Raw genomic sequence first — 55,421 nt, 5'->3', positions numbered from 1 at the left:
CACTTTCTGTCTTCGTGATCAACCTCTGGACAGCCCACCTCGTGAAAGCACGAGGTTAACCCTCCGGGTAACCTATCCCGGGTTCATCGCCTCTTCGGCGGGCAGGAAGGTGACCCGTCTCTCGCAGTGAGTCCTTAACTATCTCCGGTGCCAAGGCGATAGCCTCCGTGGCTCGTGCATGATCTATCGAGTCCGCCGGGCGGCGGAGCGCCCACCGCAACACAGCTGCGGCGTCAGGCGACTGCCAGAATCCCGCCAGGCCGTTCACATCTCCTTCATCGTCTCGCGCCAGCCGCCACGCAGTCAGCGCTATCGCCACATCAGCCACGGAGTTTATGAGTTCAATATCGCGGGGACGGGAACTCAGGCGGAGCCTGCCACCACTAGCTTTCCCCAGCACCACACAGGTCAACTGCCGCCCTTCGGGTGGCCAGTGAACTCGCGGAGTGAAATCCTCGTCCGATATAGCAGACTCGTCGACATAGCCGGGAATGCTACCCACGACAGAATGGACCACCAGACCGTAGTGCAGGTGTTTCGTCACTCGACATTCAATGAGCGAATAGTCGCATACGCTCAAGATACCCATCATTGATCTCCAGGTTTCCACGGAGTACGCGGGAACGAATTGAACTGCGTGAACAAGGGGGCCGGTATAGCATATTCAACTGCCCCTTCGTTCAAGAAATCTTCCATCGGCTCGATGCCGTTTTCCCTCAACCATTGTGACGGAACAGTCACCCGGAACCCTTGACCGTGTGTGTCGCGATGTTGAGACGCGTAGTCTTCGACTCGCTGCCTGTTTCCGAAGTATGCAGACCCATCGAGCCCCTCGTCCAGATCAAGCGGATGATTCTCAGGGGAAAGCCCGTTGTCTAGTTCACTCGTGCCACGATCCCTGTGCGATACACGATAGAGATCAATGTCACCGCAATCCGTATTGTGAACCAGGACTGGAGTGTTGCCCGCGTGTACATAATACGTGTGGAGTTCTTCGACGGTGAGGTCGTAGGTGCGGGCGGTGTCCTGGTAGGTGTGGGTGGTGGTGACGGTGGCTGTGGTGCCGTCGGGGGTGCGGAGTTGGGCGCCGGGGGTGAGGTCGGCGGCGTCGGTCCAGGTGCCGGTGGCCTCGTCCCAGAAGGGGTGGTGGGCGGTGGCGATGATGCTGCTGGTCTCGCCCTCCGGAGTGGTGAGGGTGACCTCGGTGTATTCCTTGTCCTCCTCGGTGATGATCGTTGCCACCACACGTCGGGATTTGGTCTCGCCGGTCTCGGGGTCGGTGGCCAGGATCTCGTCGCCGACTTCGAGGTCGTCGATGTCCTCGCGGCTGCCGTCGGCCATCTGCACGTCGGTGCCGGCCAGGAAGGAGTGCGGGACGACGCAGGCCATGATCTCGTCGCCGCGTCTGACGAGGCTGAAGGCGTCGTCTCCATAGCGTGCCGCGAGGGTGGCGAGTCTGCCTGATCCACCCGTAGCCAGGGAGACGAGCGTCGCGCCGCAGGCGAGCATGTCGCCGTTGAACACGCAGTCGATGGCGTCGTTGACACCGATCAGCTCGCCGACGAACCGGAGGCCTTTGCCCAGGGGGGAGTCCCAGAATCCCCCGCCGGTGCTCTCCTGGACAACGGGGATCAGGATGGGTTCGGGCGGCACGATCGACGCGACAGTGACGGGAGGCGCTCCGCACTGGTGGCGCTGGCAGGTGGCGTTCTGCTCACTGGCCGCTGCCAGGGCTTCGCTCTCCGAACCGTAGGGGCCGGCGTAGCCGTCGTTCTTCTCGACCTTGGTGATGCGACCCGAGCCGTCATAGGTGCAGTGGCTGGGGCCGTTCCAGCACTCCGGCTCCATGAGCCCGCTGGGGTCGCTCAGCGTGGCCGGGTTGTTGTGGGCGTAGGCGTAGCCGTTGATCTGCTGGGGGTCGGTCAGGTCCAGGATCGGGTCGGCGCTGATGAAGCGGCCGGCGTCGGCGTCGTAGAGGCGGGCACCCAGGTGGATCAGGCCGGTGGGGTCCTGGGTGCCGCCGACGAAGGTCCGTTCGTCCGGCCATGCGGTGGGCTGTTCACCACGGGGCGCGCCGAACGGGGTGCTGCGCCGCTGGGTCAGCGCCTGGGTGCTGGTGTCGACACTCAGATAGGCCGTGCCGTGGTGGTCGGCTATCTGCAGATGGACGGTGCCGTCGTTCTCCCGGACCGCCGAGTGACCGCCACCGAGATCGTAGAAGCGGCGGGCCTCAACCGAGTTGTCCGTCTTGTCCAGCACGATCTCGGTGCCGAAGAGGGAGAGCACGGTCTCACCGGCGGTGCGGCGCAACAGTCGGCTGCCGTCGGCGTCGTAGAGGAATGAGGTAGTGCCCTCGGGCCCCTCTACGGAGGCGATGTGGCCCTCGGCGTCCCATGTGAGGGTCTGTTCGTCGCCGCCGATGAGGCGGGTGGTGGTGTTGCCGGCGACGTCGTAGTCGTAGGTGCTCAGCGACGTGCCGCCGGGGCCCTCGGTGGTCGCGGACCGCAGTGTGTGTGGCTGGTCGGTGCCGGCGGCCGGGTAGGTGTAGGACGTGGTGGTGTCCGTCCCGCCCGCGGTCAGGGCGTGTTCGACCTGCTGCGTGCGGTTGCCCACCGCGTCGAAGGCGTAGCTCGTCCAGTACGGCGCCGGGCCGCCGACCACGTCGGTCGCGGGGGATGAGGAACAGGTGCTGTCGCCCTCGGTCCACGCCTCGGTCATGCGGCGCAGGTGGTCGTACTCGAAGCACTGGTTGTCGGTGTCCCCGGCCGAAGCGTCGGCGAGGGACAGGACGTTGCCCGCGTCGTCGTAGGCATAGGTGATGGACAGGTCGACGCCGGGGACGTCCTCGCGGTCGACGCGGGTGTCGTGGACGCGCCGGGTGCCGCCCTCATAGGAGTTGGTGACCCAGGTGGCCTTGGATCCGCCACCGGTGAACGTGAACTGGAGCGGCTGGCCGATGTGCGTATAGGTGACGTCACCGACGTAGCTGACGTTCCCCGAGCCGGTCAGGCCGGTCGTCCTCCGGATGGCGTCGTAGTTCGGGGTGAGGACCTCGCCGGCGAGGTTGCCCGCTCTCGGATAGCCGTAGGACTGGACGGTGTTGTCGACGTTGTACTGGGTGCCGCTGGTATAGGTGCCCGCCAGTCCTTCCTCGCCGGGTACCGAGGGGATGATCACCGAGGTGGAAACGGGTCGGTATCGGCCGTCGTAGAGGTTGATCCGGTTGACGTACTCCTCCCCGTTCGGGCCGTAACGGGTCGAGCGGCCGAGCTGCCCCTCACGGACCGTGTCCCAGGTCCAGGAGGCGAGCAGCGTGCCGGTGGCCGAGCCGGAGCGGGTGGCCGTCCTGCGGCCGAGGTCGTCGTAGCTGTGGTGCAGGGTCTCGCCGCGGGCGTCGGTGAGGGTGGCGATCTCGTCGCGGTCGTTGTAGGTGCGGGTGATGGTGCCCGCGTCGGGATCGGTGCTGCTGATCTGCCGGCCGAGCAGGTCGTAATCCCAGCTCCAGACGTTGCCCGCCGGGTCCTCGGCACGGATCAACTGGCCGCGGGCGTCGTGCTCATAACGGGTGACGTCGTGCGGACCATCGGGCGACGAGCCCTCGTACTGCCACAGCTCGGTGGTCTGCCCACGGGCGTCCGTGAGGGTCGTGGTGGCGGTGGCGCCGTCGATCGGATTGACGTGGACCCGGTCGCCGCCGTACGTGTAGGTGCTGCGCGCCCACTCGCCCTCGGTCCCGTCGCCGTTGCCCTCGATGTGGCGCTCGGTGAGCACCCGGCCCAGGCCGTCGTAAGTGAAGGCGGTCTGGGAGTCGATCACAGCCGGCTGGTCCGGGCGGAACAGATCGGCCTCGGGCGGGTCAGCGGCGTAGTAGGCGTCGTAGGAGAGCGCGGTCTGGCCCATCCCGTTGTAGATCGTGTCCGTCAGGAGACGCCCGCCGTCGGGGCCGATGGCTTGTGTCTGGCGCGGGCGGAGCAGGCCGTCGTACAGCGTGTACTCGGTCTTGGTCCCGGTGCCGAACGGGGTGGTCGTGCTGACCGCGACGATCTTGCCCTCTTCGATGCGGTAGCCGAACTGGTAGGTGGGCCTTCCGTTGACCGCGTGGTCCGGCTGCCAGACGTGGGTCAGGCGGCCGAGTGCGTCGTGCCGAAGCGTGGTGATGAAGTTGTTGGTGTCGGTGGTGCGCAGGGGGATGCCACGGATGTCGTCGAACTCCGTGGTGCTGACCTGGGCGGAGGCCGGGCGGGCGGGGTCGGCCGGTGGCGTGGTGACCGAGGTGGTGACCGGACGGCCGGTGGCCGGGGTGTAACGGGTCGTGGTCGTGCGACCGGCGTGGTCGGTGGTGGTCAGCGGCCGGCCGTACGTGTCGAAGGTCGCGGTGGTGGTGCGGTAGGTCGGCGAGCCGTTGTCCAAGCCCTCGATGGTCTGGCTGGTGGTCGCGTCACCGCGGACGGGCGCGTCACCGAACGCACCGTCGTCGTAGGCGGTGCGGGTGTCGGACATGATCCGGTCGGCCGTCGTGGGCGGGCTGGCGCAGGAGCCGGTCCACGAGCGCTGACGGGAGGGCAGGCCCAGGATGTTCGCGCCGGTGTTGTCGACGTAGGCGGTGGTAGCGCACCGGTCGTCGTCCGCCGTCGTGACGTCCCCGAGGTCGGCGACGCGCGTGGGGCGTGCGGCGATCGTGTCCAGGGTGGTGTCGGTGCGGGTCTCCCGCCATTCCTGGCCGACGCCGCCGTCCAGGGAGGTGAACGCCCGCTGCACGGCGGTCCCGCTGAGATTGGCGGTGATGGTGCCCCAGTCACGGGTCAGCGACGCGGTCTCGTGATGCCACGGGGTGTGGAGGCTCTTCTCCAGCACGACGCCGTTGGGGCGCGAGTAGGTGAGGGTGCGGTACTCGTAACCGGCGTGGGCGGCATGGTCGGTGAGGGTGCCGCCCTCACCGTCGTCGATCGTGACGTCCTCCGTACCGCCGTCGGGCCCGGCGCGGTCGCCGTGCATGCCGCGCAGGAAGTAGTGGTCGGCCTGGGTCGTCATGCCTTCGGGACCGCCGGCCTGGACCCGGACGAAGCCGTAACCGCGCCACTGGGACCAGGTCTTGTGCTCTTCCTCGGTCAGGCCGTCGTCGTCGTCGAAGTGCCAGGCACCGCCGCCGTAGTAGGTGTACCTGGTGACCGACTCGGGGGCGCCGCCGGTGCGGTCCCGGACCGTGACGTCGTCGACGACGTACTTGTTGAACCACTCCTGTTCGGGTTCCGGGGCGCCGGACGGTGTCCAGTACTGGGGGAAGCAGCGGGTGCTGTTCGTCTGCGGTGTGGGCAGCGCGTCCCAGTCACAGGCCGCGTCCGAGTAGTTGACGTCGATCTGACCGCCGGTCTCGTCGGTGACGGTCGACAGACGGTGCTTGATGAAGGGAGCGGTGCCGTCGCCGAGCCGGTCGAGGCGGTTCGCCCCCTGCTCGTAGAGGAACTCGGTGGGCGGCAGCGTGATCGCCGGGGAGGCGGACCGGCCGGTGCGCTGGATGGAGGTCGGCAGGAGGGAGTAGTCGATGTCCGCCGTGCCCCAGCGGTAGCCGATCTCCCAGGTGTCGTTGGGCGTGAACGCACCGGCGGAGTCAAGGGTGTGGGTGGTGATGCCGGTCAGCCGGTGGCGCGTCCAGAAGGTCGGGGAGAAGCGTCCTTCGTCGCAGTCGGTGTCCGCCTCGCAGTTCAGGTCCCACGGGGTGTCGTACCAGTAGGTCGCGTCGTCCTCGATGGTGTCGGCGTCGCAGGTGACGTCACCGGAGGGCAGGCAGCGCTGCGCGGTGGCGAAGGTGATCTTGGCCAGCGGCTCGGCGTCGTGCAGGTCGTCGGAGCGCAGCCCGTAACGGATTTCGTCGACCAGGCCGCCGCGCACGTAGCGCGTGTCGTCCGTGGCCTCCAGATACCGGCCGTAGGAGTTGAACTCGCGGTCGTAGTAGTACGTGACCGCGTTGCCGTGCGGGTCGACGACGTAGTCCAGGTTCCAGCGCCAGGCCTGCTGGCACCAGGACTCGGCGAAGGAGGACGCGTGGCAGGGTTCGCCGGAGTCATTGCCGTAGACCGGGGCGTACCAGGTTGACTCGGTCTCCGTGTCCCCGGAGGTCCAGCCCGGCAGCCGGTTGTAGCCGAAGAAGTACTGGGTGCCGTCCGGAGTGGTGACCTTCCAGTACTCGTTGTTGTTGTCGCCGTTGGCGCGGTCGGCGTCGGTGTGATGCTCGATGCGGGTGCCGTCGTCGTTCCGCAGGCGCCACCGGTTGTCGCCGTCGGGGACGAGCTGGCCGGCCCGGCCACCGCTCATGGTGAGGGTGGCGTTGTCGTAGGCCCAGCACAGGTCGCCGACCTTGGCGCCGTCCTTTTCCACGTCCTCGTCGGAGCAGGCGTGATAGGAGCGCTCGATGGCGCCGGGCCACCATTCGAAGCCGTCGCCCAGCCAGGAGGACTGGTTGTTGGTGGAGGAGGTCCGCCCGTCGATCGAGCCGGAGGAGTAGCTGATGCCGACGGACGGCTTGAGACCGCCGGGCACTTCGGGCACCGGAACGTCGTAGGACCAGGAGAAGTCACCGGAGTTGAGGCCGACCGACCAAGTGGCGGAGGACGACAGTTCAGTGGCCGTGTAATCGCCGGTCTCACCGCTGTCGTCGGCCACGGCGGCGAGCACGGTCCCGGTGCCGCCGAGTGCGACGGAGCCGGCCGTGAGTGTGCGGGCCTCCGTGTCGTTGACCGCGTCGACCGGGGTCCGCTCGCGGCACTCCTCACGATCCGGGGTGGTCATCGCGCAGGCGGGCAGCGCGACCAGGCTGAGCCGTCCGGCCCAGCCGCCGCCGAACGCCTGGGCGAAAGCGGAGTAGTTCACCGCGATGCCGACCTCGCGACCGGCGTCGCGCGCCCCTGTACGGGCATCGGGGTCGGCGACGCTGAACAGCAGCCCGTCGATGCCGGCGCGGCCGGTGCTCTCGCGGTCGGCTATCTCGACACTGGCGCGTTCGACGGCGTGGGTGTCGTCGGCAGCTCCTGAACGGGCTGTGGTCGAGGCCGGGAAGAGGCTGACCGGAGCGTTCGGGTCGGCCGTGACCGGCTGGGCGCCGGGGGCGAAAGCGCCGTCGTCGGCGTGTGTGGAGGATTCCCGCGCGTCGGATCTGTCGCCGACCGGCAGTGTGGTGACGGAAGGGGCCGGCCAGTGGGCGCGCGGCTCGGGAAGCGGATCGGCCTCTCCGACGGGACGCGGCAGCACCGTGCCGTCGCCGCCCTCAACCGCTTCCTGCGGGTCGGATGTCTCGGGGCGCCCGGTCCCCTCCTCCGTGCTCGTCGCGGCCACCGCGGTGGCGGGGAGCAGACCGACGAGCAGTGCGGTCGCCAGAGCAGTGGTGAGCGGGAATCGCAAGCGCCGCCCGCGAGGTCGGGATCCGGCGCTTCTCCGTCTCGACACGCTGGTACTCATGGTGCCCGTGGCCGCCTTTCCTCACGCAGGGCAGTGGTGATGCGAAGTCCGGGGGTGCTCAGTGCCGGGCCGCGCTGTCGGCATCGGCCACCGACAGCGCGGGGTGGACACGCCGGTTCAGGGGGTGTTGATGTCCTCGTCACGAGCGGAGTACGCGAGCCTGCGGACGGCGTCCTCGCTCAGCACCCCACGGAAAGCCCAGACGTCGTCGATCGCGCCGGACCAGTACTCGCCCCAGGCTCCGTCGACCCGGGCCCTGCCGATCTGCAGCCCGCCGTCCGCCTCGAACGGCCACGCCTCGGAACGCCACGACACCACATCCGTGCACCCGTCCGTGTCGTCATCGCCGCAGCCCAGTGACAGCAGCTCGCCGTTCACGTACAGGAGCATCTGGTCGGCGAACGAGTCGTAGACCACGGCCAGATGGTTCCAGCCCAGCGAGAGCTGATAGTTGGTGTGCTCGGTCACGAAGTGGGTGGCAGTCGAACCATCCGCCTGCGCGATGTCCAGCTGCCAGCGGCCCGCGGTCTCCGGGCTCGACGGGTCGGGTACGTAGCGCACGACAAAGGCGCTGTTGTGGCTGTCGGCCAACGACAGGACGGCGGAGTCGCGTTGAGGGCGGCCAGGTGCGGAAACCCAGGCGCTCACGGACCAGCTGCCCCGGGAGTTGAACGGCGGTTCGGCTGTCGCGGCCCAGTCGCCGACGCCGTCCAGGGACAGCGCGTTGTTGAAACCGATGATGCCCGGGGCGAAACCGGCGTCGCCGTTCAGAGTGGCGCCCGGGCCGACTCCGGCGGCCTCGGGCGTGACAGCGGGCGTGCCGCTCGCCCCGTCCAGACGCCAGCGTCCGGCCAGAGTCGGGTTGCGCAGGAAGAGATCCTGCACCTCGCCGCCGGCCAGGACCCGGTCGTACACCCGGACTTCGTCCAGGTCGCCCTGGAAGAGGCCGGCTACCTCGGCTCCGTGCAACGCGCCGCCGAGATACAGCGGTCCACGCGGGGTCCACCGATCGGTATAGGAAACGGTGTCGACGGCCTCTCCGTTGATGTGGAGCGTCATGGTGCGAGCGACGTCGTCGTAGACCGCCACCACATGCGTCCACTCCCCGACGCCCGAGGCCGGGCAGGTGCCCACGTCGGGCGGGCACGCCTCCTGCGTCGCGCGGACGATCCCGGCGCTGGCGTCGTCGGCCCTGGCGCGGGAGAAGACCCAGCCGCCCAGAGCCGTGGAGTGATAGATCTCGAACGCGGCGTTGCCACTGGATTCCTGGGTGACCGCGGCCATCGGGACATCCGGCTTGTCGTCCGGGAGCCGTGCCCACAGCGAGACGGAAAAGCTGTTGAAGGTATTAACCGGGGGCAGCGGGTGGACCGCGTAGTCGTCCACTCCGTCCAGGTGGAGCCCGGTTCCGGAGACACCCTCACCGCCCAGCCCGGCCCCGCCGTGCAGCGTCGCGGGGAGGTTCTCGCCGCGGCCGGTCACCAGGGCCGCGTCCGCGGGTTCGTCCAGTTCCCAGATCGCCTCTGCCGGGCGCTCGGGGGTGGCCACCGGCTGGCCGTCGTGCAGTGCGGCGACATCCGCGTCATCGAGTGCGTAGTCGTACAGGCGCACCTGGTCGAGGTCGCCGGCGAAGAAGTTTGTGGCGGTGCCCCGGTGGGCGGAGGCACCGAGGAGCAGGGAGGCTCCGGCGTCCCAGTGCGTCGTGTAGACGGCGCTCGCCACTCGTGCGCCATCGACGTAGAGCCGCATGGCGCCATCGGCCACGTTCGTGACGCCGACCACGTGGGTCCATTCACCGAGCCGTGCGTCCTGGCACGCCGTGTCCCCCGCCGGGCAGGCCGGCTGGGCGGCCCGCACGGCCTGGGTGCCGTCCAGCTCGTCGTTGGTCTGCCGGTAGAGCACCCAGCCTCCGTAGGCCGAGGAATGGTGCAGCTCGAACGACGAGCGATTCGCCCCGACTTGAGACACCGCGACCATCGAGCGGTCTTCCTTGTCCTCCGGCAACCGTGCCCAGAACGCCACACTGAAGCTGTGCGTGGTGTCCACGACGCCGCCCGGGGTGCGCGCGTGATCGTCCACTCCGTCGAGATGCAGCCCGGTGCCGGTGACACCCTCACCACCCGGCTGGGCACCGCCGCTCAGCGTCGCCTCGTACGCGCCACCCCGGCCCACCGTCTCGGCGGCACCCGGCTCCTCGTCCAGCCCGAAGGCGGCGCGCTCCGGCTGTCCGGTGCGGACCCGGAAGCGGTAGGTGCTGATGGAGCTGACGTTGCCCGCGGCGTCGAAGGCCTGGGCCGTGACCCAGTTGACCCCCACCTCGGTCGGCATGAAGGACACCTCACGAGCCGCACCGCCCGAGGTCGCCACGACGTTCCGCGGATCGGGATTGCCGTTGATGCCGTAGGTGTACCGGACGACATCCGACGAGGCCGAGTCCAGGGTGAAGGTGCCGTAGCGGCCCACTCCGTTCAGCCAGGGGTCCTGCGGATTCTGCGGATCCGACTCCGGATACTGGTCCGAGTCGATCGCCGGTCCCGCGGGTTTCGTCGGGTCGTAACGGAAGTAGCAGGCCGTCGCCGAGCCGGCATAGCTCCACGGGCCCCAGGCGTAGCCGTCCCAGGCCCGCACCCCCCAGCCGAGCAAGTCCCCACGCGGCAGCGTGCTCGGCAGCTGGTAGCTGAAGGAGGAGCCGCTTGCGGCTGCCGTCGACCGCGCCGAGGTCCACAGGACATCGAAACTGCTTCCTGTGTGCCGGCCCACCCGGAACTGGACGGCCACGTCGTCCCCGTCGGGATCCCGCGCCTCGGCGTAGACGCGGGGCAGCGCGTTTGTCCACGTGGCGTCGCCGATCCGCACGCAGGCCCCGCCCGGGTGCATGCTCAGGTCCGCGATACGCGGCTGACTCGGGGGCCGGTTGTAGTTGACCCGCAGGTACGCCGAGTCGTCGAAACGCTTCCACGCCTGGTAGCCGGTCTCCACCGATGCCTGCAGGCCGAAGGTGACCGACGACCAGCCATTCCTGGCGGCGTCGGCGACGGCCCGGCCGGCCCAGAACTCCATGTCGCCGGCCGGACAGTCGGAACCGTAGCCATGCGCCTCGTTCAGCGTCTGCTGCCGGTCGATCCAGTACCCGTCGGCTTCCTGCTTGCTCCAGGTGGTACCCGCGCTGACGTCCCGGGTGCGCCACAGCTCGACCTGCTGGGGCGTGCAGTTGAAGGAGTGGTTGTTCCTGATGACGAACTCGGCCGTGATGATCGACTTGCCCGCGAAGCGCGAGGTCGGTATCTGGTAGAAGAGACGCTTCACGTCGCGGTAGTTGCAGTTGGGGTCGTAGTCGAAGGGGCACATCCCCACGCCCTCGCTCCCGGAGAACTTGTAGAAGGAGCTGTTGGGGTGGTAGCTCGACACCATCCCCCACTCGGTGGCGCGCGGCGCTTCCCACTGGGGATCGATGTACACCGGGTACGCCGTCTCCTCGCCCCGCAGCAGTTCCTGATCGGGTGACAGCACCACTGAGCCGCCGTCGGAGGAGACCTCGGCCGTCACCGGCGCGAGCCGTGCGGCGTCACCAGGGCCATCGGCAGGGTCCTCGTCCGCGGTGGCCGTGGCGCCACGCGCCCCGGCGCCCTCCGGCGCGGTGGCCGCCGAGGACGAGTCCCACATCATGGGCTGGGGAGCGGAGAAGACCACGCCGCCCGCCCCTTCGTCGACGGCCTCCAGACCCCCTTCTTCGTTCGGACGCACCTCAAGGCCCTCGCCCGACACCGGCAGCACCAGCTCGTCGAGCGCCGGATCGGCCGCGGCCTCGGGCGTCTTGACCACCAGGACGTGCGAAACGTTGTCGGCCTCGACACGGACCCTCAGGTCGACGCCCGGCAGAACCTCGGGGTAGACGGCCACATTGCCGGAGACCTCCGGCGCGGGCAGTTCCCCGGGCCAGTCCACGGTCAGATCCCGGCCGCCGACGGCCGACAGGGAAACCATCGGCTGATCCCCGCCCTCGGAGACCACCACGTCCAAGGCCGCAGCCGCCGGCACCAGCCCACCACCGGGCAGGACCTGCAGCGTCGGATCCACATCGGCCCAGCCGCCGTCCGCGTCGCGCACGCGTTCCGGCCGCAGGGACTCCACGGTGGTGAACGTTCCGTCGGGCTCGGCGAATGTCTGGCTGGTCTCCGTCGTCAGCCCCAAGACCTCGACGGACGCCCCGGAACGTGCCGCTTCCGCCAGGGCCTCGTCCTCACCGATCGCTCCGCCGGCGTCCGCGGCCGCGTTCTCCGCGCGCGAAACGTTCTCCGCGGCGACGGCCCCCTGGCCTCCTCCGGGAAGCAGCGGCAGCAACAGGACCGCCCCCAGCAACGCCACACCAGCCCGCCATGAACCCAGGCGTGATCCTGCGCGCGCCACGTTCCCCACCCCTCCAGGTGCCGGGCGCGCGGCGGAGCCCCGCCCCGGTGCGGGGAGGACGACACTCGGTCACGCCTGTGCATGTCAACGATCAACCTTCTGCACAATGCGCACGCGGACGGCACCGTAAAACACACATCACACAACTTCTTCCGCAAGCACCCCGGAAGTTGAGTGGAATCGTCCGCTTTCCTTTCGCCTTGTGCCGCCTCAGTCGCGCGTTCCGGAGCCGTCACTGACGACTTCTCCGGGCTCGACTCCGAGCAGGCGCCGCAGGTCTGCGGTGACCACGCGGTAGGAGCGTCCCAGTCGCAGAACCCGGCAGGGGTACTCCGAGCGGCGCGCAAGGTCGTACCCGGTGCTGCGGCTCAGCGCGAGCGCACGGTTCGCGGTCTCCAGATCGATGGCGGGCGGGAGAGCGAGCAACTCCCCCTCGGACATCGGCGCCCGCTCGCGGGTGGAACTCCTGGCCATGGCGTGCAAATCCTTCCTCCGGTTCAGCAAGGCCGGGTATGCGTAGCATGCGAACGGGGGTTCCACCCAGCCGACGCACAGCAGCCAACCGCACGGACCGGGCCGGCGCTCTCACACGTCTCTCACGGACTCACGGGAACGCCCCCGGCCCAGCCGGACAGAGGACCGGACAGCACAGGCCCTGACCTGCGGCACCGGACGCACCGCCCACTCCCCCACCCCTCGTCCGGCCGCTGGGGGTCAAGGGGTCGTGGGTTCAAATCCCGCCGTCCCGACTGGTGAATGGGCCCCGCCGCAGGTCAGAAGGCCAGCGGCGGGGCCCATCTCTTTGCGTTCCGCAGGGTTCCCCGGGCTTGTTCCGGGTTCTGCCGGGGAGCTCCACTCCCAGATGGCTCCCAGAAGCGGGCCACCCCTCCCCCGTCAGTAGAAGACCAGCCTGACCACGGTGACCGTGACGACCGAGCGGCTGACGTAGTACCGCACCGCCACACCGGCCACCGTCGCGTCCCGGCGGTCGCGCTCGCAGTCGTAGGGGTCAGCCGCCAGGTCGCGCATCCCGGAGTCGAACCGGGCACGGAGGTCGGCCGACATGGCCTTCCGCGATGCCGCCGCCCCTGTCCGGTCTTCGCCCGGCGCATTGGGCCGCGCCCGCGTGCGCCCCATAGGTTCACCGCCCGTCACCAACGAGAAAGGGGCGGGCATGTCCGACCCATGCAGTCGCGGACTGTGCAGCTTGCGGACGATGCAGCAAGCAGTCGACGAGGTCCGTGAAGGGAGCCCATCCTGGCGCCTGATGCAGCCGCCGGAGATACCCAACGCGAAGTACACCTGGCCAGTCGGCCTCATCGTCGTCGGCGGCCTGGCGATCACCCAAGGCGGCGGCGCCATCGCGCTCGGCGCACTACTCATTGCCGCCGGGATAGTGATGGCCGCCGCCATCCGGAACCAAGTGGAGGCAGCCGAGGCCGCTCTCGCCGAGTGGAAGAAGTCGCACTGGTGCATCGGGTGCAGCAACATCCGCGAGCCAGACTGGCGGCCCCCAACCGAAGCCGCATAGACACGAGAGCGCCCCCGACCCAGGGAAGTTGGGTCGAGGGCGCTGACTTTCGGTCAGGCTCCGATGGCGGTCTGCGCGCCATCCTCGAACGCGCGGATCACCTCGGCCATCTCGCTGTACACCTGCTCAAGCAACGGCCGGTCATCCTCGGAGTACACCGTCACCTTGTCGATCCGCGACCCCGCCGGGCCCGGAATCTTCTCCGGACGCCGGCCGTGCACCTTCAAGTAGCGGTCCGACGCGCGCCGGCCGAACGGCGACTGGAACTTCGCCACCGTCTTCGGCTTGTGCCCCTTCTCCGCGAGGAACGTCGACGCATACAACGGCGTCTCCGCCGCCTCCAACTCCGGCCGCTCCCCCATCACCCGCGCCATGATGATCTTCCCCGTGGCGACGGCATACGGCTCCGGCAACACCGGCCGCAAGATCGCCAACACCTCCGCCTGCTCCCGATACGGCAACGGGCCAGCAGCAGCCGACACCTCCCGCCGGCCGGGAGCATAGGCGCCCGTCCGGCGGATCACCGGAAGCATCTCGTGCGTCACCCACCGCTTGAACGCCCTCGCCTGCGGCTTCCGGCTACGGAGGATCAGCGAGTACAGCCCCGGCTCGTTGATGACCGTCACCGTCTGCTCGCCGCCAAGGGTGCGGATAGTCTCCGCACCCTTCTCGTCGTCATCGAGGGACCGAACCGCGTCATGGGTGCGGCCGACGTCGAGTACCGAAGCCACGTCCGCAGCGACCCACCACGGCTCGCCGTCGACCAGCACGGTGCGCACCTCGGCACCCTCGAACGCGAAGACCTGAAGCTCGTCGCTCACTGGGCTACCGCCAGCCGAGCCAGGCCCCGCACCCGCGCCGCGAACAACTCCAGCGAGTCGGCGAACGCAACCGCCTCGGCGGCCGACACCGACATGCCGCTGCCATCCACCGACAGCTGCACCTCCGGCGCCTCGGCGAAGTCGTCATCCACCGCGACCCGCGCCAGCCCGGTGAGGGCGCTCCGGCGCACGGGCCGCCGACCGAGCCTCCGCCACCCCAGGGCGGCGCCGACGCGACAACCGGTGACTCCGGTGACAACGATGCGCCCAGGCGAGCCCTCTCGTCGCCGATCGGACGCCGCCCCGCCCACGACGCGAACAAGTTGATACGTCAACCTAAGAGGGCTAGTGTGGGGCGAGGCCCACGCGGAGGACGTATGGACGCATGGAGGACACATGGCGGTTGTAGTGAGCGACGCGCCCGCGGCGAAGCGGTACGAGGCCCGGGTCGACGGGGAGGCCGAGGTCGCGGGCGTCGCCGCGTATATCCGCACCTCGGAGCTCATCGCGTTCGTCCACACCGAGGTCGAGCCCGCGTACGAAGGCAAGGGAGTCGGGTCCGCGCTGGCCCGCACCGCCCTGGACCAGGCACGGGCCGCGAACCTGCGGGTGCTGGCGACCTGTCCCTTCTTCGCGGGGTGGATCGCCGGTCATCCCGAGTACCAGGACCTGCTGTACCAGTCCCGCAGCAAGGTCAACGACTGAACGCCCTGACACGGCGATGACGGAGGCAGGTATGAGCGGCGGATCCGAGAAGAAGTCCTACGAGGGGCGGGCGATCACGGTCACTTTCGAGGCCGTGCGCTGTCTGCACGCGGCCGAGTGCGTCCGTGGCCTGCCCGAGGTCTTCGCCCCGGGCAAGCGCCCGTGGATCCGGCCTGACGGCGCCGCCGCCGACCGCCTGGCCGACGTGGTGCGGCGCTGCCCCTCGGGCGCGCTGCGATACGAGCTCGCGGACGGCGGCACGGAGATCCCGGACCGACCCACGCGAATCACCCGCGGCTCCACCGGGCAGCTGACCGTAGGCGGTGAGCTGAGCGTGGAGACGGCGGAAGGGCCGCGCGCCGAGACCAGGGCCGTGCTGTGCGGCTGCGCGCGGAGCCGCCGTCAGCCGTACTGCGACCACTCGGGGCCCCGCGGCCGGTGACGCGTGGAGCGCGTTGCCGTGCGAGCCAACGCCCCACACACGAGCGGTACTTCGGCGGGGAGGATCGGCGCTGGCGCGCCGCTTTTCCCCGTCTGCCTGGCGTCGTCAGATGATCGGGTTGCCGCTGACGGTCGCCTCGGGGGAGGTGAGGTCCTGGACGACGTCCCAGTGCTCGACGATCCGGCCGTTGTCCAGCCGGAAGATGTCGACGATGACGACGGGGTTCGGCGCCCAGCCGTGGACGATGCCGTGGGTGAACACGAGGCCGCCTCGCGCGGCGATCCGCCGCGGCTCCCACGAGAAGCCCTCCAGGCTCGGCACCGTGGCGCGGAGCGTGTCCAGACCGCTGTGCATCTGGGGATCGTGCTGCGCATAGGGCTCGGCCCAGTACCGGTCGAGCGCGGTGATGTCCCTCTCGGCGAAGAGCTCGCGCATGGCGGTGAGCACGATCTCGGTGTCGCGCCGCGCCTGGTCGGTCGCGGTAGTGACGGTCATGGTGACGCTTCCTCGATGGTTCCGACACGGTGGTGGAGCGTGCACGCCATGAGGCAAGCCGAAGACGGGCCGCCGACATGTTCGGCAGCCCGTCCTCTCAAGGCTGCGGTCAGTCTCGTTCACGCGTCGGCGAGAGCTTCCGCGCAGGGGAGGACACGCTCTCCGGAAGACGGTTCCGGTGGTGGCACGACGATCTGCCTCGACCTCGGCTGTTGACGCCCTCGCGCCAGATCCCATGGGCGAGACGGTCCGACCGGCTGCTGCCGCAGCGGAGCGGACGCGGTCGTCACGTCGGGCGCCGTGTCAGGAACGTCCCGTGGCGAGGAGTTGCGACTCCCAGGCGAAGGCCACGCCGGTGGCACCGGCATGCTGAAGCAAGACCTCGGTGAGGCCCGGAAGAGTCTTCTCGCGGGCATAGTCGCGCTGCCACTCGCTCATCACGGCAAGCCAGGTGATCGGCGCCACGCCCGCCTGGATCATGCGCCGCACGGCCATGTCGTGGGCCTCCTTCGAGGCACCGCCCGAGGCGTCGGTGACGACGAAGACCTCGAAGCCCTCGCCCGCCGCCTGGATGGACGGCATCGCCACACAGACCTCCGTCCACAGGCCCGCGATGATCAGCTTCTTGCGCCCGGTCGCCTTGACGGCGTCCACGACGCGCTGGTCCTCCCAGGTGTTGATGATGGTCCTGTTGATCGGCTGCTGCTCGGGGAACACGTCCCGCACATCCTGGAGGAGAAGGCCGCCGCGCTCCTCCAGAACGGTCGTGAGAATCGTCGGGACGTCGAAGACCTTGGCGGCCTTGGCGAGCCCGACGGCGTTGTTGACGATCATCGTCGGCTCGTGGCTGTTCAGGTTGGCGAACTGGAACGGCTGGTGGTCGATCAGCACCAGGACGCTCTCCCGCGGCGTCAGCAGCGCGTCGAGTCCGGCCTTGTTCTGGGTGCTCACGAATGTTTCCTCTTCTGGGGGTTCGCGCCCACGGGCCCGCGGCGCGGCCGAACACGGGCCGACCTACGCGCGACCCCAACCATTTGGTTGACGCGTCATCAACGTTAGGTGTCACTAGTTGAGGTGTCAACTAGTTGCCTGAGCTGGTGACTTACCGGCATGCGTCGGAGGGGTGGACCCCAGGCCCGAGGCGCCTGAGGCGACCCGGTCGCGCCCTGAGGACCGAGGGGAGGACCGAGGGCGCGGGTCACCTCGGCGGTCGCCGGGAGCTCTCGCGCACGGGGTGCCCGCTCATGATCGAGACCCTGTTGAAGGCGTTGATGGCGGTCGCCACCCAGATCGCCGCGGAGATCTCGTCGTCCGTGAGCGCCCGGCGGGCGGCGGCGTAGGCGGCCTCCTGGGCGGCGTCGTCCGCGGGATGGGTGGTGGCCTCCGCCAGGGCGAGGGCGGCGCGCTCGCGCGGCGTGAACAGGTCCGTGTGCCGCCAGGCGGCCAGCACGCCGAGGCGCTGGGCGGTCTCACCGGCGCGCAGCGCGGCCCTGGTGTGCACGTCGAGGCAGTAGGCGCAGCCGTTGATCTGCGAGACGCGGAGGTTGACCAGCTCCACGAGCGTGCGCTCCAGGCCCGCGGCGGCGGCAGCGGCGCGGACCGCTTCGGCGGTCTTGAGCAGCGCGCGATAGGGCTCGGGGCTCTGCTTGTCGATGAAGATCCGCCGAGCCGCGGGGCCGGGGGTCGTGTCGCTCAACGCGCGCTCCTTCTTCGGGCCGCCGCGGCCGCGTTCGTTCCACCGTGGCGTGGGGCGGCGGATCAGGGTGTACCTTCAGCCACCGATGCTAGTTGACATATAAACTAGGCGTCGATCGAGTGGAAGGATGTCGGCGGTGAGCAACATCGAGACGGAGCCGGACGTGCTGAGCTGCGGAGCACCGGCCGACGGCGAGCGGGGCGCGCCGCGGGTGGAGGTCCTGGCCCCGCGCGAGGTGCCGCTGGGCGGCCCGCGGGCGATCACCGTGCGGCGCACGCTGCCGCAGCGGGCCAGGACGCTGATCGGGGCCTGGTGCTTCGCCGACCACTACGGCCCTGACGATGTCGCCGCCACGGGCGGGATGGACGTCCCCCCGCACCCGCACACCGGCCTGCAAACGGTGAGCTGGCTGTTCAGCGGGGAGGTCGAGCATCGGGACAGCCTGGGCAGCCATGCCCTCGTCCGGCCAGGAGAGCTGAACCTCATGACGGGCGGGCACGGCATCGCCCACTCCGAGGTCTCCACGGCGCGGACCACCGTGCTGCACGGTGTCCAGTTGTGGGTGGCGCTGCCCGAGGCGCACCGCGGCGCCGCCCGGGACTTCCAGCACCACATCCCCGGCCCCCTGCGGCTTGAGGGGGCCGAGGCCAGGGTCTTCCTCGGCTCCCTCGCCGGGGTCACATCGCCGGTGCGGACCTTCACCCCCCTGCTCGGCGCCGAGATCGTCCTCCAGCCGCACGCCACGGTCACCCTCGCCGTGGATTCCGGCTTCGAGCACGGCCTCCTCGTCGACCACGGCCATGTCCGCATGGCCGACACCCTGGTGCGCCGGGCGGAACTGGGCTACCTCGAGCCAGGGAACGGCACCCTCACGCTGACCAACGCCTCCGACGAAGCGGCCAGGGCGCTCCTGCTCGGCGGGCCGCCTTTCGAGGAGGAGATCGTCATGTGGTGGAACTTCATCGGCCGCAGCCACGACGACATCCTCAAGGCCCGCGCCGCCTGGCAGGACGGCACCGACCGCTTCGGCACCGTCGAGGGCTACGACGGCGACCGGCTGCCCGCCCCCGCCCTGCCCAACGCCACCATCAGGCCGCGAGCGAACCCGCCCCGCGAGGGCACACGCTGACGCGTCCCGTACGGCCGACACGGCCGACGTAGCCCGGCACCGCCCCCGTCGCGTCGGCGGCCGGGCCGTCGGCCGGATCCGCGAGCCCGCGCCATCGAAGCCCGCCCGCCCACGTCACGATCGCCCGTGGGCGCAATCGTCGTCCGGCTGGTGTGAAGCCGACGGCGGGCGGGCAGTGCATGACCGAGTTGGCAGGTACACGAGGGGTGTGGAGAGCTTCGCGGTACGCGAGGGGCGCGGGACGACCGGTCCGGCGAGATGAGTGAGAGGGCGGCGGCGATCGGAGCGCACCTCCCCTGTCGCCCAGGGAGGGGTGCGCGTGAAGCACTTTCGGCTGCTTGTGCTCGGCAACGGCATATCCGCGTACGGCAGTTATCTCAACATGGTGGCGCTGAACGTCTTCGTCTACGACGTCACGGACAGCGCACTGGCCGCCGGGCTCTTCATGGCCGTGCGGCTCGGCACGAGCGTGGCGGCTGGCTTCGTCAGCGGGCGCCTCGTCTCGGCGTACGACCGCAAGCGGCTGATCGTCGGCGCCGACCTCTGCCAGGCCGTGGCGCTCCTGACGCTGACGCTGGCCCCCGAGGCGAGCCGGGTCGCCCTGCTGTACGGCCTGGCCGTGGTCACCGGGAGCTGCTCGACGCTCTCCCAGGTGGCCCTGCGCAGCAGCATCCCCGAGATCGTGGGATTCGAGCACAGGGCGCGCGCCAACAGCTGGCTGGTCACGGGGCGTTCACTCGCCATGATCGCGGGCTTCTCCTCCGCGGGTGTCGTGGTGGCACAGCTCGGCTACACCACGGCGTTCGTCCTGGACGCGGCGACGTTCCTGGTGTCCTCGTCGATCCTGCTGGCGCTGCCGATCCGCACCAGGCGCCTGGCCGAGGGGACCAAGGGCGCGGAGGGCGGCGCGGACGGCGCCTCGCGCTGGTCCGTCAGGCTGCTGCTCGCCACCGCGCCGGTGCTGATGGCGATGATCGCCCTGAGGGCCGTGGACGGCCTGGGGTCCTCGTCGCACAATGTGGCGCTGCCCGTCCACTCAAGTCTGCTCGACCCGGATCATCCGGCCACCTTCATCAGCCAGTTCTGGGCGACCTGGGCGGCGGGGAACATCATTGCCCAGCAGGTGCTGACCCGTTACAGCGCCAGGACGGGGCGCACCCTGGGCGAGCGGGCCTTCGCCATCGGCGCCTGCGTCATGTCCGCGGCGTTCATCGTCGTCTTCAGCGGGCTGCCCGTCGCGCCCACGCTCGTCGTGGCGCTCGTCGCCGGAGCGGCGGACGGCATCACCGAGGTGGTCTATGTCTCCAGGCTGCAAGCCGTCCCCGACCAGCAGCGCGGCCGCGTCTTCGGGCTCTCCGCATCGGCCGAGAACGCCGGGTTCGGGCTCGGGATGCTGGTCAGCGGTTCGCTGCTCGAAGCCTTCTCGCCGCTGACGGTCGTCGCCTCCCTGCACGGCCTGGCCATCGCCCTCTCGCTCGCCCTGCTGGTCGTGCTGGTGGTGCGCCGGGTCCCCGACCGCCCCGACGTGTCGAACGAGCCGGATGGACCGGATGGACCGGATACGCCGGATGAGCCCGGGAGAGCCAGGCCCTCGGAGAAGGGCGACGGCGCGGTGCGGGAGGGACAGGGCTGATGCGCGGCGAAACGCCCGACCCGCCTGTCGCCGTGATCGGGACGGCGTTCCGGCTGCCAGGGGCCGACACCCCCGAGGAGCTGTGGCGCATCGTCCACGCGGGCGAGAACCGCTTCACCCGCTTCACGGACGCCGAGCTGCGCGCGGCGGGCGTGCCCGAGGAGCTGTACCGGCGCGACGACTTCGTCGGCGCCTCCGCCGTCCTCGACGACATCGAGGGCTCGATCCTCTCCAGGTCCGGTCGGCTCAGGTCCTTCGACGCGGCCGCGGACGGAACCGTCGGAGGCACAGGCGTGGCCGCCGTGGTGCTCAAGCGGCTCGACCACGCGCTCGCGGACGGCGACACCGTGCACGGCGTCATCAGGGGCTGGGGCATCGGCAACGACGGCGCGGGCAAGAAGGCGTACTCGGCGGCCAGCGCGCGGGGTCAACGGATCGCGATCCGCAGGGCGTTGAACCACGCGGGGGTGACGGCGGACACGATCGGCTATCTCGAGACCCATGGCACCGGCACCCGCAAGGGCGATCCCATCGAAGCCGGGGAGGAGCCCGGGGAGGAGCCCGGGGAGGAGCCCGGCTGAGTCGCGGGCGCGGCGTTCAGGCCGTTCGGCGCGTGGTCCGCCTCTCCCCGGCGGGGGCGCGGGCGACCAGGCGGGGCCGGACGAGCAGTTGGCGCAGGGGGGCGTCCCCGGGGGCGGCATCGCGTGATGCGTCGTGCGACGTTCTTCACGCCGTTGGTGCCGCTCCCGGGACGGGGGCCCGCTGCCGGGGGCGTGAGCCGTCAGATGTGGTCGCCGACGAGCGCCAGGCACTGGATGACGGCGAGGCCGTACTGGGCGCTGGCGTTGGTGGAGAGCCGGGCCTCGTTGACGGGGTTGAGCACATCGGTCCCCTCGACGCGCTCGGCCGTGAAGGGGTGGTTCTCGGGGTAGCCGGCGTGGCCGGTGCGCAGCTCCTGCCAGGCGCGGGCGGCGAGCGCGTCATCGTCGAGCCGCACGGCCGCGTAGGCGGTGGCCCGTGAGTACGCCTGGCGCAGGTTGAGGCTGCCCCAGGAGGATCCGGTCTCCTCGCGCTGCTGGTCCGCGGTGGAGTTGTAGAGGCGGCAGAACCTGATCCACTGGGCGTGGACCTGCTCGTCGTCGATCAGCTGGAGCAGCTCGGTCATCAGCTCGATGAGCCCGAACACGGAGCTGAGGCTGCCGATGCTGATGCTCGGCTCGGACGGGCCGGTGAAGCGGCCGTTCTCCAGGTTGTAGGTGACATCGCCGCCCTGGGCCCACGCGTTGGGCAGCGCGGCGATGGTGGTGGCGCCGTTGATCAGCTTGGTGTGGGCGATCTCGTCGCCGCCTCGCTCCCACTCCGTCAGCCAGGCCAGGGCCAGCGCGCCCCAGTCGGTGCTCGTGCCGAGGGGGAGCGCCGCGGGATCCGGGTCGAACGGCTCGTCGGTCAGCTTGCGCCCCGGGTCGAGGACCAGGAACGACCGGTCGGCGTCGATGAGTTCGTGGAGCACGTCGCCGACCCGCTCGTCGGCGGTGAGGAAGTAGTAGATCCGCTTGTACCCGGCGTTGCTGATCCGCACCTGCTTGGCGCTGTCGCCCCAGTGCTGCACGCCGTGGCGCGTGCCGAGGCCCTTCCACTCGCCGATGTGGTACATGTCCACCTCGCCGGTGTGGCGCGTCATGGCCTCGGCGAAGCGGAACGCCGTCGCGTCCCCGGTGCGCAGGTAGTGGTACCACAGCCACAGGTCCGTGGACAGCTCGGAGTTGTCCCACGCGTAGCCACCGACGTCGTAGCGCCATGTGTGGCGGGTGCCGTCGTAGTCGTGCATGACGTCGCCGTAGTCCCAGAAGCCGTACCAGGAACGCTGGTCGACCTCCTCGACATAGTGGCTGTGCATGAACGCGAGGTTGTCCTCAAGCCGCTCCTTCGCCGCGTCGGAGCGGTCCACCGGGGCCCAGGAGCCGAACACCCCGGCGGCGTGGTTGTGTTCGGGGGCGCTCGCCAGCAGCGGCGGGGTGGCGACGGCGTCGGCGAGCGCGGAGAAGCGCTCGGCCGTGGGGGTCGCCTCAAGAGCCCAGAAGGCCAGCTCCGTCGTCCGCGCCACCCCGTAGGGGGTCCCGAACTCCGGCTCGTAGTCCTCGTAGGTGATCTCAAGGCCCTCCAACTGCTCATCGAAGGTGTCCTGGCCCAGGCCGTCGTGGTAGAAGCGCAGGTCCATCGACCCGGCGCGCGGGGACCACATCCACACCGTCGCCTGCGCGGTGTCCGTGGCGGCCCCGGTGATCTCGAGCTCGGTGGGGTGCAGCTGCCAGAAGTTCCGCATGCCGAACGCGAGGCCCCCGCTTGGCGACCCCACATAGGCGAGCCCTCGCGCGCGCCGCCCGCCGTCGGCGCGCAGCCAGGAGTGTCCGCGCTCGGTCCGCTTGTGGATCTCGAAGCCCTGCGCGTTCAGCTGGTGCAGGCTGTAGTCGCCGAACGCCGGTATGTACGCCAGGCGCGTGGTGACCCGCTGGTCCCAGGTGCTCGGGTCCGGCGTCGCCTGCCCCGCGCGCTGGGCCGCGCGCACGGCCTCGCCCGGGTCACGGCGCAGCCCGCTCAGGCCGCGCACGGCCTCGGCCAGCACGCCCTCGCCCTGCCCGGCGAACCGGATGTGCCGGTCGTGGGGCTCGTCGCGCATCGGAACGTCGAACCGCACGCCGAGGCCGTTGACGAAGTCCCGCTCCGCGTCGCCGTCGTAGACGAACGTGTGCACCATGCGGACCGCGTCGGAGCCCGCGTAGAGGTAGAAGCGCACCGTGAAGGGCAGCCACGCGCGGCGATCCTTCCTGTGCCTGCCCTCGACCTTGACGACGGCGCGCACCGGGCCTTCTTGCTCGACCGTCACCTCGTCGATCGAGCTGGTGAACCGCTGGGTGCTGACCCTGTCGGGGCGATCGGTGCTCGCGGCGTCCTGGCGCGAGGCGATCAGGCGGCCCTTCGTGGCGATGACCGTCCCGGCGCGCTCTATGGACTCGACAAGATCCTCGCCGTTGCGCCGGAACGTCACGGTCATGACGCCGGTGTCCACGGTGATCCGCCGCCCGCTGGTCGTGACGGTGACGGGGTCGTGGGGCGCGGCGCTCTCGCCGGGCTGAAGCCGGTAGGTCTCGGCGCGCGGGTCGGCGCCGCTGACGGCGTGGGCCGTCCACTTGACCGAGCCGTCGGGCCACCGGCCGATGGGCCACGACTGCACGGGGACGGCCTCGCCCGAGTCGGCGACCAGCGAGAACTCCTGGTCGGGGGCGAAGGCGCCGCGCGGCCATGGAACGCCCCAGGTCGTTCCCGCGGTGAGCTCCGCGGGTACGCCGCCCTCCAACCACCGCACGGTGACGGGGTCGTGGCCGGTCAGGTCCGTCGGCGAGCCCTGTCTCTCGCCGGGCGCGGCCGTCGCGCTGGCCCCGGGGGACAGCAGCGAGGTGGCCCCGGCGGCGGCGGCCGAGAACAGGATGTCGCGTCGACTGAGGGGAACCACGTTGTTCAGCTCCTTGAATCGGGCAGGAGGTGGGATCGGCGCCGGGCGGGATCGGCGCCGGCGCGTCGGGCACGCGGGCGCGTTGCCCGGCCCCTGGGGTCGGGTCGGCGCATGGAGCGCATGGCGAGGGGCGGACGCCGGAGAGTCCGGCTCGGCGGCGGATCGTCCTCCGCCGCTGCCTCGACTCCCACCGACCGTCGGTGAGTTGGGGCGCGGTGCGCTCAGTGTGCACAGTCATGCGCGCACATGCAAGAAGTTGGCGCGAGAAGAGAATTTCTGCTCGCACTTGTCGCAAGCGTGGAAGCTCACCACCGTGGTCGAGCGCGTCGTCGCACGCGGCGGCACGAGGGGCCCATCGCTCAGACCGCGGATCGCGCCTCCCGGGCGCGGGCGACGAGGTGCTCGGCTTCTGCCGCGGCTCGTTCGCCGAGTACGCGCGCACCACCGCCGACCTGCTGGTGCCCAAGCCGGCGCGGCTGGCGTTCGAGCAGGCAGCGGCCGTGCCGATGGCGGCCGTCACCGCCCGCGGGGCATCAGGACCGTGGGCCGGGTGCGGGCCGGGCAGCGGATGCTGATCAACGGGGCGGCGTCGGCAACCGCCCGCTCGGCCGGCTGCGCCGGGCGCTCACCCCCTCGGGGACCCTGGTGGCCAACGGCGGCGGCTCCCCTGGACACGTCTTCGGGGCGATCGCCTCGATGCCTCGGGTGCTGCTGGTCAACGCGTTCGTCCGGCAACGGCTCACGACCATCACCCCCGCGGTCCCCGCCGGGCCGACCCAGGAGGACCTGCGCGCCGTCGCCGCGCCCATCGAGGCGGGCACGCTCACCCCGGTGGTCGACCGGACCTATCCCCTGGCCGAGGCGGCCGATGGCCTGCGCCACGTGGAGTCGGGCCACGCCCACGGCAAGGCCGTGATCACGGTGCCCTGAGCGCAACGCACCCGGGGGCGCGGGTCATTCGCGGTGGGCGCCCTGATCGTGCCCCGGGCGCTGCTGTTAGTCTGCGCGTCTCCGTCGCCGGGGAGGTTCCGGCACGGCGGGGGGAACGCGGGGGCCCATGAGCTTACGTACATCACCGACGCGGCCGGGGCGGCCCGGCGAGAGGCTGGACGCGAGGTTCCGCGGGCTGGCCACCGCCTACGGGGTCTCCGCCTATGGCACCTATCTGAACCTGATCGCGCTCGGCCTGTTCTCCTTCGAGGTCACCGGCACGGCGTTCGGCGTGGGCGCGGTGATGGCGCTGCGGCTGCTGAGCGGGTTCGCCGCGGGCCTGGCCGCGGGGGCGGTGCTGGCCAGGGTGAGCCGCAGAAGCGTCATGCTCGGGGCGGATGTCGCGCAGGGCGCGTTCATGGTCGCCCTCGCGGTCGGCGGCGCGCGCTCGCCGCTGTGGCTGCTCGCCGCGGCGGCGGTGGCGCTCGGCGCGGGGAACACCCTGTTCACCGTGGGCCTGCGCAGCGCGGTCCCGGCCATGGTCGGCCAGGAGGCGCGCACCCGGGCCAACGGCCTGCTGGTCACGGCGCGTTCGCTGGCGACGGTGCTCGGGTTCGCCTCGGCGGCGCCCGTGATCGCGCTGGGCGGGTACGGGCTCGCGTTCGCCGTCAACGCCGCGAGCTTCGCCGTGTCCGCCGTGGCGCTGTGGGGGTGGTTCCCCGGCGGGAACGGCGCGCGCGAGGCGGATGGCGACGCCCCTGAAGAGGCGGATGCGACGGGAGGTGACGGGCCGTCGGCGCGGCGCCGCTTCCGTCCGCGGATCCTCGCGGGGCTGCCCGCGCTCCTGATCGGGCTGGTCGCGCTGCGGGGGGCTGACGCCCTGGCGTCCTCGTCGCACAATGTCGCCCTGCCCGTGGTCGCCCACGGCGCCTCGGGCGAACCGGCGGTGTTCATGGCGCGGTTCTGGGCCGCGTGGGCGATCGGCACGGTGCTCGCCCAGCTCGTGCTTCGGCGGCGGTCGGGCGAAAGGGCTTGGGGAGAGCGGGCGTTCGCCCTCGGGACCTGCGCCATGGCGCTCTCGTTCATCGCGGCCTTTCTCGACCTGCCCACGGCCGCGCTCGCGCTGGCCGCGCTCGCGGCCGGGTTCGCGGACGGCTGGACGGAGACCGTCTATGTCTCTCGCCTCCAGGCCGAACCGGCGCGGCGGCGCGACCGGTTGTTCGGGCTCTCCGCCACCGTGGAGCAGTCGGGGTTCGCGCTGGGCACGGTCGCCGCCGCTGCCGCGTTGGAGCGACTGTCGGCGCTGACCGTCGTGGCCATCTTCCACGGCATGGCCGTGTGCGGAGCGCTCGCGCTCATGGTGACCACCACGAGGGGCTGGCGAGGTGGGGATCGTGCGCGGCGGTCCGGCCCGCCCACCCACGCACCACCGCAACGCTAGGAGTTGACTCGTATGGAACGCGTCCGAGGAGAAGCACTCTGCCGGGGGCCCGAGCCGGAGCGCACCGAGGACGACCCGGGCGACGCGGTGGCGGCGTTGCTGCGGGCGGCCGGGGCCGCCTCAGGCGCGGCCGTCGTCACCATCGCCCCCGACGGCACGGCCCGGTCGCGGTCGTACGCCCAGCTCCTCGACGCCGCGCGGCGTTCGCTCACCGGGCTCCGCGCGCACGGCGTGCGCGCGGGGGACACGGTCGTGCTGTGCGGGCTGCCCCTGGCGGACTTCTTCCCCGCCTTCTGGGCGTGCGTGCTCGGCGGCGCGAGACCTGTGGCCATCGCGGAGCCCCCGGCGCCCGGCTCCCCGGCCCTCGAACGCCTCCTGCACGCCCACGCGTTGCTCTCACGCCCGCTGGTCGTCGGCGACGCGGCCTGTGCGGCCGTCCTCGCCGAAGTGGCCCCCGCCTTGGATGTCGCCATCGCCGACGACTGCCGTGCCGCGGCGCCCGCCGACGACCACGTCGAGCCCGACGCGTCCGACACCGCGCTCCTGATGCTCTCGTCCGGCAGCACCGGGGGCCCCAAGGCCGCCCGGCTGACGCACGCCGGACTCGCGGACCTCGCGGCGAGCAGCAGACGCATCCTCGATGTGCGCCCCGATGACACCATGGCGAACTGGCTCCCCGTCGACCACAGCGGCGCGTTCCTCCTCTACCACGTCCTCGCCGTCTTCGTCGGCTGCACCAACGTCCACGCCCCCACCGAGCGCGTCCTGGCCGACCCCACACGCTGGCTCGACCTCCTCCACGAGCACCGCGCCCAGCACGGCTGGGCCCCGACGTTCGCCTACGAGCTGGTCGCCGAGGCGCTGGCCGGGCGCCGGGACGCGCCGCACGGGCGGCGCTGGGACCTCGGCCGCCTGAAGTCCCTGGTGTGCGGAGGGGAGCGGGTGGTGCTGCCGGTGCTGCGCCGATTCCTCGACGCCACGGCCGCGTTCGGGGTCCGCGAAGAGCACATCGCGCCGGTGTGGGGCATGGCCGAGACGGTGACCGCCTGCACCTACGGCAGGCTCGACCGCCCCGGCACCGTGCACCGCCTGCTGGGGAGCAGCCTGGGCGGCGAGCTGGTCAGGGCCGGTGACCAGACGCCCGACGAGGAGTGCGTCACCTTCGTCGCGTCCGGATCGCCCGCGCACGGCGTGACCCTGCGCATCGTCGACGACCGCGGCGACCTCGCGCCGCCCGGCCGCGTCGGGCGGCTCCAGGTCCACTCGCCGACGCGCCTGACCCCGGGCTATGTCCGCGATCCCGCGGCGGACGCCGAGGCGTTCCCCGCGGGGCGCGACTGGCTTGACACCGGTGACCTGGCGTTCATCGACGCGGGCCAGGTGGTCATCACGGGGCGGCGCAAGGACCTGATCATCCTCAACGGGCACAACGTCTACTGCCACGAGGTCGAGGAGGCCGCCACCGCCGTCGAAGGGGTCAGACAGGGCGAGGTGGCGGCCTGCGGCATCCCGAGCCAGGAGCGGGGCACGGAGGAGCTGGCGGTGTTCTTCGTCAGCCGGGGCGCGGCCGAGGACGCGCGCATCGGCCGCGACGTGCGGGCCGCGCTGTTCGGGCGGCTGCGACTCACCGCCACCCATGTCGTTCCCGTCGCGCCGGACGACTTCCCGAGAACGCCCGCGGGGAAGGTGCGCCGCGGCGCGCTGCGGGACCGGCTGATCGACCGGCTCGCCGACCGGTCGCCGGACCGGTCGCCGGACCCGCCGGAAGAGACCGCGTCCGCGCGCCCCGACCGCGACGCGACGGCGCGCGCGGTGCGCGAGGAGCTGGCCGCCGTGCTGGGGCGCTCGGCCGGGTCCGACCAGCCGTTCTACGAGCTCGGCCTGACCTCCGCCTCGCTCGTGCGCCTGCGCGCCCGGCTGGAGGAGCGGCTGGGCGTGCCGATCGCCCCGACGGCGCCGTTCGAGCACCCGACGGCCGACGCGCTCGCCGCGCACCTGTCGGGCGGCGGCGCGCGGCGGGCCGCGGGCGCCGGTGCGGGCGCCGGGTCCGATGACGCCGCCGATCGACGCGTCGCGGTCATCGGGTTCTCGTTCCGCTTCCCCGGCGCGGACACGCCGGAGCGCTTCTGGGCCAACCTGCGCGACGGGGTGAGCAGCGTCCAGACCTTCGGCGACGAGGAGTTGGCCGCGGCGGGCCTGACCCCCGAGCAGCGGCGCGCTCCCGACCTCGTGCCCGTGGGCGGCGTGATCGACGGCGCCGACGCGTTCGACGGGGCGTTCTTCGGCATGAACGCGCGCGAGAGCGAGCTCACCCACCCCGCGCACCGGTTGTTCCTCGAGTGCTGCCACGGGGCGCTCGAACACGGCGGATACGCGGGCACCGGGCCCGACTCCACGGTGGGCGTGTTCGCTGGCTCCGGCATGAACCTGTACGACCATCAGCGGCCGAGCGCGGCGCACGGCCCCGGCGACGCGGCGGACCCCGCGACCGGCATGCGCTGGGCCATCGCGCGGCAGCCGGACTTTTTGGCGACGCGCGTCGCCTACCGCCTCGGGCTCAGGGGACCGGCCATCGGCGTGCAGACGGCGTGCTCCACGTCGCTCGTCGCCGTCCACCTCGCCGCGCAGGCCGTGCTGAGCGGCGAGGCCGACCTCGCGCTCGCGGGCGCCGCGGCCGTGCACCACCCCCAGCGCACCGGCTACCGCAGCCAGCCGGAGTCGATCCTGTCGCCCACCGGGCGATGTCGGGCGTTCGACGAAGCCGCTGACGGCACGGTCGGCGGCAACGGCGTGGCCGCCGTGCTGCTCAAGCGGCTCGACCGGGCGCTGGCCGACGGGGACACCGTGCACGCGGTGATCCTGGGCTCCGCGGTCAACAACGACGGCTCGGACAAGGCGGGCTTCAGCGCGCCCGGGGTGGCCGGGCAGGTCGACGTCGTGCGCCGCGCCCTGCGCAGGGCGAACGTCCGGGCCGAGACCGTCTCCTATGTGGAGGCGCACGGCACGGGGACCGCGCTCGGCGACCCGGTGGAGCTCGAAGCGCTCGGCCGGGCGCTGGACGAGGGCACCGGGCGCACGGGGTTCTGCGCCGTCGGCTCGGTCAAGCCCAACATCGGGCACCTCGACAGCTGCGCCGGAATGGCCGGACTGATCAAGACGATCCTCATGCTGCGGCACCGCACCCTGGTGCCGACCCCGCACCTGACCCGCCCCAACCCCGAACTACGCATCGACGGCGGCCCCTTGACGCTCGTCAGGGAGCTGAGGCCCTGGACGGTGCCCGACGGGGTGCCGCGCAGGGCCGGGGTCAGCGCCCTCGGCGTCGGCGGCACCAACGCCCATGTGGTGCTCGAGGAGGCGCCCGCGGCGCCGCACCGTCAGCCGCCCGAACTGCCCGTCCTGGTCCCGGTGTCGGCGCGCGACCCGCAGGCCCTCGACGAGCTGCGCGGCCTGCTCGGCGACCGGCTGCGGCAGCGGCCCGAGCCGCGGGCGGACGACGTGGCCACCACCCTGGCCCTCGGCAGGCCGCACCGGGCGGCGCGCGCCACGGCGGTCGGGCGCGCCGCCGACGAGCTCGCCAGGGCGCTCGACGGGGCGCTCGACGAGCCACGGCGCGCCCCCGAACCCCCGCTCGGCCCGCTGGCGTTCGTCTTCCCCGGGCAGGGCAGCGCGAGGCGCGGCATGGCGGGCGGCCTGTACGCCGCGAGCCGGGCCGCCCGTCGAACGCTCGACCGGTGCGCCGAGATCCACGCCGACGCGTTCGGCGGCGCCCTGCTCCCGCTCCTGCTCGACGCTCCCCCCGACTCGGACTCGGGGGCGGATCGGGGGGCGGACTCGGGGGCGGGCGAGGTGTGGCCCACGGGGACGGCCCAGGCGGCGCTTTTCGCGCACCAGGCAGCGCTCGCCGATGCGTGGCGCGCCGCGGGCGTGCGCCCCGACCTGCTGTTCGGCCACAGCGTCGGCGAGTATGCGGCGCTGTACGCGGCCGGTGCCCTGAGCCTGGAGGACGGGCTGCGCCTCACCGCCTGGCGCGGGCGCCTGATGGAGGCGGGCCCGCCCGGCGGCATGCTCGCCCTGCGCGCCGACGCGGACACCGCGCGGCGCGTCGCCCGCGACTCGGGCGCCGAGGTGGCGGCGGTCAACGGCCCGCGCTCGCACGTGATCTCGGGACCGCCCGACGCGCTTGACGCGGCCACGCGCCTGCTGGACCGGGAGAACGCGCGCTGGAGGGCGCTGCCGGTCGACCGGGCGTTCCACTCGGCCGCGGTCGACGAGGCGATCGACGCGTTCCGCGCGCACGCCGAGCGCGTGGCCTACCGCCCGCTCGGCGTCACCGTGGTGACGGCCGCCGACGGCGAGGCGCACCCCGTGGGCAGCGTCATCGGCGCCCACTACCTCTGCCGCCAGGCGCGGCGCCCCGTCCGCTTCGACCTGGCGGTGGCCGCGGCGCTGGAGCGCGGGTGCGCCGACTTTGTGGCGATGGAGGCCGGGGAGACCCTGATCGGCCTCGGTCGGCACTGCGCCCCCGGCACTCGGTGGCGGGGCGGCCAGGGCGGGGGCGGCGTGGACGAGCAGGTCCGCGGGTTCCTCGGGGCCCTTGGCTCCCTGTGGGCCAGGGGCGCCGAGCTCGACTGGCCCGCGCTCGTCGGCGGCGGGCGGCGGATCCCGCTGCCGGGGCATCCGCTGCGCCCCGTGCCGGTGGCGGCCACGCCGCCGCCCGCGCCACCGGCCGCTGAGCCGCCCGCCGCCGTACCGGCCCGCGCCGATGACGCATCGGATGACGCACTGGGTGACGTACTGGTCGAGGGCATCAGGGAGTTGACGGCCGCCGCGCTGGGGGCCGCGACGACGGAGGTGACAGCGGACACGTCGGTCTTCGACCTGGGCGCGGACTCGCTCTCCCTGATGAGCATGACGGCCGAGCTGGCCACGCGGCACGGCGTCCGCGTCCCGGTCCGCGCGCTGTTCGACGGCGCCGACACGCCGCGCAAGCTGGCCGCCCTCATCGGCCGGGCGCGCGGCGACGCCGCCCCCGCGCCGCCGGTGAAGATGCCTGTGGAGACGCCTGCGGAGGCCCCCGCGGAGGCGCCGCGGCCCCCCGAGGGCGGCGAGACGCCCGAGCTGCACGCGCTGTTCGGGCAGCAGCTCAGGCTCGTGGAGACGCTCGCCGACCGGGTGACCGAGGTGATCTCCCGGCAGCTCGACGCGCTCGGCTCCCCCGCGCCCCGCACGCCCCCCACCACGACACCGGCACCCGCACCAGCACCGGCACCCGCACCGGCACCGGCACCGATACCGGCGACCCCACCCCGGCAGCCCGCGGCGGCCGGGTGCGACATGAGCCTCTACTTCTTCGGCGACTACCCCGACGACGCCGTTCACGACAAGTACGGGCTGATCATGGAGGCGGCCGAGTTCGCCGACCGGAGCGGCTTCCACGCCCTGTGGTTCCCCGAGCGGCACTTCGACTCGTTCGGCGCGCTCTTCCCCAACCCGTCCGTCCTCGCCGCCGCGCTCGCGGCGCGGACCCGCAGGATCAGGCTGCACGCCGGGTCCGTGGTGCTGCCGCTGCACCACCCCGTCAGGGTCGCCGAGGAGTGGTCGGTCGTCGACAACATCTCGGGCGGCAGGGTCGGCCTGTGCTTCGCCAGCGGCTGGCACGCGAGGGACTTCTCGCTCGCCCCGCAGCACTTCGGGCGCCACCGCGAGGTGCTGTACGAGCACCTGGAGACCGTGCGGCGGCTCTGGTCGGGGCAGCCCCTCGCGACCACCGCGGGCGACGGCCGCCCCGTGGAGGTCAGGCTGCACCCCCGCCCCGTGCAGGACCTGCCGCCCCTGTCCGTGGCGGTGGTCGGGAACCCCGAGAGCTATCGGCGGGCCGCCGCCGAGGATCTGGGGGTCGTCACCAACCTGATGGCGCAGACCGTCGAGCAGCTGGCCGCGAACATCGCGCTCTACCGGCGCACGCGCGCCGAGCACGGGCTCGACCCGGCGACCGGCCGGGTCGTGGTGCTCGTGCACACCTACCTCGGCGAGGACGCGGAACGCGCGCGGGCCGAGGCATACCGGCCCTTCGTGGCGTATCTGCGCTCCTCGCTCTCGCTGTTCGACCAGGTGACCACGAGCCTCGGCGTCGAGGTGGACCTCGACAACACCCCCGAGGAGGACGTGGAGTTCCTGCTGGAGCGGGCATACGACCGCTACTGCGCCTCACGCGCCATGATCGGCGGCGAACGGGAGGCCGAGGAGACGGTGCGCCGCCTCATGGCCGCGGGGGCTGATGAGATCGCGTGCTTCGTGGACTTCGGGGTGGAGAAGGAGAAGGTCCTGGCGGCGCTGCCGTCGCTCGACCGGGTCCGCGCGCGCACCGCGCCCGCCCCCGGCGCGCGGAAGCCGCCCGCGCCCCTGCGCAGGCCGTTGACGCCCGCGCAACGCCGCATCTGGTTCCTCGAACAGCTGCACCCCGGCACGCTGATGTACCACGAGCCCAAGGCCGTCCGCCTGGAAGGGCCGCTCAACGTTCCGGCGCTGCGCCACGCGTTCGCGCGCGCCGCGGACCGGCACGAGGCGCTGCGCACGGTCTTCCGGCAGCGCGACGGCGTTCCGTACCAGGAGATCCTGCCCAGCGCCGACCTCGACTGCCCCATCGACGACCACGCGGGGACGCCGGAGGAGCAGGCCCTGCGGGCCGTCCTCGAAAGCGAGGGGGCCCGCACGGTCGACCTCGGCGCCGGGCCCCTCGTCCGCGCCCGCCTGCTGCGCCTGTCCGACGAGCGGCACCTGCTCTTCCTGCTGGCCCACCACATCGTGTTCGACTCGGCGTCCACCGCGGTGCTGGTTCGGGACCTGGCCGCCTTCTACCGCGCGTGGCCCGACGGCGACCCGGGGCTGCCGCCCCTCGCCGACCAGGCTGGTGAGGGCGCGGCTGCCGAGGCCGAAGGGACCGCCGCGGCCCTGGAGTTCTGGCGGCGCACGCTCGGCGGCGCGCCCGGCCTGGACCTCCCCACGGACAGGCCGCGCCCACCCGCCAGAACGGGCGAGGGCGCGTGCCTCACCCACGCGCTCGACGGCGAACTCGTCCGCGCGCTCAGGGCGTTCGCCGCAACGCACCGCGCCACCCCCTTCATGGCGCTGACGGCGGCCATCGCGGCCGTGCTCGGCCGCTTCGCCGGGCAGGACGACCTGGTGGTCGGCACCGCCGTCGCCGCGCGCCAGGGCGGTGCCGAGGACCGGATCGGGCTCCACCTCGACACCGTGCCGCTCCGCCTCGACCTGGGCGGCGACCCGGACTTCCCCGCGCTGCTGCGCCGCGTCAGGGAGACCAGCGCGGCCGCGTACGACCACCGCGGCGTCCCCTTCGACGCGCTGGTGGCCGCGGTCAACCCCCCGCGCGACCCCGGCCGCAACCCCCTCTTCCAGGTCCTGGTGGAGTACGAGAACGAGAGCGAGGTCGACTTCGACCCGCCCCACCTGACGGCCACGCTGCTCGATGTGCCGAGCGCCCGCGCGCCGTTCGACCTGACCGTCTACCTCACCCACCACCGCGACGGCGTCCGCTTCATGGTCGAGTACGACACGGCCCTCTTCGACGAGAGCACGGTGCGCCGACTGGTGGACTACACGGAGCACGTGCTGCGCCGCGCCCTGGCCGCGCCCGCCGCGCCACTCCACGAGCTGACCGCGGTGACGGACGCCGACCGCGCCACGCTCGTGCGGCTCGGCCGCCTCGACGAGCCATGGCCCGCGACCGGGGACACCCTGCACGGGCTGTTCGAGCGGCAGGCCGACGCCACGCCCGACGCCGTCGCCGTGGAGTGGGGCAGGGAACGCGTCAGCTACGGCGCGTTGGCGGCCCGCGCCCGTCGGCTCGCCTGGCGGCTGCGGGAGCGCGGCGTGGGGCGCGGCGATCGCGTGGCGGTCCTGCTGGGGCGCGGTCCCGAGCTGATCGCCGCCCTCATCGGGGTGCTCAGGAGCGGCGCGGCCTACGTTCCGCTCGACCCCTCGCTGCCCTCCCCCAGGCTCGCCGCCCTCCTCGACGACAGCGCCCCCGCCCTGCTGCTGACGGACGACGCCGCCCTGGCGCGGCACCAGGACCTCGTGCCCCGCGTGCCGGTCCTGCTGCTCGCCGACGTGGCGCCGGGCGCCGAGGGCGCGCCGGGCGCCGAGGGGCCCGATGGCGGGGCGGGGCCCGACGACGCCGCGTACTGCCTCTACACATCGGGCTCGACCGGCCGCCCCAAGGGCGTCGTGGTGCCCCACCGCGGCCCGGCCAACCTCGTGCGGGACCATGTGCGGCGGCATCCCGCCCTGCGCACCCTCCAGTGGACCTCCACGGCCTTCGACGTCAGCGTGCAGGAGATCTTCACGACGCTGGCGTCAGGGGCCGCCCTCGTCCTGATCGCCGACGAGGCGCGGCACGACCCGGACGCCGTCACGGCCGCGGTCCGCGACCATGGCGTGGAGCGGGTGTTCATGCCGTGCACGCCGCTGACGTACCTGATGGAGACGGGGCCGCGCATGCCGTCCCTGCGCGAGGTGTTCACCGCGGGCGAGGCGCTGCGGCTCACGGACGCCTTCCGCCGGTTCCTCGCCGCCCACCCGGCGTGCGCCCTGTACCACCAGTACGGGCCGACCGAGACCTCCGTCATCGTCACCTCGCACCGCGTGGACCCCGAAGACGGCGACCACCCGCCCATCGGCGGGCCGGTCGCGGGGGCGCGCGTCCACCTGCTCGACGGCGCGGGGCGCCAGGTGCCCGTGGGGGCCTTCGGCGAGATCCACATCGGCGGCGTCCCCGTCGCCTACGGCTACCACGCGAGGCCGGACGAGACCGCGGCGGCATTCCTCGACGACGGCGCGGGGTCGGCGCGCTACCGCACCGGCGACCTGGCGCGCTGGCGCGCGGACGGCACGCTCCAGTACCGGGGCCGCACCGACGACCAGGTCAAGATCAGGGGCCACCGCGTCGAACCCGCCGAGGTGCGGGCGGCGTTGACCGCGCTCCCCGGCGTCCGCGACGCGGCCGTGCTGCCGCGCCGCGACCGACACGGCGAGTGGGAGCTCGCCGCCTATGTGGTGCCCGAGGTCCCCGGGGACGAGCTCGCGGGTCCGCGCGAGGCGCTGGCCGCGGCGCTGCCCGACCATCTGGTCCCGCGCCGCTGGGTGGGCCTCGAACGCCTCCCGCTGAACGCCTCGGGCAAGCTGGACCGTTCGCGCCTGCCCGACCCCGGCGACGAGGGCGCGCGGCACGAGGGCGCCGCCCCCGTCACGCCGACGGAGAAGGCGCTGCACGGCCTGTGGTGCGACATCCTCGGCCTGGGGCAGGTGCCGGTGGACCGCTCGTTCTTCGCGCTCGGCGGCCACTCGCTGAGCGCGATCCGGCTGGTGAACCGCATGGCCGCTGAGCTGGGCCTGACCGTGCCCATGGCCGACCTCTTCCGCGCGCCGACGATCCGCGGGCTCGCGGCCAGGCTCGAACAGCCTGACCCCACGCCCCCGGGCGGCGCGGGCGATGTGGCAGCCACCGTGCCCATGACCTCGTTCCTGCGCAGGCTGTGGCGCCGCCACCACGAACGGGCCGACCCCGGCGTGTACAACGTCGCCCACCGCGTCGACGTGCGCGGCCCGCTCTCGCCCGATGACCTCCGGCACGCGCTCGCCGAGCTGGTGGCCCGCCACGACGCGCTGCGCGCCCGCGCGGTGCGCCGGGACGGCGCGTTCCTCCTGGAAGTGCTCTCCCAGGTGCCCGTCGACCTTCAGGTCAGCGACCTGTCCGCGGACGAGCAGCGTCTCGACGCCTGGTGCCGGGAGCACGCGGCGCGCCCGTTCGCGATGGACCGCGCCCCGCTGTTCCGCTTCCGCCTGGCGCGACTCGGCCCCGAGCGCTGGACGCTGGTGACGGTCCTGCACCACGCGCTGTGCGACGGCTGGTCGATGGGCATCATCTGGGGCGAGCTCCAGAAGCTCTACGACGCGCGCCGCGGGGGCGCAGGCGCCCCGCTCCCGCCGCCGACCGCGCAGTTCACAGACCACGCCCGCGCGGAGCACGCGCTCGACGACCGGCGCAGGGAAGACCTCGAGCGGTTCTGGCGCGCCGAGCTCGACGGCGTTCCGCCCAGGCTCGACCTGCCGACCGACCGGCCGAGGCGGGGCCCGCTGTCAGGGCGGGGCGCGCTGCGCACCTGGGCCCTGGACGGCTCTCTCGCGCGGCGGATCGAGGAGAGGGCCCAGGTGCTCGGCGCTCCCCCCTACGCCCTTCTCGCGGCGGGCTTCGCCCTGTGGGCCGCCGGGCGCCGCGGCGGGTCCGCCGATGTCGTGCTCGCCGCGTCGAGCGCCAACCGGCTGGGCCCCGAACGGGCCGAGGTCGTCGGCCCGTTGGGCGAGGCCGTGCTGCTGCGCGCCAGGGTCGGCGAGGCGGCCACCTTCGCCGACCTGGTGCGGCAGGTCGGCGCCTCGCTCTTCGCCGCGCTCGACCACCAGGAGCTGCCCCTGGCCGAGGTGGCCGACCTGGTGGCGCCCGGCACCGGGCAAGGGCCGTTCCCCGACGTGCTGTTCACCGTAGTCACCACGCCGCCCCCCGTCCTCGACCTGCGCGAGGTGTCGACGACGGTGCGCGGCCTGCCCACGGCGGGGGTGGCGCGCACGGAGCTCTATGTCGTCCTGGCCCCCGAGGACGATGGCATGACCCTCACCTTCGAGTACTCCACCGACCTGTTCGAGGAGGCGACCATCGAGGCGTGGGGGAAGGAGGTCATCGCCGTGCTCGCCGGGGCCGTCGGGGACCCGGAGGGCCCCCTGCCGGACCGTCGGCGCCCCTGAAGTCCCTTTTCGGATGGGGGGTGGAGGGCGCGGTGTCACGGCGGCGCCCTCCACCGCCCACTCCCGGGGGCAGCGGGACGCGGGCGCCCGGCGGGGTTGCCGGGGAAGGCCGCGGTGCGGGAGGCTGACGGAGATTGTCATGGCCGCGCCACTATTGGAGGAGTTCCGTGAAGGTCGTGAGAAGCGTCGCCTCGTTCGCCGCCCTGCTTGGCCTCGCCGCCGTGGGCACCCTGCCGACGGGCGAGGCGCGGGCCGCCACGCGGGCGACGGGAGCCATCGTCAACGCGAACGCCCCCGACGCCGTGCCCGAGAGCTATCTCGTCGTCCTGGCCGACGGCGAGAGCGCCGCCGACGCCGCGGCGCTGCCCGAGCGCTACGGGGCGCGCGTGCTCGACACCTACCAGGACGCCCTCGACGGCTACCACGTGCGGGCCACCCCGGAGCAGGCGCGGCGGCTGGCCGGGGACCCGGCCGTCGCGCTGGTCGAGCAGAACACCGCCGTCGAGGCGTCCGGCCTGGCGCAGCCCGCCCCGGTCCCCTGCGGCCTCGACCGGATCGACCAGCCCGACCTGCCGCTCGACGGCTCCTACACCTACCCCGCGTCGGCGGGCCTGGGCGTCACGGTCTATGTCGTGGGCACCGGAATCCACTACGGCCACCAGGACTTCGGCGGTCGCGCCGTGTTCGGCTATGACGCGACCGGCGGCGACGGCTCGGACGGCAACGGCCATGGCACCCATGTCGCGGGCACGATCGGCGGGGCCGTCCACGGCGTGGCGAAGCGTTCGACGCTGGTGTCGGTCAAGGTGCTCGACGACAGCGGCGCGGGCAGCGTCGCCGACGTGGTCGGCGGGATCGACTGGCTGACCGGCGACGCCGAAGGGCCCGCGGTCGCCAGCTTCAGCATCGGCGGCGCCCCGAGCGAGGTCCTGGACGACGTCATCGGGCAGTCCATCGAGGCGGGCGTCACCTACGCCGTCGCGGCGGGGAACTCCGCCAGCGACGCGGGCGGCTTCTCGCCGGGCCGGGTGGACGAGGTCATCACCACCGCCGCGTCGACGTGCGCCGACCGGGCCGCGCCGACCAGCAACCACGGCCCCTCGGTCGACCTCTACTCCCCCGGCGTCGACACCGTCTCCACGTGGCACACCTCCGACACGGCGACCGCGACGCTCTCCGGCACCTCCATGGCCGCCGCCCATGTCGCGGGCGTCGCGGCCCTCCACCTCGCCGACCACCCGGGCGCGGGGCCCGCCGATGTCTGGGCGGCCATCGACGCGGCGGCCGTGCTCGACCGCCTCGCCGACGTCCCGCCCGGCACGCCCAACAAGCTGCTCCAGGTGACCGGTTGACGCTAGTGAGCGCTTTAGTTGACATGTAAACCATGAGGTGTCATGGTTTACATGTCAACTAGATCGATGGATGCGCCCGGCTGGGTCAGCGCGGGCGAGCACGATCCGATTCCGCATGGATCCGGTTCCGCATGGATCCGGTTCCGCATGGATCCGATTCCGCATGGATCCGGTTCCGCATGGAGGGGGACGAGTGCGGCCGATCATTCCCGACTATCCGGCAGAGGCGCTGGGAAGTGGGGAGGCGGACACGTCCGGAGAGCCAGCGGGATACATCCCCGAGCTCGCGGCAGCGGACCTCGATCGCCTCGGCGCGGCCGTTGCCACGATCGAGGGAGAGGTCTACGGCGCGGGCGACGTCGATGTCGAGTTCACGATCCAATCGATCTCCAAGCCCTTCGCCTACGCGCTGGCCCTTTCCGATCGCGGATTCGGTCCCGTGCTCGCCAGGGTCGGTGTCGAGCCGTCCGGAGAGGCGTTCAACCAGATCTCGCTCGAGAGCGACACGGGGCGCCCCCTCAATCCGATGATCAACGCCGGGGCGATCACCGTTCACTCGCTGGCGGGCGCGGAGGACCCGAGCCCCGCGGAGCGCGGGGAACGCGTGCTCGATGGCCTCTCGGCGTTCGCCGGTCGCCCGACAAGGGTCCACGCGATCGACGACGTGGCACGGCGCATGCCGCTCGAGGTCGTGCGTCGGCTGACGCTGGATGGTCACGAGGTCCACCTCGTCGACCCGGAATCGGTCATACCCGATCTCGATCCCGGCGACGGTGGCCGAGTCACCGCGGTGGACGCCGTGGATCAGGCCGTGATTCCGCCGCGCGGGGCGGCTCAGTACAGCGGTCCCCATTAGTTGACACGTCAACCGTATGCCCGGATAATCGACATCCCAGCAAGCCGCCTGCGCAGGAGCCCACCATGCCTGATCTGGTCTTCGGTCTTGACACCTTCGGAGACGTACCGGAGGACGACCTCGGCGCCCCGGTGTCCTACGCGAAAGCCATCCGCCAGGTGGTCCAGGAGGCCGTGCTGGCGGAGGAGACCGGCGTGGACGTCATCGCGCTCGGCGAACACCACCGCCCCGAGTTCGCGATCAGCAGCCCGGAGACCGTGCTGGCCGGGATCGCCACGCGCACCAGCCGGATCCGCCTGAGCTCCGGCGTGACCGTGCTCAGCTCCGACGACCCGGTCCGCGTGTTTCAGCGGTTCGCCACCGTGGACGCGCTGTCCAACGGCCGGGCCGAGGTCATCCTCGGACGCGGCTCGTTCACCGAGTCGTTCCCCCTCTTCGGATACGACCTCGCCGACTACGACGTCCTGTTCGAGGAGAAGATCGCGCTCTTCTCCCAGCTGATCGAGGAGAAGCCCGTCACCTGGAGCGGCACGAAGCGGGCTTCGCTGGAGAGCGCCGATGTCTTTCCCAAGACCGAGTCCGGCCACCTGAGCACCTGGGTGGGCGTCGGCGGCTCTCCCCAGTCGATCATCCGCACCGCGCACTACGGCTTCCCGCTGATGATCGCCATCATCGGCGGCAACCCGGAACGCTTCGTGCCCCACATCGACCTCTACCGGCGCGCCGCGGAACAGTTCGGCACGACCGCCCACCCGGTCGGCATGCACTCGCCCGGCTTCATCGCCGACACGGACGAGCAGGCCCGTGAGCTGCACTGGCCGGGCCACAAGGTGATCAGGGACCGCATCGGCGCGCTGCGGGGCTGGCCACCGCTGCGCAAGGAGGAGTACGACTCGGAGATCGAGCACGGCTCCCTCTACGTCGGGTCGCCGGAGACGGTCTCGCGCAAGATGGCCCGCGCGATCAAGGCGCTCGGCGTCGGCCGCTTCGACCTCATCTACGGCAGCCAGCCGATCAGCGCCCGCCTGCGCGCCGTGGAGCTGTACGGCACCAAGGTGCTCCCGATGGTCCGCGAGATCCTGGCGAGCTGACACCGTGAACGAAGAAGAGGACATGCTCACCACGCCCGTGAACACCGTGGGTGTCCTGGGCGCGGGCAAGGTCGGCACCGTGTTGGGTCGGCTGGCCCTGGCCGCCGGCTACCAGGTGCTCATCGCGGGCTCGGGCGACCCCGCCAGGATCGCGCTCACCGTCGAGGTGCTCACCCCTGGCGCGACCCCGGTCACCGCGGCTCGGGCCGCCTCGGCGGCGGACGTCGTCATCCTGGCGCTGCCGCTGGGCAAGTACCGCGCTCTCCCCCTCGACGCACTGCGCGGCAAGCTCGTGATCGACGCCATGAACTACTGGTGGGAAGTCGACGGCATCCGCGAGGATCTGACCGACCCGCTGACCTCCTCGAGCGAGATCGTGCGGGAGTACCTGACCGATTCACGGGTGGTCAAGGCGTTCAACCACATGGGCTACCACGATCTGGAGGCCGGGGCTCAGCGGCCGGGAACGCACGGGCGCAAGGCCATCGCGATCGCCGGTGACGATCCGCACGACCTCGCCACCGTCGCCCGCGTCGTCGACGCGGTCGGCTTCGACCCCGTCGTGGCCGGTCCCCTGGCCGAGGGGATACGGCTTGAGCCGGGCACCGAGCCCTTCGGCGCCAACGTGGGCGCCGAAGAGCTGCGTGCGATGCTTGTCCGCTTTCCCGAGTCGGAGCGCGGCAAGACCGTGCTGAGCGCGCGGGCCACCGCCGCGGAGTCGGCGGACAGCGCGGCCTGATCGCCCCGTCCGAGGCGGTCGGCACACGGGGAGCCCGCACATGGTGCACGGCCGGGCCTCGATGAGGGCGGCGGCCCTCTCAGGGGCGGGGGATGTTGCGCAGGTTGGCGCGGGCCAGGTCGAGCATCCTGCCGACGCCCCCGTCGAGCACGGTCCGGCCCGCGGCGAAGGCGAATCCCTTGACCTGGGCGGCCGAGATGTGCGGCGGGATCGACAGCGCGTTGGGGTCGGTCACCAGGTCGACCAGGAACGGTCCTTCGTGGGCGAGCGCCCGCTTGAGTCCGTCGACGACATCCCCGGGGCGCTCGACGCGGATCGCCTCGATGCCCGCGCCGCGGGCGATCGCCGCGTAGTCCACCGGCTCGTGGTCGGTCTCGTGCTCGGGCAGCCCCTCGACCAGCATCTCCAACTTCACCATGCCCAGGGATGAGTTGTTGAAGACGATCGTCTTCACCGGCAGATCGTGCAGCTTCACCGTCAGCAACTCGCCCATCAGCATGCCAAGGCCACCGTCGCCCGACATCGAGATCACCTGGCGGCCCGGGTAGGCGAACTGCGCGCCGATGGCGTGCGGCAGCGCGTTGGCCATCGTGCCGTGCAGGAACGAGCCGATCACCCGGCGCCGCCCGTTGGGGGTGAGATAGCGCGCCGCCCAGACGTTGCACATGCCGGTGTCCACGGTGAACACGGCGTCCTCGGCCGCCAGCTCGTCCAGAACCGAGGCCACGTACTCGGGGTGGATCGGGGTGATCCGCTCGACGTCGCGCGTGTAGGCGGAGACCACCGTCTCCAGCGCCCTGGCGTGCTTGCGCAGCATCCGGTCCAGATAGGTGCGGCTCCGCTTCGCCTCGACCAGCGGCAGCACGGCCCGCAGCGTCTCCCTGACGTCGCCGTGGACCCCGAGCTCCAGCACGGTACGACGGCCGAGGCGGCCCGCGTCGTGGTCGATCTGCACGGTACGCGCCTGCGGCAGGAAGTCGTTGTACGGGAAGTCGGTGCCGAGCAGGACGACCAGGTTTGCCTCGTGCATCGCGTCGAAGCAGGCGCCATAGCCCAGCAGACCGCTCATGCCCACGTCGTACGGGTTGTCGAACTGGATCCACTCCTTGCCCCGCAGCGAGTGCCCGACGGGGGCGGCGGCCTTCTCGGCGAGCGCCATGACCTCGGCGTGCGCGTCCCGCACCCCCGCACCGCAGAACAGCATCACCTTGCGCGCCGCGTTCACCTTCTCGGCCAGCGCCCGAACCTGCGTGTCCGGCGCGACGACCCGGCCGCGCTCGGTGACCAGGTCGCTGACTCCCGTCGGGTGAGCCGCCTCGTCGTGCGCGACATCGCCCGGTATCACCAGGACCGACACCGCGCTGTTGCCAAGGGCCCGCTGCATGGCGACCCGCAGGACCCGGGGCATCTGCCCGGGGGTGCCGATCATCTCGCAGTAGTCGCTGCACTCGGTGAACAGCCGTTCCGGGTGGGTCTCCTGGAAGAAGCCCGTGCCGATCTGGTGGGACGGGATGTGCGAGGCGAGTGCCAGCACGGGCGCACCGGAGCGGTGCGCGTCGTACAGTCCCTGGATCAGATGCGTGTTCCCTGGGCCACAGCTTCCGGCGCACACCGCGAGCCTGCCGGTCAGCTGCGCCTCCGCGGCCGCGGCGAAGGCCGCGGCCTCCTCGTTCCGCACATGCACCCACTCGATGCCGTCGGTGCGGCGCACCGCGTCGACCACCGAGTTCAGGCTGTCACCCACCACGCCGTAGATCCGCTCCACGCCCGCCTGGCGCAGGATGTCCACCATCTGCTGGGCCACGGTCAGATTCCGCATCGCCGGACTTCTCCCCTCGGGCCGCACGCCCGCCCCATGTCTCATGTGACTCTCGACGGCCCCAATATAGTTGATACATCCACCATAAAGGGGTCCAGGAGGGACCGGCGGGGACGCGCCCCCGGCGATGGAGGCGGCCGCCCGCGCCGGACGTCGCGATCCGCTCCGCCCCGGGCAGGGCCCGCCTCACAGCCCGAAGCGCGCCCGCTGCCCCCGCGGCACCAGGTCGGCGCACTCCGGGTGCTTGCCGATCCAGCCGCGGATGAAGGGGCAGAAGGGAAGCACTCCGAGCCCTTGCTCCCTGGCCGCGCCGAGAGCCGCGCGGGCCAGCACGCCGCCGAGTCCTCGGCCCTCGAACCGCGGGTCGATCTCCGTATGAATGAAGGCGATCTGGTCCCGGTACCGGTGGTACTCGGCAAAACCGGCGAGCTCGTCGTCGTCGAAGACCTCGAAACGCGATCGTTCGGGGTTGTCCGCCACGCGTGGTTCCATCGCTCCTCCTCGGGAGGGTCGCCGCGTCGTCGTCCCTCCGCACGAGAGGAGACTTCCGCGGCAAGCCAACCACCGATATAGTTGACAAGTCAACCGATTCCCGCGGGGAAGCCCCCGGCGTCCCGTTCCGAAACGGCCGCGGTCGGTCCCCTTCGCTCCTCCCGCATTCCGCCCTCATTCCACGGCGAGAGCGTCCTCGAAGCGGGCGACTTCGGAACGCTCTTCACCCGTCCGAGGGGCACCGATCTCGTTAGACTGCCCCCATGGACGCACCACCACGCTGGCTCAACCAGGAAGAGAAGGCCGCCTGGGACAGCTTCATCCGCATGCAGGAGACACTCATCGGACGGCTGTCCCGCCGCGTCCAGGCCGACTCCGGAATGTCCGCCGCCGACTACACCGTGCTCGTCAGCCTCACCGCGAAAGACGACGGGCGGATGCGTTTCCTGGATCTGGCCAAACGCGTGGAGTGGGAGAAGAGCCGAATGTCCCACCAGGTCACGCGGATGGCGAAACGCGGGCTCGTGGCCAGGGAGGAATGCCCCGACGACGGACGCGGAGCATTCATCGTCGCCACCCCGGCCGGCTACAGGGCGATCGAAGAGGCCGCGCCCCAGCACGTCGAGCACGTCCGCCGCCTGTTCATCGACGCCCTGACCCCGAGCCAGCTCAGCACGCTCGGCCAGATCTGCAAGCGCGTCCTCGACCACATGGATCAGCAGCCGGACTGATCCGGTGCCCCGCGCGTCAGACGCGGGAGCGCCCGGAGGCCGGGTCGGGCCGCTGCGGCCGCTCGCCGAGGACCCGCGTGAAAAGCGCCTCCCGCAGCGCCACTTCACGAGGATCGCCCCAGAGCCGGAATCCGGTGCGGTTCATCGCGTAGGCGAAGCCCGTGCCGGTGTCCGGCTCGGCGAAGGCGAACGACCCGCCCAGGCCCACCGTTCCAAAGGCCCGGTCCGCCCCCGAGCCGAACCTGAACGCCGGGAACGGCTTGACATACCCCAGGGAGAACCGCGTCTCGACGCGCAGCACTTCGTCGAGCAGCCCGTCCCTCGGAGGCGGGGCGGCGACGCACAACGCGTCCATCGTGGCGCCGGTGAGGCCGAGGGCGGCGCCGCCTGCCGCCACCTCGCCGTAGAGCTTGGCGATCGACCGCACCTGGCCGACTCCGTTGGCCGCAGGAATCTCCGCGGCCTGCGCATCCGGCCGGTTGAAGTTCTCCACGGTGCTCAGCACCCGCGGATTGCCGAACGCCCGGGCGCTCAGGCTCCGTGGGTTCGCGTAGGCCCGGACGAATGGCGCGGGCATCGCTCTCAGGTGCAGCATCGTTTCCCAGGAGCGGAATCCATGGATGCGGGCGATGCGATCGCGATCGGCGTCCCGCGGCAGACCGAGGTGGAAGTCGAGGTCGAGCGGCGCCGCGACCTCGTCGGCGAAGAACCGGCCTATGCGGCGCTTTTCAGGGTCGATCCGGCTGATGAGCTCGCTCTCGTACCAGCCCAACGACTGGCCGTGATAGCCGTGCCTGGTGCCCGGCTCCCATGCCGGACGCTGCTCGGCGAGGGCCGTGGCGAGGGTGGCTGAGCCGGTGAGGTCGCCGAGTTCGAGCGGCCGGTCGATCACCGCAAGCCCGGCCTGGTGGGCGAGCAGCTGGCGGACGGTGACATCGCCCTTGCCCGCGGCGGCGAACTCGGGCCAGTAGGTCGCCACGCGCTCGTCGTGGTCGAGCAGGCCGCGCGCGTGCAACACCGCGAGCGCCACCGCCGCCACACCCTTGGACGTGGAGAAGACCGGCACCATCGTGTCCGCCTCCCAGGGGAGGCGTTCGCGGCCTTCCCGGTATCCGCCCCAGAGATCAACGACCTTCCGCCCGCCGTGGTAGACGGCACAGGCGGCGCCGATCTCGTCGCGTGTGGCGAAGTTCTCGCGAAAGGCGTCGGCCACCGCGCCATAGCCTTCGTCCACGTCACCGCGAACCAAGCGGGCCGGTACATCGCGCTTGAAGACCACTGCTTTCCCTTCATGTCGACCGGCTCCCACCCTGGCGCGCCGGATGCCCGAGCCGGGAGGGAGGGGCCTTCAGCCGTGCCTGGGTGAGCGCTCGGGAGGGCGAGGCGGTGCGCCTGAGCGACGCTAACGTAGATGATGCGTCAACTACATGGGGCGGGTCGGCCAGCTGACTGTCCCGCACGCGGCCCGTCGCGGACACCGGGATGTCAGTGCGGCGATCCAGAAGGGGAAAGCACATGGGGTACATCACCGTCGGCCACGAGAACAGCACGCGGGTCGAGCTCTACTACGAGGATCAGGGCGCGGGTCAACCCGTGGTCCTCATTCACGGGTATCCGCTGAACGGCCACAGCTGGGAGCAGCAGACGCGAGACCTCCTAGACGCGGGATACCGCGTCATCACCTACGACCGCCGAGGCTTCGGCAAGTCGTCGAAGGTGAACTCCGGCTACGACTACGACACGTTCGCCGCGGACCTGAACATCGTGCTCGAGACGCTCGACCTCCGCGAGGTCGTCCTCGTGGGCTTCTCGATGGGCACGGGCGAGGCCGCCCGCTACGTGTCGCGATTCGAACATGAGCGGGTGGCGAAAATCGCCTTCCTGGCTTCGCTCGAGCCCTTCCTGGTCGCCCGCGACGACAACCCCGAGGGTGTGCCGCAGAAGGTGTTCGACGGGATCGAGGCATCGGCGAAGAGCGATCGCTACGCCTGGTACACCCAGTTCTTCTCGGACTTCTACGACCTCGAGGAAAACCTCGGAAGCCGGATCAGCCAGGAAGCCGTCACCGCCAGCTGGAACGTGGCGACGTCGAGTGCCCCCGTGGCGGCCTACGCGGTCGTTCCCACCTGGATCGAGGACTTTCGCGCCGATGTCCGAGCGGTCCGCGACAGCGGCAAGCCCACCCTGATCCTGCACGGCACGGCTGACAAGATCCTGCCCATCGATGCCACCGCCCGCCGCTTCCGGCAGGAGCTGCCCGAGGCGCGGTACGTGGAGATCGAGGGTGCCCCGCACGGGCTGCTCTGGACGCACGCCGACGAGGTCAACGCGGCCCTGCGCTCCTTCCTCGGCCAGCCCTGACCACGCCTGACGGTCCGCCGCCGACGAAAGGCGGCGGACCGAGCGCGCTCGCCCGGCTGTCAGCGCCGGGTGCCCGGTGTGGGGTGGAGTCCGAAGAAGTCCTGGTAGAGCTCGAGTTGTGCCTCCAGCATGTGGCTGCCGCGGTGTGTGCGCAGTCCGACCCCGGCCGCGACGCGCAGCAGCGCCGTCTCGGCGGGGGTCATCACGATGTCCGCCACCACCGCGCCCGGTGGCAGCGCCGCGGGCCTGAAGGGCAGCGGGTCGCCGCGGCGCAGGCCCAACGGGGTGGCGTTGACCGCGAGATCGGCACCGGCGAGCAGCGGCTCGGCGGCGCCGGTGACGCGGCCCGGCCAGTGGCGCGCCAGGCGGCCTGTGAGGGCGTCGAGTCGGTCCGGGTCCTGGTCCCACACCGACAGGTGCCCCACCCCCGCGTCCAGCAGGGCCACCGCGATCGCGGCGCCCGCGCCGCCCGCGCCCGCCAGGGCTGCCCGCCACCCCCTGGGGTCGAACCCGGCGCGGCGCAGGCCCCCGACGAAACCGGCGCCGTCGAAGTTGTCGCCTTCCCAGGCCCCGTCGGGGCCACGCCGCAGGGCGTTGACGCCGCCGATCAGCTCGGCCGCCCGGCTCCTGCGCGCCGCGAGCCGCCCGGCGGCGAACTTGTGCGGCACGGTGACCAGCAGCCCGTCGAGGTTGGCGACGCCGCGCAGCCCGTGGACCACGTCGGCCAGCCGGTCGGGGGGCACATGCACGGGGAACAGCACGGCGTTCAGTCCGAGCCGGGCGAAGAGGGGGTTGAGCAGGGCAGGGGCTTTGACCTGGGCGACGGGGTCGCCGAGCACCGCGAACAGGCGGGTCGAGCCGTCGATGGCGACCGGTGCCGGGCCGGTCGGCGCGGCCGGGGCGTCGGGAACGCGGGGAGGCAGTAACTCGGTCATGGACGCGTTGTAGCAAAGAACTTCCGCGCCTGACCCACCCCGGCCCGCACCGCGTCGCGGACCGGGGTGGCACAGGGGGTGCCCAAGGGGGGCTCGGGGCGGGCGGCGGAAGGCCCGTGGATTACCCGTGGATTGGCGGGGAGTTGTCGCCGTTCCCCTACCGTGAACGGCATGAATCGGCCGTGGGAAACGCCCTCCGACACGCTCGCGGGAACGCCGGGAACGCCGGGAACGCCGGGAACGGCTCGTGGCGCCGGGCGGGAACGCCCCTTCGACGCGGTGGTGCCCGATGGCTCACTGGCGCGTTCCCTGCCCGCCGAGCTGCGGGCCGCCCTGGCGGACGCGGTCGCGCGCCCCGCCGCCCAGCAGCCGCGCTGGCCGAGCCCCGAGCGAGTCGGGGAGGTCCGCGCGGTGCTCGAGGCGGCGCCGCCGCTGACGCTGCCCGCGGAGATCGACGGGCTCACCGGCCACCTGGCCCGCGTGGCGCGCGGCGAGGCGTTCCTGCTCCAGGGCGGCGACTGCGCCGAGACGTTCACCGAGAACACGGAGGCGCACATTCGCGCCACCGCGGGGCTGCTGCACGAGATGGCCGGAATCCTCACCGGCGCCACGGGGCTGCCCGTGGTGCCCGTGGGCCGGATGGCGGGGCAGTACGCCAAGCCGCGGTCCAACGCCCTGGACGCGCTCGGCCTGCCGGTCTACCGGGGCGACATCGTCAATGGCCTGGCCCCCGAGCCCGAGGCCAGGGTGGCCGACCCGGCGCGGATGGTGCGCGCCTATGCCAACGCCGCCGCCACTTTGAACCTGCTGCGCGCGCTCCCCCGGCCCGGCGCGGGCCCCGGGCCGCATGTCAGCCATGAGGCGCTGCTCCTCGACTACGAGCTGGCCCTGCTGCGCGCCCACCGCGGGGACGGCGGGACCCGGCTCTACGCCCAGTCGGCGCACTTCCTGTGGATCGGCGACCGCACACGTCAACCGGACGGCGCGCACCTGGCGTTGGCGCAGCTGCTGGCCAACCCGCTCGGCCTCAAGGTCGGCCCGAGCACCACGCCCGAGCAGGCCGTCGAGTACGTCGAGCGCCTCGACCCGCGGGGCACGCCGGGGCGGCTCACGCTGATCAGCCGGATGGGCAGCGGCCGGGTCCGCGACCTGCTGCCGCCGCTCGTGGAGCGGGTCGCCGCCTCGGGCCACCCGGTGATCTGGCAGTGCGACCCGATGCACGGCAACACCCATGAGTCGCCGAGCGGTTACAAGACCCGCCACTTCGACGACGTCGCCGACGAGGTGCGTGGCTTCTTCGAGGTCCACCGGGCACTTGGCACCCACCCGGGCGGGCTGCACATCGAGTTCACGGGGGAGGACGTCACCGAGTGCCTCGGTGGATTCCAGCGGATCTCCGACGCGGACCTGGCCGGGCGTTATGAGACGGCGTGCGACCCGCGGCTAAACGCCCGTCAGTCGCTCGAACTAGCCACGCTGACCGCCGAGTTGCTGGGCGGGGCATGATGGCGGCCCTGGTGTCGACCTCGGCGTCGGCCTCGGCGTTGACCTCGGGTCGGCCGCCCCGCCGCGAACGGCGCGTCAGCTCATCGCGCCCGCGGTGCCGTGCGCGGGATCGAACGGCCTACTGGCGCACGCCTCGCCGTCCGGTGCATGCTGCGCGTCGTACGCCTCACGGGCGGCGGCGATCGTCGCCCGGTGCCGCTCGGCCCACGACGTCAGCGCGACCAGCGACTCGTACAGCTCGCGCGCCATGTCCGTGGCCGTGTACTCCACGCGCGGGGGGACGGTGGGGTAGACGGTGCGGGTGATCAGCCCGTCCCGCTCCAGGTTCCGCAGGGTCAGGGTGAGCATCCGTCGGCTGATGCCCTCGATGGAGCGCTCCAACTCCGTGAACCTGACGGGCCCCTTGGCGGTGGAGACGATGATCTGCACGCTCCACTTGCTGGCGACCCGGTCCAGCACTTCCCGGACCGAACATGCCTCCCCATGGCCGTTGACCTGCGGTGATACACCGATGTGACTCTGAGACATAAAAGTGCCTCCTTCCGTCGACTTCCATGGTCACAGATCATGTGTGCTGTAACAAGACATGCCCCATGGGGGTGCATGCCGTTGAACGGTCTCTGACTGAATCCGAAGGAAAGATCCTCCCGTGAACGCTCCGACGACCGCGCCACAGACGCGGCCAGGACTCACGCTCGCGCTGCTGGCGCTGGCTCAGTTCATCATCGCCGTCGACTTCGACATCGTCTTCGTCGCGTTGCCCGAGATCCAGCGGGACCTCGGTTTCTCGGACCAGTCGCTCCAGTGGGTCATCAGCGCCTACACCGTCGCCCTCGGTGGTTTCCTGCTGCTCGGCGGCCGGGCGGCGGACCGCCTCGGGGCACGGCGTACGTTCGTCGTCGGCCTGGCGCTCTTCGGCGTGGCCTCGCTCTGCGGCGGCCTGGCGTCCGACCCCGGGGTCCTGGTCAGCTCCCGCGCCGCCCAGGGGCTTGGCGGCGCCATGCTGACCCCGGCCACCCTCAAGCTCATCGGCCTCAACTTCGCGGAGGGGCCTGAGCGCATCCGCGCCATGGCCGTGTGGGGCATCGCGGGCAGCTCGGGCGCCGCGGTCGGCGCCCTCGGGGGCGGTGTGCTGACCAACTACCTCGGCTGGGAATGGGTGTTGTGGGTCAACGTCCCGGTCGCCGCGATCGGCCTTGTCGCCGTGCCCCGGCTGCTCCGCGCCGACGAGCGCCCCACCACCGGGGTCGGCGGCTTCGACCTGCCCGGTGCGGTGGTCGCCACCCTCGGCTCGACCCTGGTGGTCTTCGGCCTGGTCAGCGGCCCCGACGAGGGCTGGGGCTCGCTCCGTGGCGGCGGCGCGCTGGTCGTCGGCCTGGCCCTGCTTGGGGTCTTCCTCCTCATCGAGAGCCGCTCGCGCGACGCCCTGGTGCCGCTGCGGATGTTCCACAACCGCAGCCTGCCGACCGCGATGATCCTGGTGTTCATCTTCATGAGCACGATCAGCACCCAGTACTACCTGTTCACCGACTACCTCCAGAACGTCCTCGACTACAGCGCCCTCCGCACCGGCCTGGCGTTCCTGCCGCTCTCCATCCTCAGCATGCTCGGCTCGGGCAAGCTCGTCCCCGTGATGCTTCAGCGCTGGGGGATGCGCGTCACGCTCTTCGTCGGGATGTTCGGCTTCGGTGTCGCGATGGCCCTCGTCTCCATCGGGATGTCGCCCGACGGCTCCTACTGGGCCGTGTTCCCCGGCGTCTGCCTGTGGGCCCTGTCCGCGGGTATCGCCTTCCCGCCGATCTACATGGCCGCCAGCTCCGAGACGCCCCCCGCCGAGCACGGCGTCGCCTCGGCCCTCGCCTCCACGTCGCAGTACATCGGCGGCGCCGTCGGGCTCGCCGCGCTGGTCGCGGTGGCCAACGCCAGCATCGGCGGCGACTCCGAGTCGGCCCCCGCGCACGACGTGGTGGACGGCCTCCAGGCGGCCGGTTGGACCGGCGCCGTCGCCGCCGCCGCGGGCGCGTTCTTCGCGTTTGTCATCAAGAAGCCGACCGCGCCCGTCGCAGCCCAGGCCGCACAGGCCGACGGGGCCGCACAGGCCGACGGGGCCGCGCCGGTCGCGAAGGACGAGGCGGCCCGCACCACCTGAGCCCCCGGGGATCGGCAACGCCTGCCCCGGAGCCCCTGCCCATCTCACCTCACGTGGAGCTGACATGACACGGGACGTCCTGGACCTGTCCGCGTTGGAACCTGCCTACAGCACCGACCCCTACCCGGTCTACGCCGAATCCCGCGGCACGGCGCCCATCCGGCGCGTCACCCTGCGCGGCCTGCCGGGTTGGCTGGTCACCCGCTACGAGGATGTGGAACGGCTTTTCACCGATCCCCGGCTCAGCAAGGACCGCGTCCACACCGACCCGGCCATCAGAAAGGCCGCGCCCTGGGAGTTCGCCGACGAGAGCATGGGCCTGTCCCGGCACATGCTCCAGCTCGACCCGCCGGAGCACACCCGGCTGCGGCGGGTCGTCAGCGCGGTCTTCACCGCCCGGCGCATCAAGGCCCTCGCCCCCCGCATCGAGCAGATCACCGACGAGCTGATCGCCTCGTTCGTGGCTCGGGGGAGGGTCGAGCTGATCGAGGAGTTCGCCACCCCGTTGCCCATTGTCGTCATCATGGGCATGCTCGGCATCCCGCTGGACGACCAGCACGCCTTCCGCTCCTGGACCACCACGGTGATGTCGGGGCCCGAGGACCCGCAGGACGCCATCGACGCCTTTGTCAGCATCCACCGGTATCTCACGGAGCTCGTCGACTCCCGCAAGGCCGCCGCGGCCCGCTCCGGCTCCACCGCCACGTCGGAGGCCGAGCACCGCGACCTCCTCGACGCGCTCATCGCCGTGCGTGACGAGGACGACGGCAGGCTCGACGACCAGGAGCTGGTCGCCATGCTCAGACTGCTGCTCATCGCGGGCACGGAGACCACCACCAGCCTCATCGGCAACGGCGTGCTCGCCCTGCTGCGCCACCCCGACCAGCTCGACCTGCTGCGCGGCGACCTCTCCCTGATGGAGAACGCCGTCGAGGAGTTCCTGCGCTACGACGGCCCGCTCGACATCACGCCCGCCCGCTACGCCACCGAGGACATCGCGTTCGGCGACGTGGTCATCGAGGCCGGTGACGCCGTGCTGCTCGCGATCGGCGCCGCGAGCCGCGACCCCGACCGCTTCGACGACCCCGACCGGCTCGACCTGCGCCGCGCCGACCGCCGCCACATGGCGTTCGGCCATGGCGTGCACTACTGCCTCGGCGCCCCGCTGGCCCGCCTCGAGGGCCGCATCGCGCTGACCGCGCTGCTCGAACGCTGCCCCGACCTGAAGCTCTCCGCCGCCGACGAGGAGCTGATCTGGCGTCAGGACCCCTATGTCCACGGCCTGCGGAACCTGCCGCTGACCTTCACCGCGAAGGTCTGAGCCGCCGCGCGGCTCCCCCACACGTACGCCACGAGGGCCAGGTCCCCCGTCCGGCCCTCGTGGCGTACCTCTTCCCCGTGTGTGCCCCCCGCTACAGGCGGGCGCGCAGCTCGTCCACCAGCGGGCCGACGCCCGCCGGGTCGCCCGCCGCGCCGAAGACGTAGAAGTCCGGGCGCACCAGCAGCGCCGCCGCCCGGGACGCGGCCAGATACCGCAGATAGGTGCCGTCCACGTCGGTCACCACGACCGGGTCACCGTTCCCTTCGTCACCGCCGTGGGTGTCGGGGGCCGAGGGCTCGGCGGCGTCGGGCGGTCTGATCCACACCACGCGCGCGTCGATGCGCGCGAGGAACGCCAGCCGCTCGGCGTTCAGTTCGGGCCGCGGGTCCTCGGCCGTGAGCAGCGCGAAGCCGGGCCCCACGATGTCGTCGAACAGCCCGGTGCGCGCGCCGCGCGCCACCCGTCCCTGCGGCGTCAGCTGCCCGGCTGGCGCCACCACGCGGCCGCCTTCCCCGTCCCTGGCGGCCCCTGCCAGCAGGCCGTCGGCCAGCGGCCTTACCGCCGTGCGGCCCTGGGACGCGGCGGGCGCGCGGGTCCGCGCGGCGAGCATCACCGTGTCCCGGTCCCTGGCGGCGGCCGGGTCGGTCTGGCAGATCACCCGGCCCAGGTTCACCGACATGTCGATGGCGTGCCGCACGTGCGCCCGCCGCTCCAGCGGATAGGTGTCGATGAGCCCTTCGCCCGCGAGGCCGCGCAGTACCAGGTCGAGCTTCCACGCCAGATTGGCCGCGTCCCTGAAACCCGAGCTCATGCCCTGCCCGGCGAACGGCGGCATCAGGTGCGCGGCGTCGCCCGCGAGCAGTATCCGGCCCGCCCGCCACCGATCCACGGTGCGGGCCTGGAAGGTGTAGACGGAGTGCCGCTCCAGCGTGGCGTTCTCGGGCGTCACGCCGAAGGACGCCAGCAGCCGCCACGCGGTCTCCTCGTCGTTCAGCTCCGCCGCCGTCTCGCCCGGCACCCGCATGAACTCCCAGCGCCGGTGCCCAGGCCCGGCCGACACCTCGGTGCGCGGCCGGGCCGGGTCGCAGATCTGGAGGTTGTTCGGCTTGAACTCGCGCGGCTCGCGCGGCACCACATCGCAGACCAGCCAGTCGTGGAAGAACCCGAGGTCGGTGACGGATGAGCCGATGTGGGCGCGCACGAAGCTGTTCGCGCCGTCGCAGCCCACCAGCCTGCGGGCCGCGATCACCCGCTCCCCGCCGTCCGCGTCCCGCACCGTCAGCCGCACCCGGCCTTCCGCCTCGGCCAGCCCTACCGCCTCGCGCCCGCGCAACACCCGCAAGCCCGGCAGCGCCGCGCCGCGCGCGATGAGCGCCGCCTCGAGTCCCGGCTGGTACATCGACGTGGAGTCGGGCCAGCCCGAGTGGCCGATCGCGTCGGCCGCCTCGATCCGCAGCAGTTCATCGCCCGCCGCGTTCCGCCAGGCGTAGTCGCCCGATGGCTCGCCGACCTCGGCCAGGTGGTCACCGATCCCGGCCGCCGCCAGGACGCGTGCGGCCTCGCCGTCGAACGCCACCGCCCGAGGCATCGGGTAGGGGTGCGGCCAGCGTTCGACGACCGTGACGCGCCAGCCGCGCTGGGCCAGCAGGATGGCGAGGAGCTGCCCGACCGGGCCGTAGCCCACGATCGCGACGTCGGGTTCGTGCGCCCCCTCCCACGCGTCCGCGTCCGCGGCGCCGGGGCCCTCCGCGGCGCCTTCAGGTCGCCGCGCGGTCAACGGTCCCGCCCCAGGATGTGGTCGGCGGTCTTCCGGTACTCGTCGGTGTCGACCAGCACGCGGACCTCCTCGTGCCCGTTGTCGACGCGCACGAAGCGGCGGCCGACCAGGATGAGCTGCCCTGTGTCGAAGGAGCGGCCATGGATGACCGTTCCCGAGGCGACGAGTTGACCGGCCCAGTTCCACCCGGGGTCGTCGTCGCCCGGCGTGGCGGTGGCCAAGCCGTTCCAGTCCGCGAGCGTCCGGGCCTCCGGCTTCAGCCGGTACACCGCCTGCCAGTCGCCGACGCTCCCCTTGCGCTGGAGCACGTGGTAGCCGTCCTGCCTGATGAGCCGGTAGGTGACGCCGTACTGCTCCTGCTCCTCGTCGGTCAGCCGCAGCGGCTCGATGAACGACGGGCCCGCGAAGCCGACGTCGACCAGCCACAGGTCGCCGTCCAGGTGGACGCCGAGGAAGAAGTGCTCGAGATCGGGGCCGAACTCGCCGCTCGCCCCGCGGGCCCCGGCCGACAGGATGATCACGTCGTAGCCGAGCTCCGTGAGCAGTCGGCGGAACAGGCCGCTCAGCTCGAAGCACACGCCGCCGCGACCGCCGATGACGATCTCGTCGAAGGTGGCGTCGAGATCGATGTCGATGTCGTTGAGGATCGAGGTGCCGAGCTTGGCGTGCGCCGAGTTGTCGAACGCCACCCTGATCATGTGGCGTTTGTGCAGCTCGCGCAGCGTCTGCGCGGTGGGCTCGGCCGGGCCGGTCCAGCCCAGACTCGACAGGTATGCGTCCACGGAGAACATGCGGAACCACTACTCCTTCGTCGTCTTCGTCGGGCTGGCGGGCGTGGCCGCGGGGGCGGGCGTGGCCGTGGGCGTGGCCGCGGCGGCGGCCGCGAGCTGCTGCTGAAGGTGCTCGGCGAGGATCGCGGGGGTGGGGTGGTCGAAGAGGAGCATCACCGACAGCTCGGTGCCGGTGGCCTCGATGAGGCGGTTGCGCAGCTCGACCGCGGTGAGGGAGTTGAATCCTTCCTCGAAGAACGCGGCCCCCTCGTCGATCAGCTCGGATGCGGGCCTGCCGAGCGTCGCCGTGGCTTCGGCGCGGACCAGCGTCAGCAGCTCCTTGACCTGTTCGGCCTCGGACAGCCCGTCCAGGCGTTGACTGAGCGACACTTCGGTCTCCTCCCGCGGAATCAGCTCCGCGATCGTGTCGGTGGGGGTCGTGGTGAGGCGTTGCGACTCCAGCCAGTAGCGCTGGTGTTGGAAGGGGTAGGTGGGCAGGTCGGCCCGGGTG

35 protein-coding genes and 1 pseudogene are annotated in these 55,421 nt (G+C 71.9%); 18 read left to right on the top strand and 18 right to left on the bottom strand.

Annotated features, from left to right (window positions below; translation table 11 throughout):
* Positions 1-588 precede the first annotated feature (588 nt).
* The 4 genes from DEH69_RS22580 to DEH69_RS22565 all read right to left on the bottom strand — a co-directional run bounded on the left by DEH69_RS22580 (position 589) and on the right by DEH69_RS22565 (position 12,924).
* Positions 589-7,395 carry a polymorphic toxin-type HINT domain-containing protein gene (locus DEH69_RS22580; RefSeq protein ID WP_113688834.1) on the bottom strand — a complete coding sequence of 2,269 codons (6,807 nt, stop codon included), beginning with the start codon at positions 7,393-7,395 and terminating at the stop codon, positions 589-591.
* Positions 7,396-7,569: 174 nt separating this feature from the next.
* Complete coding sequence (locus tag DEH69_RS22575) at positions 7,570-11,559, bottom strand: LamG-like jellyroll fold domain-containing protein (RefSeq protein WP_147255765.1); 3,990 nt, start codon at positions 11,557-11,559, stop codon at positions 7,570-7,572.
* A gap of 510 nt (positions 11,560-12,069) precedes the next feature.
* A complete protein-coding gene (locus DEH69_RS22570) occupies positions 12,070-12,333 on the bottom strand; it encodes an integrase (protein WP_258534882.1) in 264 nt (87 codons plus the stop codon).
* Between the two features lie 420 nt (positions 12,334-12,753).
* The gene (locus DEH69_RS22565) at positions 12,754-12,924 is read right to left on the bottom strand and encodes a hypothetical protein (RefSeq protein ID WP_181727559.1); all 171 of its coding nucleotides are present in this window, start codon (positions 12,922-12,924) and stop codon (positions 12,754-12,756) included.
* Positions 12,925-13,075: 151 nt separating this feature from the next.
* Between DEH69_RS22565 and DEH69_RS22560 the strand changes: the two genes are divergently transcribed.
* Complete coding sequence (locus tag DEH69_RS22560) at positions 13,076-13,390, top strand: hypothetical protein (RefSeq protein ID WP_147255764.1); 315 nt, start codon at positions 13,076-13,078, stop codon at positions 13,388-13,390.
* A gap of 53 nt (positions 13,391-13,443) precedes the next feature.
* Here the strand turns inward: DEH69_RS22560 and DEH69_RS33495 are convergent, their stop codons facing one another.
* Entirely contained in the window at positions 13,444-14,211 is a 768-nt protein-coding gene (locus DEH69_RS33495; RefSeq protein ID WP_309302892.1) for a Bro-N domain-containing protein, read from the bottom strand.
* Positions 14,208-14,363 (bottom strand): hypothetical protein, encoded by a 156-nt coding sequence (locus DEH69_RS31715; protein WP_220131325.1) that lies wholly within the window; start codon positions 14,361-14,363, stop codon positions 14,208-14,210. The genes DEH69_RS33495 and DEH69_RS31715 overlap by 4 nt, the downstream gene beginning before the upstream one ends.
* 244 nt (positions 14,364-14,607) lie before the next feature.
* On the opposite strand from DEH69_RS31715, the gene DEH69_RS22545 reads away from it, so the two are divergent.
* Both DEH69_RS22545 and DEH69_RS22540 read left to right on the top strand, forming a co-directional pair.
* Positions 14,608-14,916 (top strand): GNAT family N-acetyltransferase, encoded by a 309-nt coding sequence (locus tag DEH69_RS22545; protein ID WP_113688829.1) that lies wholly within the window; start codon positions 14,608-14,610, stop codon positions 14,914-14,916.
* 31 nt (positions 14,917-14,947) lie between these two features.
* Complete coding sequence (locus DEH69_RS22540) at positions 14,948-15,358, top strand: (4Fe-4S)-binding protein (protein WP_113688828.1); 411 nt, start codon at positions 14,948-14,950, stop codon at positions 15,356-15,358.
* A 105-nt stretch (positions 15,359-15,463) separates the two neighbouring features.
* On the opposite strand, the gene DEH69_RS22535 is transcribed toward DEH69_RS22540, so the two are convergent.
* The 3 genes from DEH69_RS22535 to DEH69_RS22525 all read right to left on the bottom strand — a co-directional run bounded on the left by DEH69_RS22535 (position 15,464) and on the right by DEH69_RS22525 (position 17,549).
* Positions 15,464-15,853, bottom strand: a complete 390-nt coding sequence (locus DEH69_RS22535) for a nuclear transport factor 2 family protein (RefSeq protein WP_181727558.1) — start codon at positions 15,851-15,853, stop codon at positions 15,464-15,466.
* Positions 15,854-16,156: 303 nt separating this feature from the next.
* A complete protein-coding gene (locus DEH69_RS22530) occupies positions 16,157-16,804 on the bottom strand; it encodes a hydrolase (RefSeq protein WP_113688827.1) in 648 nt (215 codons plus the stop codon).
* Between the two features lie 247 nt (positions 16,805-17,051).
* Complete coding sequence (locus DEH69_RS22525; RefSeq protein ID WP_113688826.1) at positions 17,052-17,549, bottom strand: carboxymuconolactone decarboxylase family protein; 498 nt, start codon at positions 17,547-17,549, stop codon at positions 17,052-17,054.
* Between the two features lie 136 nt (positions 17,550-17,685).
* Between DEH69_RS22525 and DEH69_RS22520 the strand changes: the two genes are divergently transcribed.
* The 3 genes from DEH69_RS22520 (at position 17,686) to DEH69_RS22510 (ending at position 20,892) form a co-directional block, all read left to right on the top strand.
* Positions 17,686-18,678: a pirin family protein gene (locus DEH69_RS22520; protein ID WP_113688837.1), complete on the top strand. Its 993-nt coding sequence runs from the start codon at positions 17,686-17,688 to the stop codon at positions 18,676-18,678.
* A gap of 319 nt (positions 18,679-18,997) precedes the next feature.
* On the top strand, positions 18,998-20,311 hold the full coding sequence (locus tag DEH69_RS22515) for an MFS transporter (RefSeq protein WP_113688825.1): 1,314 nt from the start codon (positions 18,998-19,000) through the stop codon (positions 20,309-20,311).
* Positions 20,311-20,892 (top strand): beta-ketoacyl synthase N-terminal-like domain-containing protein, encoded by a 582-nt coding sequence (locus DEH69_RS22510; protein WP_113688824.1) that lies wholly within the window; start codon positions 20,311-20,313, stop codon positions 20,890-20,892. Before DEH69_RS22515 ends, DEH69_RS22510 begins: the two co-directional genes overlap by 1 nt.
* 200 nt (positions 20,893-21,092) lie before the next feature.
* Here the strand turns inward: DEH69_RS22510 and DEH69_RS22505 are convergent, their stop codons facing one another.
* On the bottom strand, positions 21,093-23,822 hold the full coding sequence (locus DEH69_RS22505; RefSeq protein WP_113688823.1) for a Tat pathway signal sequence domain protein: 2,730 nt from the start codon (positions 23,820-23,822) through the stop codon (positions 21,093-21,095).
* A gap of 389 nt (positions 23,823-24,211) precedes the next feature.
* Here DEH69_RS22505 and DEH69_RS22500 point away from each other — a divergent pair.
* The 7 genes and pseudogenes from DEH69_RS22500 to DEH69_RS22470 all read left to right on the top strand — a co-directional run.
* Positions 24,212-24,752, top strand: a pseudogene (locus DEH69_RS22500) (zinc-binding dehydrogenase); the annotation flags it as partial.
* Between the two features lie 127 nt (positions 24,753-24,879).
* Positions 24,880-26,193, top strand: coding sequence for an MFS transporter (locus DEH69_RS22495; RefSeq protein ID WP_113688822.1), 1,314 nt, complete (start codon positions 24,880-24,882; stop codon positions 26,191-26,193).
* A 12-nt stretch (positions 26,194-26,205) separates the two neighbouring features.
* Complete coding sequence (locus DEH69_RS22490) at positions 26,206-37,011, top strand: non-ribosomal peptide synthetase/type I polyketide synthase (protein WP_113688821.1); 10,806 nt, start codon at positions 26,206-26,208, stop codon at positions 37,009-37,011.
* A gap of 167 nt (positions 37,012-37,178) precedes the next feature.
* Complete coding sequence (locus DEH69_RS22485) at positions 37,179-38,363, top strand: S8 family peptidase (RefSeq protein ID WP_258534881.1); 1,185 nt, start codon at positions 37,179-37,181, stop codon at positions 38,361-38,363.
* Positions 38,364-38,556: 193 nt separating this feature from the next.
* Positions 38,557-39,219, top strand: a complete 663-nt coding sequence (locus DEH69_RS22480; RefSeq protein ID WP_113688820.1) for a glutaminase — start codon at positions 38,557-38,559, stop codon at positions 39,217-39,219.
* A gap of 65 nt (positions 39,220-39,284) precedes the next feature.
* Positions 39,285-40,310, top strand: coding sequence for an LLM class flavin-dependent oxidoreductase (locus DEH69_RS22475; protein ID WP_113688819.1), 1,026 nt, complete (start codon positions 39,285-39,287; stop codon positions 40,308-40,310).
* Between the two features lie 4 nt (positions 40,311-40,314).
* The gene (locus tag DEH69_RS22470; protein WP_258534880.1) at positions 40,315-41,049 is read left to right on the top strand and encodes an NADPH-dependent F420 reductase; all 735 of its coding nucleotides are present in this window, start codon (positions 40,315-40,317) and stop codon (positions 41,047-41,049) included.
* A 79-nt stretch (positions 41,050-41,128) separates the two neighbouring features.
* Here the strand turns inward: DEH69_RS22470 and DEH69_RS22465 are convergent, their stop codons facing one another.
* Complete coding sequence (locus DEH69_RS22465; RefSeq protein ID WP_113688817.1) at positions 41,129-42,868, bottom strand: pyruvate dehydrogenase; 1,740 nt, start codon at positions 42,866-42,868, stop codon at positions 41,129-41,131.
* Between the two features lie 186 nt (positions 42,869-43,054).
* A complete protein-coding gene (locus DEH69_RS22460) occupies positions 43,055-43,360 on the bottom strand; it encodes a GNAT family N-acetyltransferase (protein WP_113688816.1) in 306 nt (101 codons plus the stop codon).
* 263 nt (positions 43,361-43,623) lie between these two features.
* Between DEH69_RS22460 and DEH69_RS22455 the strand changes: the two genes are divergently transcribed.
* Positions 43,624-44,091 (top strand): MarR family winged helix-turn-helix transcriptional regulator, encoded by a 468-nt coding sequence (locus DEH69_RS22455; RefSeq protein WP_113688815.1) that lies wholly within the window; start codon positions 43,624-43,626, stop codon positions 44,089-44,091.
* Positions 44,092-44,107: 16 nt separating this feature from the next.
* Here DEH69_RS22455 and DEH69_RS22450 read toward each other — a convergent pair whose 3' ends face one another.
* Positions 44,108-45,325: a serine hydrolase domain-containing protein gene (locus DEH69_RS22450; RefSeq protein ID WP_220131324.1), complete on the bottom strand. Its 1,218-nt coding sequence runs from the start codon at positions 45,323-45,325 to the stop codon at positions 44,108-44,110.
* A gap of 281 nt (positions 45,326-45,606) precedes the next feature.
* Between DEH69_RS22450 and DEH69_RS22445 the strand changes: the two genes are divergently transcribed.
* Positions 45,607-46,452 carry an alpha/beta fold hydrolase gene (locus tag DEH69_RS22445; RefSeq protein ID WP_113688813.1) on the top strand — a complete coding sequence of 282 codons (846 nt, stop codon included), beginning with the start codon at positions 45,607-45,609 and terminating at the stop codon, positions 46,450-46,452.
* Between the two features lie 59 nt (positions 46,453-46,511).
* Here DEH69_RS22445 and DEH69_RS22440 read toward each other — a convergent pair whose 3' ends face one another.
* The gene (locus DEH69_RS22440) at positions 46,512-47,387 is read right to left on the bottom strand and encodes a shikimate dehydrogenase (protein ID WP_113688812.1); all 876 of its coding nucleotides are present in this window, start codon (positions 47,385-47,387) and stop codon (positions 46,512-46,514) included.
* Positions 47,388-47,558: 171 nt separating this feature from the next.
* Here DEH69_RS22440 and DEH69_RS22435 point away from each other — a divergent pair, with 171 nt between their 5' ends.
* On the top strand, positions 47,559-48,893 hold the full coding sequence (locus DEH69_RS22435; protein WP_113688835.1) for a 3-deoxy-7-phosphoheptulonate synthase: 1,335 nt from the start codon (positions 47,559-47,561) through the stop codon (positions 48,891-48,893).
* Between the two features lie 75 nt (positions 48,894-48,968).
* Here DEH69_RS22435 and DEH69_RS22430 read toward each other — a convergent pair whose 3' ends face one another.
* The gene (locus DEH69_RS22430) at positions 48,969-49,421 is read right to left on the bottom strand and encodes a helix-turn-helix domain-containing protein (RefSeq protein WP_113688811.1); all 453 of its coding nucleotides are present in this window, start codon (positions 49,419-49,421) and stop codon (positions 48,969-48,971) included.
* A 121-nt stretch (positions 49,422-49,542) separates the two neighbouring features.
* On the opposite strand from DEH69_RS22430, the gene DEH69_RS22425 reads away from it, so the two are divergent.
* Both DEH69_RS22425 and DEH69_RS22420 read left to right on the top strand, forming a co-directional pair.
* The gene (locus DEH69_RS22425) at positions 49,543-51,042 is read left to right on the top strand and encodes an MFS transporter (protein WP_113688810.1); all 1,500 of its coding nucleotides are present in this window, start codon (positions 49,543-49,545) and stop codon (positions 51,040-51,042) included.
* Between the two features lie 64 nt (positions 51,043-51,106).
* On the top strand, positions 51,107-52,363 hold the full coding sequence (locus DEH69_RS22420; protein WP_113688809.1) for a cytochrome P450: 1,257 nt from the start codon (positions 51,107-51,109) through the stop codon (positions 52,361-52,363).
* Positions 52,364-52,454: 91 nt separating this feature from the next.
* On the opposite strand, the gene DEH69_RS22415 is transcribed toward DEH69_RS22420, so the two are convergent.
* The 3 genes from DEH69_RS22415 to DEH69_RS22405 all read right to left on the bottom strand — a co-directional run.
* The gene (locus DEH69_RS22415) at positions 52,455-54,140 is read right to left on the bottom strand and encodes a bifunctional 3-(3-hydroxy-phenyl)propionate/3-hydroxycinnamic acid hydroxylase (RefSeq protein WP_113688808.1); all 1,686 of its coding nucleotides are present in this window, start codon (positions 54,138-54,140) and stop codon (positions 52,455-52,457) included.
* Complete coding sequence (locus DEH69_RS22410; protein WP_113688807.1) at positions 54,137-54,931, bottom strand: arylamine N-acetyltransferase; 795 nt, start codon at positions 54,929-54,931, stop codon at positions 54,137-54,139. Before DEH69_RS22410 ends, DEH69_RS22415 begins: the two co-directional genes overlap by 4 nt.
* A gap of 9 nt (positions 54,932-54,940) precedes the next feature.
* Positions 54,941-55,421, bottom strand: a 481-nt coding sequence (locus DEH69_RS22405; protein WP_258534879.1) for an acyl carrier protein, incomplete at its 5' end; no start/stop codon positions are given.

Source organism: Streptomyces sp. PT12 (genome assembly GCF_003311645.1).
Classification (GTDB): Bacteria; Actinomycetota; Actinomycetes; order Streptomycetales; family Streptomycetaceae; genus Streptomyces.
Note: the sequence above shows the minus strand (reverse complement) of the source record. Positions and strands in the feature narration are given on the sequence as shown.

What these genes read in the sequence shown, in the direction of transcription:
- DEH69_RS22570 (WP_258534882.1), bottom strand. Translation starts at nt 12,333, where the DNA reads ATGGCCAGGAGTTCCACCCGCGAGCGGGCGCCGATGTCCGAGGGGGAG.
- DEH69_RS22565 (WP_181727559.1), bottom strand. Translation starts at nt 12,924, where the DNA reads ATGTCGGCCGACCTCCGTGCCCGGTTCGACTCCGGGATGCGCGACCTG.
- DEH69_RS22560 (WP_147255764.1), top strand. Translation starts at nt 13,076, where the DNA reads ATGCAGCAAGCAGTCGACGAGGTCCGTGAAGGGAGCCCATCCTGGCGC.
- DEH69_RS22545 (WP_113688829.1), top strand. Translation starts at nt 14,608, where the DNA reads ATGGCGGTTGTAGTGAGCGACGCGCCCGCGGCGAAGCGGTACGAGGCC.
- DEH69_RS22540 (WP_113688828.1), top strand. Translation starts at nt 14,948, where the DNA reads ATGAGCGGCGGATCCGAGAAGAAGTCCTACGAGGGGCGGGCGATCACG.
- DEH69_RS22535 (WP_181727558.1), bottom strand. Translation starts at nt 15,853, where the DNA reads ATGACCGTCACTACCGCGACCGACCAGGCGCGGCGCGACACCGAGATC.
- DEH69_RS22510 (WP_113688824.1), top strand. Translation starts at nt 20,311, where the DNA reads ATGCGCGGCGAAACGCCCGACCCGCCTGTCGCCGTGATCGGGACGGCG.
- DEH69_RS22495 (WP_113688822.1), top strand. Translation starts at nt 24,880, where the DNA reads ATGAGCTTACGTACATCACCGACGCGGCCGGGGCGGCCCGGCGAGAGG.
- DEH69_RS22490 (WP_113688821.1), top strand. Translation starts at nt 26,206, where the DNA reads ATGGAACGCGTCCGAGGAGAAGCACTCTGCCGGGGGCCCGAGCCGGAG.
- DEH69_RS22475 (WP_113688819.1), top strand. Translation starts at nt 39,285, where the DNA reads ATGCCTGATCTGGTCTTCGGTCTTGACACCTTCGGAGACGTACCGGAG.
- DEH69_RS22465 (WP_113688817.1), bottom strand. Translation starts at nt 42,868, where the DNA reads ATGCGGAATCTGACCGTGGCCCAGCAGATGGTGGACATCCTGCGCCAG.
- DEH69_RS22460 (WP_113688816.1), bottom strand. Translation starts at nt 43,360, where the DNA reads ATGGAACCACGCGTGGCGGACAACCCCGAACGATCGCGTTTCGAGGTC.
- DEH69_RS22455 (WP_113688815.1), top strand. Translation starts at nt 43,624, where the DNA reads ATGGACGCACCACCACGCTGGCTCAACCAGGAAGAGAAGGCCGCCTGG.
- DEH69_RS22445 (WP_113688813.1), top strand. Translation starts at nt 45,607, where the DNA reads ATGGGGTACATCACCGTCGGCCACGAGAACAGCACGCGGGTCGAGCTC.
- DEH69_RS22440 (WP_113688812.1), bottom strand. Translation starts at nt 47,387, where the DNA reads ATGACCGAGTTACTGCCTCCCCGCGTTCCCGACGCCCCGGCCGCGCCG.
- DEH69_RS22435 (WP_113688835.1), top strand. Translation starts at nt 47,559, where the DNA reads ATGAATCGGCCGTGGGAAACGCCCTCCGACACGCTCGCGGGAACGCCG.
- DEH69_RS22430 (WP_113688811.1), bottom strand. Translation starts at nt 49,421, where the DNA reads ATGTCTCAGAGTCACATCGGTGTATCACCGCAGGTCAACGGCCATGGG.
- DEH69_RS22420 (WP_113688809.1), top strand. Translation starts at nt 51,107, where the DNA reads ATGACACGGGACGTCCTGGACCTGTCCGCGTTGGAACCTGCCTACAGC.
- DEH69_RS22410 (WP_113688807.1), bottom strand. Translation starts at nt 54,931, where the DNA reads ATGTTCTCCGTGGACGCATACCTGTCGAGTCTGGGCTGGACCGGCCCG.